The organism is Hyphomonas polymorpha PS728, assembly GCF_000685315.1.
GTDB lineage: Bacteria > Pseudomonadota > Alphaproteobacteria > Caulobacterales > Hyphomonadaceae > Hyphomonas > Hyphomonas polymorpha.
The window spans coordinates 1-45,873 of sequence record NZ_ARYM01000026.1 but is presented as its reverse complement, the minus strand read 5'-3'; the positions used below and the strand labels follow the sequence as shown (position 1 = coordinate 45,873).

The 45,873-nt window shown below is 62.7% G+C and carries 42 protein-coding genes; 14 read left to right on the top strand and 28 right to left on the bottom strand.

Annotation, left to right across the window (positions count from 1 at the left end; genetic code table 11):
* Positions 1–253 precede the first annotated feature (253 nt).
* Both HPO_RS16945 and HPO_RS16940 read right to left on the bottom strand, forming a co-directional pair.
* Positions 254–1,165, bottom strand: a complete 912-nt coding sequence (locus HPO_RS16945; protein WP_035601434.1) for a DMT family transporter — start codon at positions 1,163–1,165, stop codon at positions 254–256.
* Complete coding sequence (locus HPO_RS16940; RefSeq protein WP_035601432.1) at positions 1,165–2,124, bottom strand: calcium/sodium antiporter; 960 nt, start codon at positions 2,122–2,124, stop codon at positions 1,165–1,167. The genes HPO_RS16945 and HPO_RS16940 overlap by 1 nt, the downstream gene beginning before the upstream one ends.
* A gap of 237 nt (positions 2,125–2,361) precedes the next feature.
* On the opposite strand from HPO_RS16940, the gene HPO_RS16935 reads away from it, so the two are divergent.
* On the top strand, positions 2,362–2,889 hold the full coding sequence (locus HPO_RS16935; protein ID WP_084324406.1) for a SixA phosphatase family protein: 528 nt from the start codon (positions 2,362–2,364) through the stop codon (positions 2,887–2,889).
* Between the two features lie 106 nt (positions 2,890–2,995).
* Here HPO_RS16935 and HPO_RS16930 read toward each other — a convergent pair whose 3' ends face one another.
* The 4 genes from HPO_RS16930 to HPO_RS16920 all read right to left on the bottom strand — a co-directional run bounded on the left by HPO_RS16930 (position 2,996) and on the right by HPO_RS16920 (position 5,549).
* Positions 2,996–3,301, bottom strand: a complete 306-nt coding sequence (locus tag HPO_RS16930) for a UrcA family protein (protein WP_035601429.1) — start codon at positions 3,299–3,301, stop codon at positions 2,996–2,998.
* A 90-nt stretch (positions 3,302–3,391) separates the two neighbouring features.
* A complete protein-coding gene (locus HPO_RS16925) occupies positions 3,392–3,577 on the bottom strand; it encodes a hypothetical protein (RefSeq protein WP_035601427.1) in 186 nt (61 codons plus the stop codon).
* 231 nt (positions 3,578–3,808) lie between these two features.
* A complete protein-coding gene (locus HPO_RS20380; protein ID WP_084324405.1) occupies positions 3,809–3,967 on the bottom strand; it encodes a DUF2256 domain-containing protein in 159 nt (52 codons plus the stop codon).
* Positions 3,957–5,549 (bottom strand): FAD-binding domain-containing protein, encoded by a 1,593-nt coding sequence (locus HPO_RS16920; protein ID WP_035601425.1) that lies wholly within the window; start codon positions 5,547–5,549, stop codon positions 3,957–3,959. Before HPO_RS16920 ends, HPO_RS20380 begins: the two co-directional genes overlap by 11 nt.
* 149 nt (positions 5,550–5,698) lie before the next feature.
* Between HPO_RS16920 and HPO_RS16915 the strand changes: the two genes are divergently transcribed.
* From HPO_RS16915 to HPO_RS16900, 4 genes are all read left to right on the top strand, one after another.
* Positions 5,699–7,204 carry a glycosyltransferase family 2 protein gene (locus HPO_RS16915; RefSeq protein ID WP_051612737.1) on the top strand — a complete coding sequence of 502 codons (1,506 nt, stop codon included), beginning with the start codon at positions 5,699–5,701 and terminating at the stop codon, positions 7,202–7,204.
* Positions 7,205–7,355: 151 nt separating this feature from the next.
* Positions 7,356–8,561 carry an acyl-CoA dehydrogenase family protein gene (locus HPO_RS16910; protein ID WP_035601423.1) on the top strand — a complete coding sequence of 402 codons (1,206 nt, stop codon included), beginning with the start codon at positions 7,356–7,358 and terminating at the stop codon, positions 8,559–8,561.
* Between the two features lie 62 nt (positions 8,562–8,623).
* Positions 8,624–9,760 carry an acyl-CoA dehydrogenase family protein gene (locus HPO_RS16905; RefSeq protein ID WP_035601421.1) on the top strand — a complete coding sequence of 379 codons (1,137 nt, stop codon included), beginning with the start codon at positions 8,624–8,626 and terminating at the stop codon, positions 9,758–9,760.
* Between the two features lie 91 nt (positions 9,761–9,851).
* A complete protein-coding gene (locus tag HPO_RS16900) occupies positions 9,852–10,394 on the top strand; it encodes a hypothetical protein (protein ID WP_035601419.1) in 543 nt (180 codons plus the stop codon).
* Between the two features lie 74 nt (positions 10,395–10,468).
* On the opposite strand, the gene HPO_RS16895 is transcribed toward HPO_RS16900, so the two are convergent.
* The 6 genes from HPO_RS16895 to HPO_RS16870 all read right to left on the bottom strand — a co-directional run bounded on the left by HPO_RS16895 (position 10,469) and on the right by HPO_RS16870 (position 13,666).
* Positions 10,469–10,843: a DUF2853 family protein gene (locus HPO_RS16895; protein ID WP_035601417.1), complete on the bottom strand. Its 375-nt coding sequence runs from the start codon at positions 10,841–10,843 to the stop codon at positions 10,469–10,471.
* 171 nt (positions 10,844–11,014) lie between these two features.
* Positions 11,015–11,917, bottom strand: coding sequence for an SIMPL domain-containing protein (locus tag HPO_RS16890; RefSeq protein ID WP_162174064.1), 903 nt, complete (start codon positions 11,915–11,917; stop codon positions 11,015–11,017).
* A 96-nt stretch (positions 11,918–12,013) separates the two neighbouring features.
* Entirely contained in the window at positions 12,014–12,499 is a 486-nt protein-coding gene (bfr, locus tag HPO_RS16885) for a bacterioferritin (protein ID WP_035601413.1), read from the bottom strand.
* A 203-nt stretch (positions 12,500–12,702) separates the two neighbouring features.
* Positions 12,703–12,912, bottom strand: a complete 210-nt coding sequence (locus tag HPO_RS16880) for a (2Fe-2S)-binding protein (RefSeq protein WP_233349166.1) — start codon at positions 12,910–12,912, stop codon at positions 12,703–12,705.
* A gap of 73 nt (positions 12,913–12,985) precedes the next feature.
* Positions 12,986–13,213, bottom strand: a complete 228-nt coding sequence (locus HPO_RS16875) for a helix-turn-helix transcriptional regulator (protein WP_035601411.1) — start codon at positions 13,211–13,213, stop codon at positions 12,986–12,988.
* Positions 13,214–13,216: 3 nt separating this feature from the next.
* Positions 13,217–13,666 carry a hypothetical protein gene (locus tag HPO_RS16870; protein WP_051612735.1) on the bottom strand — a complete coding sequence of 150 codons (450 nt, stop codon included), beginning with the start codon at positions 13,664–13,666 and terminating at the stop codon, positions 13,217–13,219.
* A gap of 158 nt (positions 13,667–13,824) precedes the next feature.
* Here HPO_RS16870 and HPO_RS16865 point away from each other — a divergent pair, with 158 nt between their 5' ends.
* Together HPO_RS16865 and HPO_RS16860 are read left to right on the top strand one after the other, a co-directional pair.
* Entirely contained in the window at positions 13,825–15,417 is a 1,593-nt protein-coding gene (locus tag HPO_RS16865) for a lysine--tRNA ligase (protein WP_199285924.1), read from the top strand.
* A gap of 65 nt (positions 15,418–15,482) precedes the next feature.
* Positions 15,483–15,815: a hypothetical protein gene (locus HPO_RS16860; protein WP_035601407.1), complete on the top strand. Its 333-nt coding sequence runs from the start codon at positions 15,483–15,485 to the stop codon at positions 15,813–15,815.
* Between the two features lie 84 nt (positions 15,816–15,899).
* Here the strand turns inward: HPO_RS16860 and HPO_RS16855 are convergent, their stop codons facing one another.
* The gene (locus tag HPO_RS16855; protein WP_035601405.1) at positions 15,900–19,361 is read right to left on the bottom strand and encodes an indolepyruvate ferredoxin oxidoreductase family protein; all 3,462 of its coding nucleotides are present in this window, start codon (positions 19,359–19,361) and stop codon (positions 15,900–15,902) included.
* 126 nt (positions 19,362–19,487) lie between these two features.
* Between HPO_RS16855 and HPO_RS16850 the strand changes: the two genes are divergently transcribed.
* Together HPO_RS16850 and HPO_RS16845 are read left to right on the top strand one after the other, a co-directional pair.
* Positions 19,488–19,985: an Lrp/AsnC family transcriptional regulator gene (locus HPO_RS16850; protein ID WP_035601403.1), complete on the top strand. Its 498-nt coding sequence runs from the start codon at positions 19,488–19,490 to the stop codon at positions 19,983–19,985.
* 52 nt (positions 19,986–20,037) lie between these two features.
* Positions 20,038–21,117 (top strand): serine hydrolase domain-containing protein, encoded by a 1,080-nt coding sequence (locus HPO_RS16845; protein WP_035601401.1) that lies wholly within the window; start codon positions 20,038–20,040, stop codon positions 21,115–21,117.
* Here the strand turns inward: HPO_RS16845 and HPO_RS16840 are convergent.
* The 10 genes from HPO_RS16840 to HPO_RS16800 all read right to left on the bottom strand — a co-directional run bounded on the left by HPO_RS16840 (position 21,114) and on the right by HPO_RS16800 (position 33,880).
* Positions 21,114–22,196, bottom strand: a complete 1,083-nt coding sequence (locus tag HPO_RS16840) for a DUF2332 domain-containing protein (RefSeq protein WP_051612733.1) — start codon at positions 22,194–22,196, stop codon at positions 21,114–21,116. The genes HPO_RS16845 and HPO_RS16840 overlap by 4 nt on opposite strands.
* Positions 22,197–22,214: 18 nt before the next feature.
* Positions 22,215–22,838, bottom strand: a complete 624-nt coding sequence (locus tag HPO_RS16835) for a hypothetical protein (RefSeq protein ID WP_035601399.1) — start codon at positions 22,836–22,838, stop codon at positions 22,215–22,217.
* Complete coding sequence (locus tag HPO_RS21275) at positions 22,816–23,112, bottom strand: SEC-C metal-binding domain-containing protein (RefSeq protein WP_157532902.1); 297 nt, start codon at positions 23,110–23,112, stop codon at positions 22,816–22,818. Before HPO_RS21275 ends, HPO_RS16835 begins: the two co-directional genes overlap by 23 nt.
* 79 nt (positions 23,113–23,191) lie before the next feature.
* Complete coding sequence (locus HPO_RS16830) at positions 23,192–24,373, bottom strand: thiolase family protein (RefSeq protein ID WP_035601397.1); 1,182 nt, start codon at positions 24,371–24,373, stop codon at positions 23,192–23,194.
* A 102-nt stretch (positions 24,374–24,475) separates the two neighbouring features.
* Positions 24,476–25,069 (bottom strand): glutathione peroxidase, encoded by a 594-nt coding sequence (locus tag HPO_RS16825; RefSeq protein WP_035601395.1) that lies wholly within the window; start codon positions 25,067–25,069, stop codon positions 24,476–24,478.
* 102 nt (positions 25,070–25,171) lie between these two features.
* The gene (locus tag HPO_RS20760) at positions 25,172–25,501 is read right to left on the bottom strand and encodes a PilZ domain-containing protein (RefSeq protein ID WP_035601393.1); all 330 of its coding nucleotides are present in this window, start codon (positions 25,499–25,501) and stop codon (positions 25,172–25,174) included.
* A 119-nt stretch (positions 25,502–25,620) separates the two neighbouring features.
* Positions 25,621–27,831, bottom strand: coding sequence for a M13 family metallopeptidase (locus HPO_RS16815; RefSeq protein ID WP_035601391.1), 2,211 nt, complete (start codon positions 27,829–27,831; stop codon positions 25,621–25,623).
* Positions 27,832–27,921: 90 nt separating this feature from the next.
* A complete protein-coding gene (locus tag HPO_RS16810) occupies positions 27,922–31,143 on the bottom strand; it encodes an efflux RND transporter permease subunit (RefSeq protein ID WP_035601389.1) in 3,222 nt (1,073 codons plus the stop codon).
* Positions 31,140–32,405 (bottom strand): efflux RND transporter periplasmic adaptor subunit, encoded by a 1,266-nt coding sequence (locus tag HPO_RS16805; RefSeq protein WP_035601387.1) that lies wholly within the window; start codon positions 32,403–32,405, stop codon positions 31,140–31,142. The genes HPO_RS16810 and HPO_RS16805 overlap by 4 nt, the downstream gene beginning before the upstream one ends.
* A gap of 5 nt (positions 32,406–32,410) precedes the next feature.
* Positions 32,411–33,880 (bottom strand): efflux transporter outer membrane subunit, encoded by a 1,470-nt coding sequence (locus HPO_RS16800; RefSeq protein ID WP_035601385.1) that lies wholly within the window; start codon positions 33,878–33,880, stop codon positions 32,411–32,413.
* A 213-nt stretch (positions 33,881–34,093) separates the two neighbouring features.
* Here HPO_RS16800 and HPO_RS16795 point away from each other — a divergent pair, with 213 nt between their 5' ends.
* Complete coding sequence (locus tag HPO_RS16795; protein ID WP_084324402.1) at positions 34,094–35,479, top strand: sensor histidine kinase; 1,386 nt, start codon at positions 34,094–34,096, stop codon at positions 35,477–35,479.
* 90 nt (positions 35,480–35,569) lie between these two features.
* Here the strand turns inward: HPO_RS16795 and HPO_RS16790 are convergent, their stop codons facing one another.
* Positions 35,570–36,118, bottom strand: a complete 549-nt coding sequence (locus HPO_RS16790) for a GcrA family cell cycle regulator (RefSeq protein WP_035601383.1) — start codon at positions 36,116–36,118, stop codon at positions 35,570–35,572.
* A 249-nt stretch (positions 36,119–36,367) separates the two neighbouring features.
* On the opposite strand from HPO_RS16790, the gene HPO_RS16785 reads away from it, so the two are divergent.
* Positions 36,368–37,195, top strand: a complete 828-nt coding sequence (locus HPO_RS16785; protein ID WP_035601381.1) for an ABC transporter permease — start codon at positions 36,368–36,370, stop codon at positions 37,193–37,195.
* 14 nt (positions 37,196–37,209) lie between these two features.
* Here the strand turns inward: HPO_RS16785 and HPO_RS16780 are convergent, their stop codons facing one another.
* Together HPO_RS16780 and HPO_RS16775 are read right to left on the bottom strand one after the other, a co-directional pair.
* The gene (locus HPO_RS16780; RefSeq protein WP_035601379.1) at positions 37,210–38,496 is read right to left on the bottom strand and encodes a spinster family MFS transporter; all 1,287 of its coding nucleotides are present in this window, start codon (positions 38,494–38,496) and stop codon (positions 37,210–37,212) included.
* On the bottom strand, positions 38,493–39,368 hold the full coding sequence (locus tag HPO_RS16775; protein ID WP_035601377.1) for an alpha/beta fold hydrolase: 876 nt from the start codon (positions 39,366–39,368) through the stop codon (positions 38,493–38,495). The genes HPO_RS16780 and HPO_RS16775 overlap by 4 nt, the downstream gene beginning before the upstream one ends.
* A gap of 236 nt (positions 39,369–39,604) precedes the next feature.
* Here HPO_RS16775 and HPO_RS20600 point away from each other — a divergent pair, with 236 nt between their 5' ends.
* Together HPO_RS20600 and HPO_RS16770 are read left to right on the top strand one after the other, a co-directional pair.
* Positions 39,605–40,015: a hypothetical protein gene (locus HPO_RS20600; RefSeq protein WP_157532901.1), complete on the top strand. Its 411-nt coding sequence runs from the start codon at positions 39,605–39,607 to the stop codon at positions 40,013–40,015.
* Between the two features lie 29 nt (positions 40,016–40,044).
* Positions 40,045–40,797 (top strand): TetR/AcrR family transcriptional regulator, encoded by a 753-nt coding sequence (locus tag HPO_RS16770; RefSeq protein WP_241767949.1) that lies wholly within the window; start codon positions 40,045–40,047, stop codon positions 40,795–40,797.
* A 144-nt stretch (positions 40,798–40,941) separates the two neighbouring features.
* On the opposite strand, the gene HPO_RS16765 is transcribed toward HPO_RS16770, so the two are convergent.
* Positions 40,942–43,278 carry a TonB-dependent receptor gene (locus HPO_RS16765; protein ID WP_035601375.1) on the bottom strand — a complete coding sequence of 779 codons (2,337 nt, stop codon included), beginning with the start codon at positions 43,276–43,278 and terminating at the stop codon, positions 40,942–40,944.
* A 299-nt stretch (positions 43,279–43,577) separates the two neighbouring features.
* Positions 43,578–43,880, bottom strand: coding sequence for a hypothetical protein (locus tag HPO_RS16760; RefSeq protein WP_035601374.1), 303 nt, complete (start codon positions 43,878–43,880; stop codon positions 43,578–43,580).
* Between the two features lie 186 nt (positions 43,881–44,066).
* Between HPO_RS16760 and HPO_RS16755 the strand changes: the two genes are divergently transcribed.
* Complete coding sequence (locus HPO_RS16755; RefSeq protein WP_035601372.1) at positions 44,067–45,080, top strand: hypothetical protein; 1,014 nt, start codon at positions 44,067–44,069, stop codon at positions 45,078–45,080.
* Positions 45,081–45,873: the final 793 nt, after the last annotated feature.

Here is a 45,873-nt window from a genome sequence, read left to right as displayed (position 1 = left end):
CGCGGCGCCGCCACTGCTGCTGCCCCCACCGCCGCCACAGGCAACCAGGGCGAGACCGGCGAAAACGGCAGCGGCGGCGCCTTTGACGCGCTGGGTGGATCGTATTTTCATTGGGGGGCCCGGCAATCTGAAGTTACCCGATCCTTACTGCCAGATTGAGGCGCGGCAAGCGAAAAAAGGATGACATTTTAAGGCGTAAGGTTAATTGGCGACGCATTCGCCCCATAGGCGCAAAGCGCGCGGCGGCGTCCCTTCAGGTTAGAATATCGCTGGCAGGGAGCTTTGCTTCGCGGCGGGCGGCGAAATGGGTTTCGAAGGCGACGACGAGGCAGGCCGCGATGATGATGCCGGCGCCCGCCCAGACGCGCCAGCCGGGGATTTCCTGGAAGAAGAAATAGCCGAGCAGCGCCGACCAGATGAGGCCGGTATATTCGAACGGGGCGAGGGTCTGCGCCTTGGCGCGCGCATAGGCCATGGTCATCAGCCACCAGATGCCGATGCCGAAAACGGCCGCGCCGGTAAGCAGCGTCCAGGCGCCATCTGCCGGCAGCGGATCGGTGAACACCAGCATGAAGGGCAGCAGGAACAGCGCCGGGAAGATGTTCATGAAGGTGACCAGGGTGAGGCTGTCTTCCTCTCTCGTCCGCAGGCGGAGGAGAACGATGTTGAGGGCGTAGAGAACGGCAGAGGCGAGGACCGAAGCCGTGCCATAGAGGCGGTTGCCATCGGCGGGCGCGCCGGACGTTTCCGCCGTGGCGGCCAGCGCGGCGCCGCAGAAGCCGACGAGAGAGGCGCCGATGGTCACCGGGCTCATCTTTTCCCCCAGGATGATGCGGGCGATGGGGGCAATCATCAGGGCCGCCGTGAAACCCAGCACCACCGCCTCAGCCAGGGCAATCTGCGTCAGCGAATAGAAGAAGCAGAAAGCGGAGATGACCTGTGCCAGCGATCTGAGGGCATGAAAGCGGATGGCCGGCAGCGAGGGGAAGGGACGGCGGGCCTGCAGGAACAGCGCGAGCATGATTGCCGAGCCGAGCGCATACCGCCAGGTGGTGGCCGTCAGTACGCTGGTGGCGCCCTGCATGACATATTTCATCAGGGCATCAATGCCGCAGCCAAAGACCACGCCAAGGCAGACCAGAAGGATGGGGTGGGGCGTGCGCATCAGGCCGCCGCGTGCAGTCCCAGCCAGACAACATAGGCGGCATAGCCGGTCAGCATGATGGCGCCTTCTGTCCGGCCGATGCGCCAGCGCGACATGGCGGCGAGGAAGAGAAGCACAGTTGCCGCCAGCATCACCCAGATATCCAGCCGGATGATTTCGGCCGGTACGGGGATCGGCTTCACGATGGCTGTGACGCCCAGAATGCCGAACATGTTGTAGATGTTCGACCCGACAATATTGCCGAAGGCAATGTCGCCCTGCTTGCGCAGCGAGGCCATCACGGAGGTGATCAGTTCGGGAAGCGAGGTTCCCACGGCCACAATCGTCAGGCCAATGATGGTTTCGGAGATCGAGAACATCCGGGCAAGGTCAATCGCGCCGCTGACGAGGAAGCGGGCGCCGAGCATCGTCATCACCAGGCCGCCGACGACGAAGACGAGATCGATGCCGATGGCGCCGGCGGAAAGCTTTGGCGTGTCCACCGGTCCGCCCGCGGCGGCGGTGGCCGCTTGCGTAGCCTTCCTGTCCTGCTGGAAGGCAAACCAGATATAGGCGGCCAGGCCGATCACGAAGACGATGCCCATCCAGCGCGACAGCTGGCCCGAGACGACCGCCCCGATGCAGAGCAGGGTGGCGATGGCCAGGACCACCCCATCCCGCTTGAAGGCATTCCGGGCAACTGCAATCGGGAAGATCAGCGCCGCCGCGCCGAGAATGAAGAGGATGTTGGCGATGTTGGAGCCAACGACATTGCCGATGGCGATGCCGGGCGAGCCGGCGAAGGCGGCCTGCAGGCTGGTGACGAGTTCGGGCGTTGACGTGCCAAAGCCCACCAGGGTGAGCCCGATCAGCAGAGGCGAAATGCGGAATTTTCCGGCAAGATTGACGGCGCCCTTGACGAGGAATTCACCGCCCGCGACGAGCAGGATCAGGCCGAGCACGAGATACACAAAAATCATCGATTATCCCCAGGGGCGCGTTGCTGGGAGCGGGTGTGGCCCATCCCGGTGCCGGGCGGAAGATGGGCGAGGAAAAATATTATGAGGGCGGCCCGGCGCAGGGAGGCTCTGGCATCTTTTGGCCTCCAGACTATTGATTTCCCCTGTATTAGTGGTGCCTAAGACCAGCCTGACCAATTTAGACCGCCTGATTCCGCCTATGACACCTTGTCCCAAACTCCGGGTATCTGCGTCCGCATGAAACGCCTTATCCTGATGCGCCACGCCAAGACCGAACCCTGGAATGAGGGGATCGACGATTTCAGCCGCGCGCTGACGCAGCAGGGCCATGAGGACGCCACGCGGATTGCCCAGGAAATCGTGGCCATGGGCTGGAGCCCCGAGCGGATCCTGGTTTCCAGCGCAAGGCGGGCCAGGGAGACCTGTTCTGAAGTCGCCAAGGTGGTGACAGGAGAAAAGGTGCGCCCGATGGAAGCCCTTTACCTGACCGGCGTGAGGGGTCTGACCGAGGCGGTGTCACAGAATGACGGCGCGGGGGTTCTGATGCTGATCGGGCACAATCCGGGCCTGCATGACTTTGCGCTGAGCATCCTGCGGGAAGGCGGGTCGCTGGACCATGCCGCCTCGCTGCGGCTGCACGAGAAGTTTCCGACCAGCTGCGCGGCGCTGTTTGAGACCGAAGAGGAGGGCGCTTTCGTGCCCGCCAATTTCCGCCTGGTGCAGGTTCTCCGCGCCAAGGATTTCCGCGCGGCGAGCGCCGGATAAAAAACCGCCCCTTACCCTTTGGGGGCAAGAGGCGGGAGGAGCCACGGTTCCGTGGAGAGTTGGGCTTGAGAGGCTTTAAGGGGCTGGAACCGTGATCTGGGGCCGCTCAGCGGCGTTCGGCGTGGACCTGGGTCAGCAGCTCGCTGTCGATTGAGCGGACGGCGCTGTCCATCGTCTTGCGGACGCAGAAGGTTTCCACGATGGAGCGGGGCACACGGATGTCAGCATTTTCAGACACGCAGCGGTCTTCGATCTGCTTGCGGATGTGCTCGTACTCGGCTTCCGCGCCGGCGACGGTGGACAGCTTTTTCGAGGAATAATTCACATCCATTTCGAACTTTTCGCTGGCAGCGAAGGCAGGGGCGGCGACGGTGGTGGCGGCGAGGGCGGCGGCGATGATGAAGCGTTTCATGGGCGTTTCCTTGATGCGGGTTTTCGAGGGAGGGGAGAGAGGGGGCCGCGCAGCCAGCCAGGGGAAACTGGCTGCGCGGGGGGGAGCCGCTTAGTTGCGGGCTTCGCGGCGGTTCTGGCGGCGGCGGCGAGCGACCAGGAGGTTCAGGCGGCCCTCCGAGCCATCGTCATTCGCCGGCAGGGACCGGAGGGAGGCATCGTTGGCGATGAGGCCGTAGGCCAGGACACCTTCGAAAACCAGGCTACCGTTGTCGCTGAGACGGGCGCGGGGGGACATGACTTGATACTCCTTCTTGATGATCGGTTTGTCCGTTTTGTCTTTGGTGGGCTCTTCCCGCCGCCGACACAGACTAGATAGATCATGAATTATTGTTTTTCAATATGAAATTATCGAAAAAAAATAAGTATCAATAAAATCAAGGCGATAATATCATCGAATAACGATAATTCCCCGCTTTGGCTGGCGCGCGGGGGAATTATTGTAATTCGATAATGCTGAATTTGTGGGTCAGCGCTGCTGGCGGCAGCGGTCCGAACAGTATTTCACCTCGTCCCAGACCCGTTCCCATTTCTTGCGCCAGGAGAACGGGCGCCCGCAGCTGGCGCAGATTTTGGTGGGCAGATCGGACTTGCGGACGGCTTTGCCGGAACCGGCTTTACGAGGCATGGGCGCGGCGTTCCTGTATGATCCCGAGATCAAAGCTGAGCTGTATCGGGTCTGCCGGGGCCGGCGCCCTCTTTTTCGGGGCAGCCTGCCGGCCGCGGAAGGGGATGCCCGACCGCCGGCTGCCATGGCGCGCCTGAATCTGCTCGGCCTCGGCGGCGTGTTCGGCGTTCCGGCGCAGGGCGAAGATCCGGCTGCGGGCCTCTTCGGCAGCGGCCATGTGATCGACCATGCGCATCGGGTAGGTCTGGCCCAGAACAATGCCGGCCCGCGCCCGCACCGAAGCGGGCGCCTCCCAGGGCGCGTGCAGCCACTCGTCCGGCAGGGCGGAAAGCTCCGGCACCCAGCGGCGGATGAAGGCGCCCTCGGGGTCCTGGTCGCGGGATTGCTTGACCGGATTATAGATGCGCGGCGTGTTGATGCCGGTGGTGGCCGACTGCATCTGCGCCTGGGGATAATGAATGCCCGGCTCAAAATCCGTGAAGAGGCCGGCGAGGCGTTCTGCAGGCAGTTTCCAGTCCAGCCACAGATGATGGGCTGCAAAGGCCATGGTCATGGCGCGCATGCGGAAGTTCAGCCAGCCGGTGGCCTTGAGGGAGCGCATGCAGGCGTCGAGAAAAGGGAAGCCCGTGCGCCCTTCGATCCAGGCAGCAAGCCGGGGATCATCTTCTTCCGGCGCGGGGCGCAGCCCGTCATAGGCGGGATGAAGATTTCGGGATTCGATCGAGGTCTGGTCTTCCAGCTTCTGAATGAAGTGACAGTGCCAGTGCAGGCGGGAAATGAAGCTGCCGATCGAGGCGGCAAACTCCGCATTCCCCTCCCGGACATGCATTTCCTTCGCCCTCTGCGCGGCCTGCCAGGCCTCCCGCATGGAAACCGTTCCGAAGGCGAGATGGGGCGACAGGCGCGAGCAGGCATCGGCCGCCGTCAGCGGGCTCGACATCTGCCGCTGATAGGCCTGGCCGCGAACCTCCAGGAAACTGCGCAGACATTCCACGCCGGCGGCGCGCCCGCCTTTCTGGCGCTGCGGGCAGTCATCAGGCCCCAGCCCGAAATCCTGAGGCAGGGGAAAGTCTTCCGCCTGCGCCTGAGCGGAGAGCAGGGTTTCCGGAGCAACCATCCGCGGGCGGCGCATGAAGGCCTCCCAGTGGCTGGCCCATCCGTCGCGGGATTTCAGGGCCCGCTGGACCCCATTCTGGGGCTGTTCCCGCAGGGAAATGCCCGCATTGCGTGCCCAGCGGCGAACGGCGCGGTCACGGTCAAAGGTCCATTGCAGGCCTGTTTCCTCATGCGCATGGATGGCGGCAATGCCCTGCCTGCGGTGGATCTCCGACAAGACATCGATGGCGTTCCCCGTGCGGATGACGAGGCCTGAGCCGCGCGCCTTGAGGGCTGCGTCCAGCTCTTCAAGCGCTTCCTTCACAAAGTCGAACTGGCGGCGGGAGTGTTCCGGCAGCGCCCAATAGCCCGGCTCGAAGATGTATAGCGGCAGGATGGGCGCGCCGCTGGCCGCGGCCGCCATGAGCGCTGCGTGATCATGGACACGCAGATCGCGTTTAAACCAGATGACATGCACACTAGACATGGAACAAATATAGAACAAACCGCCCTGGCCTGCAAGGGGTGGCGCGAGGAACGCCCGCCGCGCCGTTCTCGCAGCGTTTCGTTGCGGTAGTGAAACGAGTGTGATTAAAGGTTTAAAGGTTTGGGGCGCGGTTCCTTGGGGGGAGGGACATGGGGGCAGATGGGGAGACAGCCCGGCAACTGGTTTTGCCGCTGTATGGCGGGGGCCTGCGGGAGCCGTCTCCCGACATGGCCAGCGCCCATGCGGCGGCCCATTCGCTGGCCATCCACCGGCCTGAAGATTCCGCCATCCGGACACTGACGGCCGCCCAGATGCGGGGGGCGGGCCTTGGCCTGTTGCTGCTGGCCGGTCTGGCAGTGAGCGCCCCTGAGGCCGCCTTTGCCGCGCTGAGCCTGGGCGCATTCTTTTTCTTTGTGGCGGCGCTGGCCTTTCGCGGCGTCGTATATCTTCACGGTATCAGGGCGGCGGCGCACGTGCCGCAGGCTCGCCGGGACATGGCCGGCGATGACGGGGTTCTCTGGTCGGTCTACACGCTGCTCATCGCGCTCAAGGATGAGGCGGAGAGCGCGGCCCAGCTTTCGCAGGCGATCTGCGATCTGGATTATCCGAGAAACAGGCTGGACATAAAACTGCTTGTCGAAACGGGGGATGAGGCCACCTGGGACGCCTTGCGCGCGCAGTCCTGGCCGCCGGGCACGGAACTTCTGATCGTGCCGCCCGGTCAGCCGAGAACCAAGCCGCGTGCGCTGAATTACGGACTGCTTCGCGCAAAGGGCGAATTTGTCGTTGTGTATGATGCCGAGGATCGTCCGCATAGGGATCAACTGAAGGCGGCGGTGCGGGCGTTCCGGATGGGTTCCCGTGATCTGGCCTGCGTGCAGGCGCCGCTTGTGGGGGACGGCGACAGGGGATGGATCGCCGGGCAGTGGGCGTTGGAATATGCCGTTCAGTTTGGGCGCATTCTGCCCGGGCTTGCTACGCTCGGGTTTCCGATTGCGCTGGGCGGAACAAGCAATCATTTCCGCAGGGCGCTGCTGGAAGGCGTGGAGGGGTGGGACCCCTGGAATGTGACGGAGGACGCCGATCTGGGGTTACGGCTTGCCCGCAGCGGGCTGCAGGTGGGCGTCATTGAGCCGCCGACCCTGGAAGCGCCGCCTGAAGCACTCGGGGTCTGGCTGGCGCAGCGGTCGCGCTGGCTGAAAGGGTTTCTGCAGACATGGCTGGTGGTGATGCGGCGCCCCCGCAAGGCGATGAGGGAAATGGGCGCGGGAAATTTCCTGGCGCTTCAGCTGACGCTGGGAGCGGCCATCCTCTCGGCATTGGTTCACGGGCCCTGGGCCGTGTGGCTGGCCACGACACTGGTTTTACCCGGCATCGGGCCGGGCCTTCTATTCCTCTGGTTTATCGGCGCCTCCTATGCCGCCAGCATCGCCATGGCGCTGGCCGCGCCCGGAGCGCGAGACCTGCGCCGTTATGGGCTGGCGCTGACGCTGCCCCTATACTGGCCGTTGCAATCCATCGCGATGGTGCGGGCACTCTACAGCCTGGCGCGCAGACCTCATTTCTGGGCGAAGACACCTCATGGCAGCCCGGCGCCGGTGAGGCCACGACAACCGGCTGCCCCTGTCGGGCGAATTCACTCGTCTGAGGCTTGAGTTGTTCTGGGGCCGAAACGTTCTCCGTGCGTTCGCGGGTGAAACGGAGAACGGGCGGGTCTTCACACTTTGACGCCGGGTGACCGCTTGGCGCCGCGAGGGTGGCAGAATAGGGTGACGTAGAGACAGACACCGCCCAGGGAGCACCGCAATGGCTTATAACAATGCCGAGCAACTCGAAGAGTTCCGGCTCGAAACGCGCAAATGGCTGGAAGCCAACTGCCCCCCCTCAATGCGCACGCCAATGGTGGACGACGAGGTCGTGTGGGGCGGGCGCAACGCCACCTTCAAGAACCCCGATTCCAAGCTGTGGCTCGACCGGATGGCCGAGAAGGGCTGGACCGCGCCGGAATGGCCCAAGGAATATGGCGGCGGCGGCCTGTCGCGCGCGGAAGCCCGCGTGCTGGAGCAGGAGATGCGCCGCATCAAGGCACGCGCGCCGCTGTTCTCGTTCGGCCTCTGGATGTTTGGCCCGGCGCTGCTCGAATTCGGCAATCACGAACAGAAGCTACGCTTCATTCCCGACATCGTGAAGGGCAAGATCCGCTGGTGCCAGGGGTATTCGGAGCCGGGCGCAGGGTCTGACCTCGCGGGCCTGCAGACGCGCTGCGAAGACAAGGGCGATCATTACCTGATCAACGGCCAGAAGGTGTGGACCTCCTATGCCGACAAGGCCGACTGGATCTTCTGCCTGGTGCGCACCGATACCAGCACGAAGCATGAGGGCATCAGCTTCATCCTGTTCGACATGAAGTCGCCGGGCGTCGAAGCGCGCCCGATCCAGCTGATCTCCGGCGAGAGCCCGTTCTGCGAAACCTTCTTCACCGACGTGAAGGTGCCGAAGGACCAGCTCGTTGGCCGCCTCAATGGCGGCTGGGAAATTGCCAAACGCCTGCTGCAGTTCGAGCGCTCGTCGATTTCTTCCAGCGGGTTTGGCGGCACCGGGTCGCTCTCGCCTGAGGAATACGCCAAGCAGCTGATCGGCACCGACGAGTCCGGCCGTCTGCTGGACGGCGATCTGCGGGGGCGCCTCGCCGATCACCGGATGTATGCCAAGGCATTTGCGCTGACCGTGCAGCGCCAGACCGAACAGGCAAAGGCCGGTCAGGCCGTGGGCCATACCGCCTCGATCCTGAAATATGGCGCCGCCAAGATGAACCAAGACCGGCACGAGCTGCTGATCGAAGCGCTCGGCACCGAGGGCCTGGGCTGGGCAGGGGAGGGCTTTGACAAGGGCGCCCTGCGCGTCACGCGCCAATGGCTGCGCTCGAAAGGCAACTCCATCGAAGGTGGCACGTCCGAGATCAACCTCAATGTCATCGCCAAGCGCGTGCTGGGTCTGAAGGATCATCAGTAGGCGGGACTTGATCGCTGCTTTTCGGAACAACCCTACGACATAGAATTTAAGGTGTCAGAGTAATGAGCTTTGTACTGACTGAAGACCAGGAAATGCTGCGCGAAACCGCCATGGCGTTCGCGCGTGACGAACTTTCCGTCAATCATCTGCGGGCGCTGCGCGATGCCGGCGCCAATGGCAAGGACGCAAAAACCCGGCAGAAACTGGCCGAGCTTGGCTTTTTCGGCGTGATCATCCCCGACGAGCCGGGCGCGGAAACCTTTGGCCTGACGGGCCTTGGCCAGATTCTCGAAGCGCAGGGGCGCACCCTTGCGGCCACGCCCCTGCTGCAGACGGCGCTGATCGCTGCCTCGGCCTTCCAGCTTGGCGGCAGCCCCGCCCAGCAGGCCGAATGGCTGCCGAAGATCGCGGCTGGCGAGGTGACGTTTGCGCTTGCCCTCGACGAGTCCGCGCATTTCTCGCCCTACAGCGTTTCGACCGAGGCCGAGCGCAACGGGCAGGGCTATACGATCAACGGTATGAAGAAATATGTGCCCGATGCGCATCATGCCGACATGCTGATCGTTGTGGCGCGCACCTTTGGCAGCAATGGCGATCGCCATGGCCTCAGCCTGTTCCTTGTGCCAGCCGATGCCAAGGGCGTAACCATCAGTGAACTGAAAACTGTTGACAGCCACGGCGCCGCGCATGTGACGTTTGATGATGTCATGGTGCTGGAGAGCACGCTGATCGGGCCGGCTGACCAGGGCGCTGATATTCTTGATCCCGTGCTCGACCGCGCAGCCATCGGGCTGGCCGCCGAAATGCTCGGCTCGGCCCAGGCCGCGTTCGACATGACGCTGGAATACCTCAACAACCGCAAGCAGTTTGGCCAGCTCATCGGCTCGTTCCAGTCTCTCCAGCACCGCGCCGCGAAGATGTTTGTCGAGCTGGAAATGACGCGCTCCTGCGTCGCTGCGGCGCTGTCGGCGGCGGATGATGGCAAGACCGATCTTGCGGAACTGGCGAGCCTCGCAAAGGCAAAGGCCGGCGAGCTTGTGCATCTGGTCTCCAATGAATGCGTTCAGATGCATGGCGGCATCGGCATGACCGATGCTGCAGAGCCAGGCTTCTACATGAAGCGCGCGCGGGTGCAGGAAGCGCTCTACGGATCTGCCAGCTGGCACCGGGATCGCTACGCCCGTCTCGCCGGCTTCTGATAAAAGCACCGGTTTTTCCCGGTTTGGTTTTCCTTTTCGGGCGTTATGTGGAACTATAAGTTCTGCATAACGTCTGAGAAGGAGATTACCCATGACCATTTCACGCCGTGAGGCCAAACCTCTCTGCACGGCCGCCGAATTTGCGCTTGCCAATGAGAGCTATCCGCCCGCTGTTGGAAATCTCAATGAGAAAGAGCTCCGTCAACGGATAAATCGCGTGCGAAAGCTGCGGGACAAATACGCTGATCTGGCAAGCAAGCAGGCCCGGGAAATCCGCGGCAAGGCGGCGCCGACCCGGCAGAAGGCGCCCACCGGCAATGCGGCGACTGTCACCAAACGCGACTTCTTCGCCGAAACGCTGGACCGTTTTGAAACCAAGCTCGGCATCGTTGAGCGCAGAGCGGCGCGGGAAAGCGCAGCAGCAGAGAAAGAGAAGGCCCAGGCGGCCCTGCAAACGGCTCTGGACCGGAAGCAGACGGCTTCAAAGGGCAAGCCCGCATCCCGAAAGGCAGGCAAGGGCATGAGTTCCGCGCCGTCGAGCAAGCGGGAAGCCTTTCCGAACCTGAAGACAATGAAAGGCGCAGCCCGCGCCAACAATGCGCGCAGCCAGGCAAAACGCGACGCCAAGCGCTGAGCGTATCTGGAAAAACAAGAAAGCCGCCGCTCCGGTGATCGGAGCGGCGGCTTTGCTTTGTGAGTTCGGTGGCCTCAGGCTTTCTTGAGCGCAGCGGCTTTTTTCAGTTCCTTGGCGATCAGATAGTAAAGCACCGGGCGATGTTTGGCGCGCACGCTGCGGCCATACTTCTCTACCGCTGCCTTGATGGCGGCATCTGCCTTTGCCTCATCGGTGACGCCGAGCCGTTTGCCGATGAAATTCGTCTTTACGCGGGCGAGTTCATCCTTGTCGGAGGCGGCAACCGTGGCTGAGTCAGCCTTATAGATTGCCGGGCCGCAGGCTTTGACAACTGCATCGAGAAGGGCAAGGTCCGGGCGCGCTTCGCCGACTTTTTCCTTCAGGTCTGCGATATACTTCTCAATAAGCACTTCTTTGGCGCTGGGCGCCTTGGTGGTGGCTTTTGCCATTTTGATTTCCTTCCTTGGTCCACTCCAGCGCAAAAAGGCGAAGCGGATAATGCCACAGGGTTTGCGAAGGAGGCCTGATGCCTCAAGGGCATGTAGACCTCGCTTCGCCGGAAGGATCAAGCAGAAATGCACAGGCTGTGCATTTCTGACTCAATTATCAGTATACAGATTTTACTTGTGGAGTGCGTAAATCATGCAGACACTGGAGGATATCTGCTGGGGCTTATCATCCGATGGCAGATTGAGTGTGTCGATATCAGCCTGGGTGATGGTTATCTGGCGCCCGCCGATCCGCGCCGCCGTCACAGTGACACTGCTTGGGGGCGGCGGGGGTGGTGGCGGCGCCATCGCGGCCGGCGCAGACCGATAGTAGTCGTAATCACTGCCCGCCATGGAGGACCACTGACCAAGGCAGGGGCCGCCGCCTTCCTGCACAACCATCAGCTTGCCGAGCGTTGCGCCGCTGGCCGCAGCCGTGGCCCTTGCGCGGGCGGAGCCATCCTTCACCGCGGCTTCATAGGCGGCGAGGTTCATCTCGGTGGTTCTTTCCAGATAGGTCGAGAGGCCGGAAGAGTTTTCCGGGGCCAGGGCCAGAGCGCCTGCGCGGGCGGCGCCCGCCTTGGAGACATCATCCACGATCACGCTCAGCGAAACGCGCGCCTCATAGGCGCGGATCTTGTCGGAGCGCTCATTGTCGATGCGATTGCCATCCTTGTCCTTGTATTGCTCATAGAGCGCGGTGACATTCACCGAGGACTGAATGACGGTGCTCTTGCCGGCCGTCTTCTTGATCGTGTCATAGGCAAGACGCCCCCGCTCGACCGCCAGCTGCATCGCTTTTTTCGAATCCTTGTCCGTTTCCAGATAGGTGACCGAGAAGGAAGCGCGGTTTGGAGCAACCTCCATGTTGGCCCGGCCAAGCACTTCGATGACGGGGTTTCTCGTCCAGTAGGGCGTTGTGAAGGCCTCGTTCTGGAAGTCGGGCATCGTCTGCGCGCTGGCCACAGACGTGGCGGCCGTACTCATCGCAAGGAACAGGCACGCAAGGGCGCGCATGGTGGAAGGGCGTTTCATGTAGGTCCCCATAAGGTCAGATGTGAATGCGGCCTGCAGAGTGAACTGCAGGCCGCAAAACTATCGAACCTTTAATGTGGCCGTACAATGGCTGGATTAGTCCCCTTTTTCGTTCGCTTCGGCCTGGAGCAGCGTATAGCGCTCGATGCCGATACGCTCGATCAGGGCGAACTGGGTTTCCAGATAATCGACGTGTTCTTCCTCATTGTGGAGGATCTTGTAGAAGAGATCGCGGCTGCCATAGTCGCGCACTTCCTCACAATATTCGATTGCGTCGCGCAGCAGCGGGATGGCGATATTCTCGAGCTTGAGATCGCATTCGAGGATTTCCTGAACGCTCTCGCCGATATGCAGCTTGCCCAGATCCTGAAGGTTGGGCAGGCCGCCGAGGAAGAGGACGCGCTCGACCAGCCAGTCGGCGTGATGCATCTCCTCGATCGATTCCTCATACTCTTTCTTGGCGAGCTTGGAGACGCCCCAGTCGCGCAGCATGCGGGAATGCAGGAAATACTGGTTGATGGCGGTCAGCTCGTTTTTCAGGGCCTGGTTCAGGAAGTCGATGACCTTCTTGTCGCCTTTCATGGGGAGCTCCGCTGGTTGGCTATGTAAGTGAATCTACTTAGCCATATAGAGGAGGGGTCTGCGGCGATCAACCAAAAAATCCAATAAAATCAATTGCATATGAAAGTGCGACACAGTTGCAGCAGGCATGGCTTGAGTGCCTGCGCAAGGCAGGCACAGTCAATGCTTTGAGTTTTCAGGAAGAAACCGTTTGCAGCGGACGCTTATTCAGCAGCCATCATCGGCAGGGAGCCGCCTTGAGCGTCCATCTTCTCGGCAATCATTTCGCCGATCGTGGTGGAGCACTTGCCGCAATTAAACTTGCAGCCATGGTGCGCCTGCACAGCCTTGGGGCTGCGGGCGCCAGCATCCACGGCCTCACGGACCGACCGGCAGTTGATACGATTGCAGACGCAAATGATCATGCGAACCATTTGCAGCACTTGCGAATGAGTGTCAATCAGGCTTTTGCGGCATGCGGGCTTGAATTTGCATCCCCGGAAACGGTCAGGCGGCGGGCGGTGCTTCCCATCCAAAAACATCCTCAATTCCAAGGCCGAAGACCCTAGCTATCCGGAAGGCACTTTCCAGGGAGGGGGAGTATTTGCCCCGCTCTATCGCGATGACCGTCTGGCGGGTGACGCCGATCGCTTCGGCAAGCGCTGCCTGGCTCATCCCGCCTCGGGCTTCGCGCAGCTCCCGGATGCGATTGGTGATCGGAGGGGCGCTGGCCATGGCTCAGCCTCCCCGGCGGTACAGGAAGATCTGGAAGGCGTATTCTGATATCTGCGACAGCATCAGGCTGAGAAAGACCAGGTGGAACAGCATGTTTCCATCAAGGTTCACCGAATAGTGCCAGAGACCCCCGAGCGCCGGAACGGCCAGCACATAGCCCGACCAGTTGCCGGCCTTGTCGGCGATGATCTTCTCCCGTTCGTCGGCGGGCGCATCGGCCTCCTTGCCGGCCATTCCCGCAAGAACCGACATCACGATCACCGAGGCAATCACGATGAACACCACATAGGCGATGACGAAGCCGATGATCGGCGGGGCGGTTCTGCCAAGCGCCTCGGAAAGGCTCATCACCTTGCCGAAATAGGAGACCGCGCCCGCACTCAGGATCAAGCCCATGCCCCAGGCCGATTTTTCCCGGAACGACATGTTCGCGACGGTTTCGATAACAGACATTGCGGTCTCCGATCGTGTCAAAAATTCTATACATTCTCATATGGTTCAAAATTTTTAACATGTCAAACATATTTTACAAAACTTGCCCCGTCGCTTGACGCCCCCCGGCGCGGCCTCTAGGTCCGGCGGACCATTAATCAGTAGTGACTGACGACACGATGACCGACCTTTCGACCCTCGCCCAAACTGCCAAGGCCTGGCCTTTCGAGCTTGCGCGCGCGCTGGAAAAGCGCGTGGCCGAGCAGGTGAAGGCAGGCGAGCGCAAGGCGGACGCGCCGGTCATCTTCGAGACGGGCTACGGCCCCTCGGGCCTGCCGCATATCGGCACCTTCGGCGAGGTTGTTCGCACCACGATGGTGCGCCATGCGTTTGAGGTGCTGACGGCGGGCAAATATGCCACGCGCCTTATCTGCGTGTCCGATGACATGGACGGTATGCGGAAGGTTCCCGATACCGTGCCCGATCCCAAGTCGCTGGAAACCTTCCTCCAGAAGCCGCTGACCTCGGTGCCCGATCCTTTCGGCACCCATGCGTCCTATGGCGCGCACATGAATGCGCGTCTCTGCGCCTTCCTCGACAAGTTCGGCTTCCAGTACGAGTTCCTTTCGGCCACCGACTGTTACAAGTCCGGCCGGTTTGACGCGATGCTGCTGCGCGCGGCGGAGAAGTATCAGGCGATCATGGATGTGATGCTGCCCACCCTGGGGGAGGAGCGCCGCGCCACCTATTCGCCCTTCCTGCCGATCAGCCCCAGCAGCGGCCGGGTGCTCTATGTGCCAATGAAGAAGGTGGACGCGGCGCGCGGTGAAGTGACGTTCACGGATGAAGACGGCACGGATGTGACGCTGCCGGTCACTGGCGGCGCCGTGAAGATGCAGTGGAAGCCCGATTTCGGCATGCGCTGGGCTGCCCTCGGCGTCGACTTTGAAATGTTCGGCAAGGACCATCAGGCCAACGCGCCCATCTATTCCAAGATCTGCCGCATCCTGGGCGCGCGCCCGCCGGAACAGTATGTCTACGAACTGTTCCTGGACGAGAAGGGCGAAAAGATCTCCAAGACCAAGGGCAATGGCATCTCGGTCGAGCAATGGCTGACTTATGCTCCGGACGAGAGCCTTGCGCTGTTCCAGTTCCAGAAGCCGCGCGTGGCGAAGAAGCTCTATTTCGACGTCATCCCCAAGACCGTGGACGAATACCTCACCTTCCTCGAAAAGTTCCCGCAGGAAGAGGCCGCTGCGCAGCTGGAAAATCCTGTCTGGCACATCCATTCCGGCCGCCCGCCGCAATGGTCGAGCCCGGTCAGCTTCGCGCTGCTGATGAACCTGGTGGCGGTCGCAAACCCGACCGATACCTCCCAGCTCTGGGCCTATATCACCCGCTATGCGCCCGAAGCGTCTCCGCAGACCCATCCGCTGCTGGATGAGCTGGCAGGCTATGCCATGCGGTATTACCGGGACTTCGTGTTGCCGGCGAAAACCTTCCGGGCACCGACGGAGCAGGAGCGCGCCGCGATGGCCGACCTTTCCGGGCGCCTCAAGGCATTCAGCGACGAGCCCACTGGCGAGAACCTGCAGACGCTGACCTTCAGCGTGGGCAAGGATCATGGCTTTGAAAATCTGCGCGAATGGTTCAAGGCGCTTTACGAGGTGCTGCTGGGCCAGGAGCAGGGGCCGCGTTTCGGTAGTTTTGCAGCGCTCTATGGCGTGGCCGAGACCGCCAGGCTGATCGACGACGCGCTGGCGCGTGGCTGAGCTGTAAGCTGAAAGTAACGCAAATGCGGGTTATGGATGGGTCTTCCCAAGGAGGCCCTCTGCCCATGCGTCTTTTCATTCTTGCTGCGCTCGCCCTGACTTTGCCGATGACGGGCTGTGTGGCGACCAAGATCGTCACCGTTCCGGTCAGCCTGGCGGGGGACGCGCTGGAGGCAACGGCCAAGGGCGTGGTGTATGTGGGCGGCACGGCCGTCCGCGTGACGGGCGACGCGCTGGACGGGCCGGACGAGATGGTCCGCCTCGAGGTGACCTACAAGAAGGGCAAGAGCACGCGCACCGAGACGCGCGAAGTCAAAGCCAAACATGTCGAGCGCGAAATCAAGAAGATGAGCAAGAAGGGCAAGGTGGTGGACGTGGAAGTGTCGCCGCTCCGCTGACCCCTGAAAAAGAAACCCCTGACCCGCTTTCACGGGCCAGGGGCGCAGTTTCGCTGCGCGCCATACAGCCGGGAAGCGGCCCGGCTATCGCGCTGCAGCGATCAGGGAGACTTTGGCCTTGGGCAGCTTGCCCTCCGGCCAGCCGGCCCAAAGCTCTGCCTCATGGGCCTTTGCTTTTTCGGTGGCGGCTTCTTTCACATGGCCGAAGCCGCGGATTTCGTCAGGCACTTTGGCAATCTCGACGGCCAGGCTGTGATTGGAGGGGGTCAGCTCCCGCGCAATCCGGCCCATATTGGCAAGATAGTCATCGCGCAGGCCGCGTTCCATCTTGCGCTCCTCGGTATAGCCGAAGAGGTCGAACCGGGTGCCCCGCAGGCCTTTCAGCCGGGCGAGAACCCGGAAGCCGGTCAGCATCCATGCGCCGAAATGCTTTTTCTCCAGATGCCCGTTGGCATCCTTCTTCGAGAGGATCGGCGGGGCGAGCCAGAAGCGAAGCTTGCCGCCCTTGAACTGGCTGGCCAGCTGCTCAGCAAACTTTCCATCCGTATAGAGACGGGCAACTTCATACTCGTCCTTGTAGGCCATCAGCTTGTAGGCATAGGTGGCCACCGCGCGCGTCAGGTTTTCGCCGAGGCCGGCCTGCGTCTCTGCCGCGCGGACCTCTGCCACGATGTCCCGGTAGCGGGCGGCATAGCCGGCATTCTGATAGGCGGTGAGGCGGCCGGCGCGGTCCTCGATCAGCTCGTCCAGCGTCTTGGGCTCGATATGGCCGCGGGGATCGTGCTGCGGGGCGAGGCGTTCAGGCGCCGCGGCGGCGAGGCGGCCGATATTGAACGCGGCCATGTTATCCTCAACCTTGGTGCCGTTGAGGCGGATGGCGCGGTAAAGGCCGCGCAGGCTGACGGGCACTTTGCCCTTCTGCCAGGAATAACCCACCATGATCATGTTGGTGTAGATGGCGTCATGCAGATAGCCCACGGCGAGCGCTTCGGCATCAAAGGCGCCGAACTCTGCGGTCTGGCGTTTTACCCGCGCCGAGAGCAGATCGCTCTCGAAACGTTTTGACCGGTTACGGATGAATTCTGAAGTGGGGGTAACGTCCGAATTGGTGTAGGCGGCCGTGCGATCCGGATCCATCAGGTTCAGCGCGTCGCCGCCGGCGGCCACCACAAGATCGCAGCCGATGATCAGGTCAGCGCTGGCCGGGGGCACGCGGCCGGTGGAGATCATCTCCGGCTCGCGGGCAAAGCGCACATGGCTGAGCACCGGCCCGCCTTTCTGCGCAAGGCCCGTCATGTCCAGCGTGCAGGCCGCATTGCCGTCCACATGCGCGGCCATGGCCAGCACGGCGGCAACCGTGGTGACGCCCGTTCCGCCGACGCCCGTGAACAGCACGTTCCAGGGCTGGGCGAGGCTGGGTGTCTCGGGCAGGGGCAGGCCGTCGGCATCAAAGACAAGGCGCGGCTGGTCTTCCCAGGCCGGTTCGCCGTCCTTGATCGTCACGAAGCTCGGGCAGAAGCCCTTGACGCAGGAAAGATCGGTATTGCAGGTCGACTGGTTGATCCGGCGCTTGCGGCCAAGTTCGGTCTCCACCGGCTCCACCGAGAGGCAGTTGGATTTGATCGAGCAGTCGCCGCAGCCCTCACAGACTTCGGTGTTGATGATGGTGCGTACACGGTCTGGGGCGATCATGCCGCGCTTGGAGCGGCGGCGTTTCTCGGTGGCGCACATTTGATCGTAGATGATGACGGAGACGCCCGGCGTCTGGCGCAGTTCCTTCTGCACGTCTTCCAGATCGTCACGGTGATAGATCTTTACGCCGCGCGGCAGGCCGGTGACGGCGGCATAGCGCGTCGGGTCTTCCGTCACGATACGGATGGTCTTGACGCCTTCGGCCTCCACCTGCTGGGCAATCTGGGCGGGCGTCTGGCCAGATTCCACATGCTGCCCGCCTGTCATGGCAACCGCGTCATTGTAGAGGATCTTGTAGGTCATGTTTGCGCCGGAGGTGACAGCGGCGCGGATGGCCAGGGAGCCGGAATGGGAATAGGTGCCATCGCCCAGATTGACGAAGACGTGGGGTTCCTCGGTGGCCCAGTGCTGGCCTACCCAGGCAATGCCTTCTCCGCCCATCTGGCTGGTCATGTCGGTTTTCCGGTCCGGCATGAAGTTCGCCATATAGTGACAGCCGATGCCGGCGAGGGCGCGGGAGCCTTCGGGAACATTGGTGGAGGTGTTGTGAGGGCAGCCCGAGCAGAAATGCGGCGAGCGCACGGTGGGCGAGGCATTCGTGCGCGCAGCTTCGCCGGCGCTGCCCACGCGGTTGAAATAGGCCTCGGCGCGGCTGGTATCCCAGCCCGAAGGGATGGAGCGCATCAGCGCGTTGGCGATTTCCGGAATGCTGAGCGAGGCAATGTCGGAGAGGAGCGGGCGGCCTTCCCCGTCGAACTTTCCTTCGATCACCGGGCGCCGGCTTTCGGGAAGGTCATAGAGGGCTGCCTTCAGCTGCGCTTCGATCAGCGCGCGCTTGTGTTCGATGACCACAACGCGCTCCAGGCCGGAGCAGAATTCGCGGATGCCTTGCGGCTCCAGCGGCCAGGGCATGGCGACCTTGAAGATGCTGAGGCCGAGGCGGCCGGCTTCTTCCGGCGTCAGGCCGATCGCGGCGAGGGCTTCGAACACGTCGCGGGCTGCCTGTCCGGTCACGATGATGCCGATGCGCGGCTTGGGCGAAGGCAGGATGACATGGTCCAGCCGGTTGGCGCGGACATAGGCCTGCGCGGCGGGCAGCTTGATCTGGCGCAGCCGGGCTTCCTTGTTGAGGGGAATGTCGCCCCGGCGCATATGCACGCCGCCTTCGGGGAAGGGGAAAGCGGGTTTTTGGATTGACAGCCTGCTGAGCGTCACATCCACCACCGAGCCGGAATCCATCGTGTCGGCAAGCGCCGTGAGCCCGACCCAGGCGCCGGAGAAGCGGCTCATCTCCCAGCCATGGATGCCGTAATCCAGCACGTCCTGGATCGAGGCCGGGTTCAGTACCGGCATCTCGGCATCCATCATCGCGTAATCGGACTGGGACGGCAGGGTGGAGGATTTGCAGTTATGATCGTCGCCCACGATGGCGAGGACGCCGCCCAGCGCCGAGGTGCCGGCCGCATTGGCGTGTTTGAAGACATCGCCCGTCCGGTCCACGCCGGGGGCCTTGCCGTACCAGATGCCGAACAGGCCATCGAATTTTGCGCCGGGGAAGAGGCCGAGTTGTTGCGAGCCCCAGACAGCGGTGGCGCCGAGGTCTTCGTTGAGGCCTTCCCAGAATTTGATGTCGTGAGCATCGAGAAGTTTCTGGACGGCGCGGAGTTGCTGGTCATATCCGCCGAGGGGAGAGCCCCGATAGCCCGAGATGAAGCCGCCGGTATTGTGGCCTGCGGCAAGGTCCAGGCGCTTGCGATCAATAGGTAGGCGGACGAGGGCCTGGATGCCCGTCATATAAGCCTTGCCCTCGACAAGCTCGTATTTGTCGTCCAGCGTAACTTCACGATGTTTCATGGCAGACTGGCGCTCCAATGTCTGCGGCATATTATTGGGAAAAACGAACGAAATTGCTTGCCTATCTTGCAAGAATTTTGTTATTTCCGGGAATATTCTTCCAATTGTTGAGGGGTTCCCGGTAAATTGTCCCAAGAGCTTGATAGCATTGATGCCCGCATCCTCGATCTGATTCAGCATGATGCGAGCCTGTCGGTCGCCGAAATTGCAGAGCGTGTGGGACTTTCTTCTTCACCCTGCTGGCGGCGCATCAAGCGCATGGAAGAGGCCGGCTTCATCAAGGGGCGGGTGACGCTGATTGACAATCATGCGCTGGGGCTGAACTTCGAGGTGATTGCCAGCGTCAAACTGGCCTTGCCGAGCAAGGAAAACCTTGAGGCTTTTGAAGCGCTTGTGCAGCTCTGGCCGGAGGTGGTCGAATGTATGACCGTGACCGGGGCGGTAGACTATTCCATGCATATCGTAACAACGGACATGCATGCCTATGACAACTTCCTGCGCGACAAACTCCTTGGTTCCAAACTGGTTTCTGACGTTCAGTCGCGGATTGTCATCCGCGTTGCGAAGAAAACCACGGCCTTGCCCCTCGGCCTCGTGCGCCAGTCCGCCAAGTCGAGCGATTAGGGCCCGGCGGGCGGCAAACCGCGCCATTTTGAGTATTCTGGCGGCCAGTTTGATGACGGGTCCGGTCATGGCGGAGACAATTCCGGACAAATCCGGACAGATCCGGGCACTTCTGGAGACCGCGCGGGAGAGGCACGGCCTGATCGGGCTGGGGGCCGTGGTTGCCACGCCGGAGGACGGGATCATTGCGCTCGCGGTTACCGGGGAGCGTGTGCGCGGCGGCGCGGCCATTCAGGCTGCTGACGCCTGGCATATTGGGTCCAATACCAAGATGCTGACCGGGCTGGGCTGGGCCCGTTTGGTGGAGGCAGGCTCGGCGCGCTGGGGCATGACGCTGGGCGAGATTTTCGAAGGCGAGACGCTGCATCCTGGCTGGCAGGATGTGACGATTGAGGAGCTGCTGGCGCATCGCTCCGGCGCGGGCGCCAATCCCGGCGTGCTGTGGATGACCGGGGCCGGGCGCAATGGCGACCCCGTGGCACAGCAGCGCGCCAGCCTGGTGGCCAGCACCCTGCAGAAAGCCCCGGCGGGAAAGCGCGGCGCGTTTGTGTATTCCAACCTTGGCTACATAATTGCCGGAAGGGCGATGGAGCAGGTGGCGGGAACAGGGGAGACCTATGAGCAGCTGATGCGCCGTCTGGTGATTGAACAGGCACCGCAGGGTGCGGGGATGGGATTTGGCTTTGGGCCGCCGAGCGCCATTCAGGGGCACAAGGGCGGATTGTTTGGCGGGCTAAGGCCCGTGGGCACCGGGCCTTCTGCCGACAATGCGCCCGCCTTTGCGTCTGCCGGAACAGCCCATATCAGCCTGGCCGGGCACGCCCTTCTGTTGCTGCCTTTTCTGGAGGGCCCACAGGCGCTGCCTGACGAAATGCGCCGTAGGCTGATGATGCCCTATCCGGACGCGGCGGCGGAGTATGCCATGGGCTGGGGCGTGCAGACGGGCAGGGATGGCAAACCCGTTTATCTGCATGCGGGGTCCAACACGATGTGGCTGTCACAGGTGGTGGTGTTGCCGGAGCCGGGCGCGGTGATCATTGTCAATACGAATGCGGCGGGCAAGCAGGCAGACGAAGCCATCCGTGAGCTGACGGGACAGCTGATCGGCTGGGCGCAGGAAAATGACCGTTAGAGACGTTCGGCCCGCACGACATGCCCATCTGAACGCACAAGGCGGTAATCTTCCCCCTCCGGCCAGACGCGTAGATAGGTGACGAAATCGTTCGGGTCGATGCCCACCTGATCGGGCCCCTGGAAGAAGGCGCCCGGTTCGAAACAGACCCAGGCGAGCGGGCGATCCCAGCTGGCCTCTGCGCCGGCCTCTTCGATCATGGCCTGCAGGGCGCGGCGCGTTTCGGCCGGGGGATATTGCAGGAAGACCGAATGATAGATCACGGTCGGCCCTTCTTCGGGGCGCGAGGCGAGCTTTGCCTTCAGCCAGTCTGCCGCGTCTGCCGTGTCGACGCGAACGCGGGTGCGGCGGGCCAGCGCGATGGCGGCGTCGAGCCGCGCGAGGCGTTCGGGCTGGTCGGGCCAGACATAGGATTTGAGGCGGCGGGCGGCCGAGGCCTTTGAAAGATTGATCGGCGCCTGATCGCAGGCTGCACGCGAGGCGACGTTGAACGACATGTCGATATGGTCCGGGGGCGGACCGATCCAGTCGGTATCGATGGTCACATCGCTGTTGCCGGTAAGCTCCCAGCGGCTGGTACGGTAATTGAACCGGTCCCAGTTCTGGTTGAGGCCTGCGCTAGCACCCAGTTCCAGCATGTGCATCGGCCCCGGAAAGAGGCTGGCAACCTTCAGGAAACCCGGCACGAGCGCAATGGCGCGCCGGGTTTCGTTGGTCTGCGGGGGGGATTTCATGAAAACCTTTGCCGCCCGCTCGCGCCTTGTCAGCCAGTCGCGCGCGATGGGCCAGACGGCCTCCATGGTCCAGTCCGGATTGGCGCCTGGATAGACGGCGGCCAGTTCCGGCGCCTTGCCGCCCAGGACGGCATAGTGAAGGTATCCGGCGATCCGCAGGGACAGCGCATCGCGGCGGGGATTGCCCGGCCAGCCCCTGACCAGCCGCTCAACCGGCCCGCCGGCCTCGATATCGCTGGCCATGGCGTGGCACAGGGCCTCCATGAATGGAGAGCCCAGCGCAGCGCAGAACCCTGCCTGCTCGCGAAAATGCGCGAGAATGTCGTCCCTGCTCGTACCCGCCACGCGGTTGTGTCCCTTCGCTCACACACTACCGATAGAGGTATGTAAAGAGACTTCATAGCCGGAATTTATTGCCGCGCAGATGATTTCTGGTGTTAACCTTATTCCTGCCTCATGCAGCGGCAGGGCGGGGCCGTAACCGCTGAAGGACCAGGCGCGGGCGCGGCCTTCATGGACGAGAAATGCTTTCCCTTCAACGGCGTACATGGCGCCGTCCGGAAGCCGGGCGGGGGTGATGATCTCGCGCGCGCGGCGGCTCGTGAGCACCTGCTGCATCGCGCCGGCGGAGAGGGCATCGGCGTCAGAGATGGAGGCGCCCGGCGTCAGGCGGCCCGCGCGGAGGAGGGCCTGCCGGAAAGCTTCCGCCTCCTGGCGGCGGCATTCGAAGCAGGGCCGGTGGCCGCCCGCCAGAGCAGTCGCCTCATCCAGAAAGAAGAGTTCGGTATAATGGCCGGGCCGCATCAGCGTGCGGCGCCGGCCTTTGAAATCCAGCCGGCAGATGATCCAGCGCTGGCTGGCCCATTGCCGGGCTTTCAGTGTACGGTCTTCCCGGTGGAAGCAGCCACCCCGGTTTCCCATGAACAGGCCGCGTTCGGGCACGGCATGCAGATGCCCGAACGGGTCAGCCCGGTTCTGGAGCGGCATGGCGCGCAGCCCTCCCAGATCTGGGAGGGCTGCTGATGCCGGAACTGTCAGTCTCGGGAATATTCATTCCTGTTTGCCCCATCGAAAGCGGCCTGATTTCAGGCAGCACTTGCTGAAATCTGCGATCCGAACCGCAGGGGCAAAGGTCGTTCCGTCCGAGTTTTTCGACGAGTTCCTTATCGCCGTGTACGATCCGTACGCCGCGCTTTACGCTGGTTTCGGAGTTGAAGCCCTTGCGCCGTTTAGAGGAGACCTCGAAAGGACGGAAGTTCATCAAATGATCTGATCTTGCGGGCCATGACAACCTCCCTGTTTGTGTGGGAGGCCGTCATAACGCAAGGGCAGGTTGAACGCTAGACCCGCTCGACCGCCATGGCGATGCCTTCGCCGCCGCCGATGCAGAGGGAGGCCATGCCTTTTTTCAGGCCGCGGTCTTCCATCGCTGCCAGCAGCGTGATGAGCACGCGGGCGCCGGAAGCGCCGATCGGGTGGCCCATGGCGCAGGCGCCGCCATTCACGTTCAGCTTGTCATGGCTGATGCCGAGCTCTTTCATCGCGATCATCGGGACGACCGCGAAGGCTTCGTTGACTTCCCACAGGTCCACATCCTCGGCCTTCCAGCCGGCCTTCTTGAGGGCCTTCTGTATGGCGGGGACGGGGGCGGTGGTGAAATAGGCCGGCTCATGCGCATGGCTGGAGGCGGAGACGATCTTGGCAATCGGCGTGAGGCCGCGTTTCTTCGCTTCGGATTCGCGCATCAGCACGAGGGCGGCGGCGCCATCGGAGATGGCCGAGGCGTTGGCGGCGGTGACCGTGCCATCCTTGCTGAAGGCGGGCTTCAGGCTGGGGATCTTGTCGGGCATCGCTTCACGGGGAAGCTGGTCGGTGTCGATCACGGTTTCGCCCTTGCGGGTTTTCACGGTGACGGGGGCAATCTCGCGCTTGAACTTGCCGGCTTTGGTGGCGTCCTGTGCGCGTTTGAGGGTTTCGAGGGCGTAGGCGTCCTGCTGCTCGCGCGTGAACTGGTATTCGCGGGCGATCATGTCAGCAAAGTTGCCCATCGGGCCGCCTTCATAGGCGTCTTCCAGGCCATCGGTGGCCATATGATCGCGCGCCGAGGCGGCGCCGTATTTGTGACCCTGGCGCAGGGTGATGAGATGGGGCGCATTGGTCATGGATTCCATGCCGCCGGCGACGATGACGGTGGCTTCGCCCGCCAGCAGGGCGTTGCGGCCCATGACGACGGCTTCCATGCCCGAGCCGCACATCTTGTTGATGGTGGTGGCTTCGGTTTTTTTGTCGAGGCCGGCCTTGATGGCGGCTTGGCGGGCCGGGGCCTGGCCCTGGCCGGCGGGCAGGCAGTTGCCCATGATGATCTCGTCAATTTCGCTGGCGCCGAGCCTGGCTTCAGCGGTTGCGGCTTTCACGGCATGAGCGCCAAGCTCATTGGCCGAGAAACTGGCAAGTTCGCCGAGCAGGCCGCCCATGGGCGTGCGGGCCATACCTACGATGACGACCGGATCTTTCTCTGACATGGGGCGCGTTCCTTCCTGACAATGGTTTCTTGTGCGGCGCGGTAGAATAGGCGCCGGACATGCCGTTTCGTCAAGGCCGGGGTGGCCGGTTCCCGGCGCGCGTCAGCTGCCGAGGGCGGCTTCGATATCCGCCGCCAGAGCCTTGTCGCCGGGTTTTACCGAGGAGGGGTAGGCCTTGATCGGCGTGCCATCGGCGCGAACGAGGATCTTGTGGAAGTTCCATTTCGGCTGCGCCGGCTCGCCCAGCGTGGTGACGGCGGCCTTGTAGAAGGGGTGCTGATCCGGGCCGGTGACGGCGTATTTCTTGGTCAGCGGGAAGGTGACGCCGTAATTGATCTCGCAGAAGGATTTGACGTCCTCCTCGCTGCCGGGCTCCTGACCGCCAAAATCATTGGACGGGACGCCGACGATCACGAGGCCGTCCGCCTTGTTCGCCTCATAGAGTTCCTGAAGGCCGGCATATTGCGGCGTGTATCCGCAGCGCGAGGCGGTGTTGACCACCAAGATGGCCTTCGCGTTGAGGCCGGTGAGATTGAGCGGTTTGCCGTCGATGCTGGTGAATTCGGTGGCGGACATGGCGATCCCGGTCTCCTGGGCAGCGGGCGGGGTGGGGGCGTCCTCCTTGGGGCCGGCGGTCGCTTCGGAGCAGGCTGCGAGCAGCACAGGGGTGGCAAGGGCGAGCATTGCTAGGCGCATCGGCGCATCTCCTGAAGGTAATCCACAGGAAGTATAGGCCGCTGAAAGGCCGCGTCATCCCCATGCGAGATGAAATGCTCGTGATTTTGAAGAGGCCGGGGCTCAGATCAGCTTGAGGCCGACCTCGGAGCCTTTCTGCCAGACCACCTGAGCGCGGCCGGAAATGCCGACAGAGCGGGCGTTTACCGAAAGCTGGCGCGGCATGGTCTCATTATTGGGGAAGCGGATGCGCAGGCCGGATTCGGAATAGTCCAGCACGATCCCCTTGCGAGTGTAGCCCGATTCCAGAGTGACGGTGGCTTCCCGGTAGACCTGCGCGCGCAGGGGGCGGGCATAGCCTTCGCTGCGCCGCGAAGACGTCACATCTTCAATACGCGACGGGGTAACCGTCTCGGTTTTCCGGTGTCCCAAGAGGCGCGTGAGGATAGACATGCCTGATCCAAAGCAAGAACCATGCCGGAATCGGGGATCTGCCAGTCGCACGATTTTGACGGTTAATGGCGAACGGACCGGGAGGCATTCACCCTCCCGGTCAGTCCTCGTTTCAGCGGTTACCAGATCCGGACGCGCTGTTCCGGCGGCAGGTAAAGCGGCGCGTCTTCGGTGACGCCGAAAGCCGCGTACCATTCATCGAGGTTACGCACGACGCCGTTGATCCGGTACTCCGGCGGGGAGTGAGGATCGGTCAGCAATTGCTGGCGCTTGGCTTCGTCACGGTATTTCGAGCGCCAGACCTGCGCCCAGCCGAGGAAGAAGCGTTGGTCCCCGGTGAGGCCATCGATGACGGGGGCCTGCTCGTCTGCGCTGACCACGCCGTCGCCATCGGCATCCAGGCTGAGTTGGTAAGCCTTGTAGGCCATCGAGAGGCCGCCAAGGTCGCCGATATTCTCGCCAAGGGTCAGGCGGCCATTGACGCAGGTGGCCCCGTCATCGAGCGGGCAATAGCCGTTATACTGCGCCACCAGCGCGTCGCCGAGCTGGCGGAAGGCAGCCTGGTCTTCCGGGGTCCACCAGTTGCTGAGCGCGCCCGACGGGGCGTATTTGGCGCCCTGGTCGTCAAAGCCGTGGCCCATCTCATGGCCGATCACCCCGCCGATCGCGCCATAGTTCACGGCCGGATCAGCAGACAGGTTGAAGAAGGGCGGTTGCAGGATGGCGGCCGGGAACACGATCTCGTTGAAGGCCGGATTGTAATAGGCGTTGACCGTTTGCGGGGTCATGAACCATTTGGTCTTGTCGACCGTTGTTCCGAGGTCGGACAGATTGTCTTCCATCGCCCATTTGGCCGCCGCCATGGCATTGTCGAGGGCGTTGGAGGTGACCACCAGGGTTTCGTAGGTCTCGAACTTGTCGGGGTAGCCAATCTTGGGGTTGAAGCTGTCGAGCTTTTCTTCAGCCTTCACCTTGGTCTGGTCGCTCATCCAGGTGAGCTCTTCGAGATTGACCGCCATGGCCTTGCGGAGGTTGGCCACGAGTTCATCCATCGCCGCTTTATTCTCCGGCGGGAAGTAGCGTTCGACGAACACCTTGCCGATGGCCTCGCCCATCACGCCCTCGGTTGAGGAAACCGCGCGCTTCCAGCGCTCACGCTGCTGGGGCTGGCCGCGCAGGGTGGTGCCGTAGAAGGCAAAGACTTCACGGTCGATCTCATCGGGCAGGACATCTGCATGATCGATCAGGAAATGGGCTTTCAGGTAGGCTTTCCAGGTGTCGAGCGGCGTTGCATTTGCCAGCCGGAACATCGCCGGGAAGCCGCCGCCCAGCTTGGTGGCGTCTTCAGCCGAAATGCCAGCCTCCGCCAGTTCTTCCCGGGTTGGCGGAACCTGCGCGACGAGGAAATGCCCCTGATCGCCGACGCCGATCGTGTCGAGCGCGATGGCGGCGGGGAAGGGGCCGGCCATGGCGTAGAATTCATCGCGCGAGAGTTTGTTATAGGTGATCTCCGGATTGCGCGACAGGGCGCGGTCCCAGTGTGTCTTGGCCATCTCCGTTTCAAAGGCCATGACGTCTGCAGCCGCCGCTGCCGGATCAGCATACCCTGCCTTGCCGAGCAGGTCTGTCAGCAGCTCCACATATTTGGCGCGCTGCTCGACAGATTTTTCGTCTGTCTTCAGATAATAGTCCCGGTCCGGAAGGCCGAGGCCGCTGAGGCCCATCTGGAAGATGTAGGTTTCCGGGTCCTTGTCATCGACAAACACATAGCCGCTGATCGGCGAGGCAAAGCCTACCATGGCCGTCAAACGGCTGACATCCTCGATGCTGGCAATCGCGTCGATCTGATCGAAATAGGGTTTCACCGGCTCCAGCCCGGCGGCGTTGATCGCATCCATATCGAGATAGGCGGCGTAATAGGCGCCGATCTTGCCTTCGGGCGTATCGAGGGCCGGGCCGGCCTTGGCGAGATCTTCGATGATCAGGCGCACGCGCTGTTCGGATTTTTCGCGGAGCAGGTCAAAATTTCCATAACGCGAACGATCCGGGGGGATTTCGATCGTGTCGATCCAGGTGCCGTTTGCATGGGTGTTGAAATCGTCGCCGGGGCGCACTGCGGTATTGAAGGCGGTGAGGTCTACGCCCCAGTCGCCCCAGGTGTCGGGCGCGGAGAGGACGAGGCCTTCGGGTGTCGGGTATTTTCCGTCGCTTGCCTGGCTGGCGGGCGGGGTTTCAGCCGGGACAAGCCCGGTTTCCGGCGGCGATGCAGGCGCTGTGGCGCAAGCGGTGGTGAGCGCGATGACTGCCGCGCCAAGGAGCAAACGTTTCATTTCCGGTCCTCCGACTGTTTGCAAAAACGACCGATGGCCGGGATGCCCGGCCATCGGCTTACTGATTAATTTGGGTGGTCGCGCATGAGGCTACTCTGCCGGGTGGGCCGGCGCGCCATGGCCGCCCTGGCTGGTGCCCATCAGGGCCTCTTCATCCAGTGTAACATGGCCGGTATAACCCTCGCCGATCTGGCGATATGGCTTGCCGCCCCATGTCCAGCGGAAGATCCGCCCGATTTCCACGCCGACCGCATAGAGTGCGGGCACCATCAGCAGAGACACGAACAGCGCGAAGGCAACGGCATAGCCCAGCGACACAATCATCGGCTGGAGGAACTGTGCCTGTACGGAGCGCTCTGCCATCAGGGGCAAAATGCCGACGAAGGTGGTGACCGAGGTGAGAAGGATCGGCCGGAAGCGGGAGACGCCCGCATCGACCAGCGCCTGCACGGCCCCGGCGCCTTCATCTCGCCTGCGGTTTACATAATCGATCAGCACAAGGTTGTCGTTGATGACGACACCGGCGGCGGCCGCGATGCCGAAGAAGGCGAACATGGCCATAGGCACGCCGCTGATGGCGAGACCAAAGATGGCGCCGCAATAAGCGAAGGGCAGGGCCATCATCAGCAGCAACGGCTGGGAATAGGACCGGAACGCCACCGCGAGCAGCATGTACATCGCTCCGATACCGATCAGCAGAAGGCGGCCGATTTCGGCAAAGAAGCGCTGTTCCTGCTCATACCCGCCTGCTTCGCCGCGGATCACATCCGGGAATTGCTGGCGGAAGCCCGGCCAGAAGTCCTGCTCCATCGCGCCCATGATCCGTCCCCGGCCGCCATCTCCGAAGATCTCGGCAGAGATGGTGACCGAACGCATCCGGTTGCGGCGGATGATGCGGTTGATGCCCGGCGCGAATTCGAATTCGGCGACCTGTGTGATCGGGATCTCACGGCCATCGGCGGTGCGGATACGGAGCGTTTCGAGGCTGTCGAGATCCTCGCGTGCCGATTCCGGGAAGCGGACCATCACGCGGACATCTTCGCCGTCGCGCGGATTGCGCTGGGCTTCGATGCCGTAATAGGCCTGCGCCACCTGGCTGGAAACATCGCTGAGAGAAATGCCCAGTGTTTCAGCGCCGGGTTTCAGCGTGACGCGGATTTCCTCGGCCGATGAGGAGAGGTTGTCCGAAATGTCATAAGCTTCGGAATAGGTGGCAAGGTGGGCTTTCAGATAGTCGGCCGCCTCGCGGAGCCGGTCGAGCTCAGGATGGCTGAGCGCGAACTGCACGCCCGTGTCTGCCTCATTGAAGGTAAAGGCAAACTCGATTGTCTCGGCATCCTGGATTTCGCCGGTGGCTGCGCGCAGCTGTTCGGCGATGTCCTTGGAGCGGATGGTTTCGGGGCGCTCCTCGGGCGGAACGAGGCCGATGAAGGCCTGAACCTGGCGGCCGGCCGCGATCAGCGAGGCATCGCGGATCAGCCCCTCCTTGACGTCAGGATACTGTTTGGACAGCTCCGCCTTGGCGACATCGACGCCATTCTGAAGCTGGTCGCGCACCTGGAGCAGGCGTTCATACGGCGTGCCATCGGGCATCTCGATGCTGACCTGGATGAGATCGGCCTCGATTTCCGGCATGAACTTGAAGGGCACGATGCCGGTGGACTGCATCGTCACGGCAATCGCAAACAGCGAGAAGAAGAAGGCGACGGTGGCGTAACGGAAGCGGATCGCCTGTTCGAGCACCGGCTTGTAGAGGTTGTTGGCAAACCACAGCATGCTGTCGGCGATGCGCCGCTGCATGGCCATGAAACGGCCCGTGCGCCCGCCAAATTCCTGCTTCTTCATGTGCGACAGGTGGTTGGGCAGGATCAGCATCGACTCGATGATCGAGAAGGTGAGCGCGGCGACCACGACAAAGCTGATCTGCTGGGTGAACATGCGCGTCGGGCCAGTGATGAAGGCCCAGGGCAGGAAGGCGATGATGGTCGTCAGCACGCCGAAGATCACCGGCTTCATCACCATCTGGGTGCCGGCAATGGCAGCGTCGAGACCTTCACGCCGGCCGGTTTCCACCTCCCTGTGGATATTCTCGCCCACGACAATGGCATCGTCGACGATAACGCCGATCACCAGCAGCACGGCGAAGGTGGAGAGGATGTTCCACGAGACGCCGAAGAACGGCATCAGCATGACGGCGCCGGCAAAGGCTGTGACGATGCCCACGGTGACCCAGAACGCCACGACCGGGCGCAGGAACAGGATCAGCACGAGCATGACCAGCAGGGCGCCCTGCAGCGCCGAGTTGGTGATCAGATCCATCCGCGCATCGAAGGTTTTGGAATCGTCCCAGAGGATGTCGATCTTCATGCCTTCGGGCAGGATGCCATTGGCCGGATCATTGGCCCGCTCGATATAATCGCGGAAGCCCTTGGCATATCTCGGGATGTCCATCTGATCGGGCTCAGGTGTCATCACGAAGATGGTGTTGCGGCCGTTGAAGGTGGTGCTGAGCTTGTCACTGACGAGACCATCGATGACGGTGGCGACATCGCTGACGCGGACGGTGCCTTCATTGCTGGTCTGGCGGATGACGATGTCGCCGAACTGCTCGGCCGAGTCGGCGACGTTGCGGGACATCAGCGAAACATCGCCCACGGGGGATTCGATGCGCCCGCCCGAGGAGTTGAGCGAGGTGCTGCGCACGGCGGCGGCCACATCGTTCAGCGACAGGCCGAACCGGCGCAGCGCTTCTTCGGACACTTCGATGCTGACCTGCTCATCCATCGTGCCCTGCATGACGGCGAGTTCACCGCCGGGAAGGCGGGCGATGTCGTCGCGGACCTTCTTGCCGATGCGGCGGAGCGTTTTCTGGTCAACGTCGCCATGGACGACCATGCCCATGAACCAGTTGCGCTGTTCCCAGCGCGTCACCTGCGGGCGATAGGCCGCCTGCGGAAGGTTGTTGATCTGGTCGACGCGGATTTTGATCTCGTCGAGGAAGACATCCATGTCGATGTCGTCCCGGCCGCGGATGTTGACCACGCCGGAGCCTTCGGTGGCGACTGAGGTAATCCGGTCGAGGCCGTTAATGCTGGCGACGGCCTCCTCGATACGGGCAACGATCTGTTCTTCGATGTCGCGCGGGGAGGCGCCGTTCCAGGCGACCGAGACCGAGGCCCCGGAAACCTTCACGACCGGGAACATTTCCCGTTCCATCGCGCTGTAGCCGAACACGCCGCCGGCAAAGGCGATGATCATCAGCAGGTTGGCGGCAACCGCGTTACGGGTAAACCAGGCGACCAGGCCGTTCATTGCGCGCTCCCTTCGCCGCCTTCCTGGGTGCCGGCATCAGCGAGCGCTTCGGCATCGGCCTTTTTCTTTTCGCCATGCACCTTCACCGTCCCGTCAGGCAGGCGCTCGAGCACGGTGATGCTCATGCCGTCGAACGCTGCCTGAATGGGGCTGGTGATGGCGAGTTCACCGGGCTCCACGCCGGAGCGCAGATACGCGCCGGTGCGATCGGAAAACGCCACATCCACGGGGCGGATGGAGAGCTTTCCGGTTTTCGGGTCGCCGATGAACAGGCGATTGTCACCACGCAGCGCGGCGCGCGGCGCGATCAGGATATTGTCCAGCTTTGCGCCTTCGATACGGGCATTGACGAACAGGCCGGGCGCCATCGGCGCGCCGTCATCGGCGCCTTCACCGAAGGGGTCTTTCAGCTCGGCAAAGACATTGATCTGGCGCGTCTGCGAGTTGATGGCCGCGCCGGTGCGCACGACTTCGCCGATCCAGGTACGCGGCTGGCCGCCGACGACAGCGGAGAATTCGACGCGGGGGCCGGGGGTCTGAGCCGTCGAGGAAAACGCAATCGGCAGGCCAAGCTGGCCAAGGTCGGCATCCTTCAGCGGCAGGGCAACTTCCACCACATCGGTGGCAAAGATGTTACCCAGCGACTGGCCCGGCGAGACGAACTGGCCAATGTCAGCCGAGCGTTCCCGCACGCGGCCATCGAAGGGCGCGATCACGGCGGTCCGCCCAAGGCTGAGTTCAGCCTCGGCGAGTTGTGCCTTGGCCGATTCCAGGGCGGCGCGGGCTTCGGCCAGCTGCGGTTCCCGGCGGGCGAGCGGGGAGGCATCCGACAGGCCAAGGTCGGTCAGATCCTTCTGCGCGAGTTCTGCTTCCGCAATCTCGCGGGCAAGGCCCTGTTCGGCACTGGCGACAACCGACCGGGCACGGACGACAGCAAGCTCATAGTCAGCCGGCTCGACACGGACGAGCACCTGGCCACGCTTGATGAAGCCGCCATCGACAAAATCGGGCGAGACATAGGTGATGCGCCCGGAAATCTGCGGGGCAACGATGATCTCACGCTTGGGGCGCACTTCGCCCTGCGCTTCGACGGTGATCGTCAGGGAGCCGGATTTGACCTGTTCGGCAAAGACGTTGAGGCCGGGTCTGGGCTCGTCATTCTTCTCCGGTTCCGGCTTCATCGCCGTGACGGCAACGACGCCTCCCACCCCCAGCACAAGCAGGATGGCAATTGGTGCGATGATGGCGATCAGGCGTCCCATGGCGTCTATCTCCTGCCGCTTTCGGCGGCGTCAGTGTCAAACAGGTCTTCCTCGGAAGCGAGTTCCATCCCCGGAACCCCGCCACCCAGAGCGAGATGATAGTTGATGCGGTTGCGGGCGCGGTCTGCCCTTGCCGATACCAGCTGGCTTTCTGCTGTCAGCCGGCGCGTTTGTGCGTCGATCAGGTTGAAGATATTCACTGTACCGCTGGAATACTGGCGCTCGGCGATTTCCTCGGCGAAGCGGGCTTCCTCCAGCGCGCGGCCCTGGGCCTCTTCCTGACGGGCAATCAGGATGTCCGCCGTCAGAGCGTTCTCCACCTCGCGCCAGGCATCCAGCGCGGCGCTGGCATAATTGGCGACAGCCGCTTCGGCCTGCGCGATGGCCGCCAGGCGCTGGGCGTTCAGGCGCCCGCCGCTGAAGATCGGCTGGGTGATGCTGCCGATCAGGCGGGCGGCGATCAGCGAGGGATCGAGCGCGTCGGAAATGTCGGTCTCGCTGGTACCCGCCGAGCCTGTGAGGCTGAGGCTGGGCAGCAGCGCGAGGCGGGCTTCTTCGGCGCGCAGGCCAGCGCCGACAATCCGGGCTTCCAGCGCGGCAATGTCCGGGCGGCGCGACAGGAGGAGGGCGGGATTGCCCACCACATCCATCGGCGGCAATTCGGGAATGACGGCCGGGGCGGTCAACTCGGCCGAAGGATAGCGGCCCAGCAGCACTTCCAGGCTGCGGGTGGCCTGGGTGGAGAATTGACGCTGCGCCGCGATGGCGGCTTCGGCCTGGGCAAGCGCGCTGCGCGCCGTGCGCAGTTCCAGCGGCCCGTAAATACCGGCGCGCACGCGCGGCTCCGTCAGGTCCACCGCGCGCTGACGCGCTTCATAGGTGAGGACGGCAATGCGTTCCTGCGCGAGTGCTTCGTTCAGGTTGATCCAGGCAATGGCGGTCTGGCCGGCAATCGAGAGCTCTGATGCGGCAAGGTCGGCTGCTGTGGCGGCATATTCGGCATCGGCCTGCGCGATGCCGTTGGAAATCCGTCCCCAGAGGTCGAACTCCCAGCTGGCATTGAGGCCAAGGCCATAGCTTTCGCCATTGATGCGGTCGGTTCCGCCGCCGGGCAGGACCACGCCGGTCGAGGTGCCGCCAAAGCTGCCCGTTGCGGAGAGGGAAGGCCACCGCGCGCCCCGCGCGCTGCGGACAAGCGCGGCAGACGCCCGCAGGCTGGCGGCGCGGGATTCAAGAGTGGGATTTGCGACAACGGCTTCTGCCACCAGTTCATTCATTGCGGGGTCGTTGAACTGGTCGAGCCAGTTGCCCGTCTCGGCTACACCGGCAACGCCGCGCGCCGCCCATTGGGCGGGCGCGTCCGGCGTGCTGGCGAACAGGGCTTCCCGGTCGGTGGCCAGACGCTCCACGGCGCTCGGGGAAGTGGCACATGCCGCAAGCATGGCCGTGCCCATAAGAAGGAAAGAATTTTTCATGCGGTTTCCGGCGCTCCGGGCTGCCTTGGGGTTGCGATACGCTTCTACTTGCCGAGCGTCAATGAGAAATTATCGATTTTCAATAACTTTTTGTCCTTGCTCATCAACATTCCATCTCGACCTACAGATTTGCCGATCTTGGCTTCACGCTATGGGCGCGGTAGCCGCTAAACAAAGGACCGGATAGAATCCGATGTCACAGGTGGCGTACTTATGAGCGATGGATCTGAAACAGACGGTTTACAGCCGCCCCGGCAGTCGATGACGCGCCGCACGCGGGATTTTGCAGTCCTCGTTCTGACGACCGGCACGGTGATGCTGATCTTGGCGCTGACAGGCTCCCTCGGCCTGATCGAGGCGCTGACCGCGATGTTCGTCATCGGGGCCATTGCGGCGGCTTATTATGTCGGCTCTGCTGCCATGCAGCTGCCCGCGCCCGCCAAGCCGCTCGAAGCATCCCGCCGCGAGGGGATGGCCCTCGCGGACTTTCTTTCCGCCCTGCCGCTTCCGGCTTTTGAGGTCAGCCGGGATGAGCAGAGGATCACGTCTTTCAACCAGCCCGCCGCGGTTTTCCTGCGGCTCGGCCAGCGGCGGTCCGCGCCGCCGCGCGCCAGTGCCATCATCCGCGCGCCCGCTTTGCTGGCCGCCATCGAGACCTGTTTCAATGCGGCGGGGCTGGGCTCTGCCGAAATCGAGATGGAAATCGGCCCGGAGGAGCAGTGGCGCGCGCATATTCATCCCATTCCGGGGAGTGGGAACCTGATGGTCGTGCTGGAAGACCTCACCCCGGTCAAACGGGCCGCGCGCGCGCGCGCCGATTTCCTGGCCAATGCCAGCCATGAGCTGCGCACGCCGCTGACCGCCATTTCCGGTTTCATCGAGACCATGCGCGGCCCGGCCCGGGAGGACAAGGAGTCCTGGGACCGCTTTCTCAGCATCATGGCGGGGGAAACAGAGCGGATGAGCCGCCTGATCGCGGATCTCCTGTCCCTTTCGCGGATCGAGAGCGCTGAACATGTGCAGCCGACGGCGCGGGAGCATTTCGGCGATATCGTCATGAGTTCGGTGGACGCATTGCAGCCGCTGGCGAGCGAGAAGGGGGTTGAGCTGGTATTTGATGAGCCCGAAGCTCTGCCGGCGGTGACCGCCAATCGGGATGAACTCATCCAGGTCGTCGAAAACCTCGTCTCCAACGCGATCAAATATTCCAAGGGCGGGCACAAGGTGACGATCCGGTGCGGCGTGGCGGCCGATGCGTTCGCGGCGCGGACCGAGGCGGCGCAGGCCTGGCCGGACAGCGAACGCATGACCCTGCTGCAGACCTCAAACCGCGTGGCCATCAATGAGCCGACGGTCTGGATGCGGGTGGAGGATCAGGGGCCGGGCATTGAGCGGGAACACCTGCCGCGCCTTGGCGAGCGGTTCTACCGCGCCGATCAGAGCCGGGGCGGCAAGATCACCGGGACGGGGCTTGGCCTTGCCATCGTCAAGCACATCATGGCCCACCATCGCGGCGGGCTGGCGGTGGAGACGGTGATGGGGCAGGGCACGGCGTTTGGCGTCTGGTTGCCGGCTGCGCGGGAAAACCAGGGTGTCTAGCTGATCGAGAGTGTCCCTGAACGGTAAAGCCCCCGGGGCGGGGGGCACCGGGGGCTTCCTTCCGTCTGGCGAGATGGAATGCTGGGCTTGTCAGCCCGCAATGCGCCGGACGTAGTCGTATTCTTTGCGGCCTTCGCGCTTTCTTGCAGGTTGGAATGCAACGGCTGCGTGCTCAGCGCAATAGGGTCCGCAGTCTGCCTTGCGTCCGCAGAAGGCAAATTTCGGGTCGGCGGGGTCGCCGATCGGCCATTTGCACATGGAGTCGCGCAAGGTGAGGATGGTGGCCGGGGTGCCGTCTGCCATCGGCAGCGGCGGCAGCGGGGCAAGGGCGGTGGCGCGCTCCGGGGCGGCCGGAACATCGGTCAGGCCAGGAAGCACTTTTGCGGCCGGTGCTGCTGCAGGTGCTGCAGCGGCGGGGCTTGCCGCCTCGACCACGAAACGGGGTTTCGGACGCGCCAGGCGCGGCGGACGCTTCACAGGGCGCGACGGGGTCGCGCGGCCCGACAGGCCAAGGCGGTGAACCTTGCCGATCACGGCATTGCGGGTCACCCCGCCCAATTGTTTGGCAATCTGAGAAGCCGAATGGCCTTCGGCCCACAGCTTCTTGAGCACTGTTACCCGTTCATCAGTCCATGACATGGCTTGCAGGTCTCCCGCTTTGGGCTGAACCCCATACTGAGCCCAAACCCACTAGATGTTGTGACGGCTGGTAAACGCCGCCCCTCTCGACACCTAGATATCGTATCAGGACCGAAATGAAACACAACATGGGCCCCGCGCTTTCCACAGAGTTTCTATATGTTGTGTTAAGGATTCCACAGGCAGGCAGGCCGGAAAAGTCGAGGCGCACCCCTCGCGCAACCCGCGCGCATCGCTTATTTGCCTTGCATGGATACGATTCCCGGCACTTCGCAATCTCGCCTTCGCCAATATGGCGCTTTCAACGGCCTTGGCCTGTGGACACTCTACAAAAGGGAGGTTGGCCGTTTCCTGAAAGTCTGGATGCAGACCGTTTTCGCCCCGGTGGTGACCACGCTGCTGTTCATGACGGTGTTCAAGCTGGCGTTCGGGGATCGCGGTCGGCTGACGGGCGATTTCGAGGGGCTGAATTATAACGACTTCCTGGCGCCCGGCCTGATCATGATGGCGATCCTGCAGAACGCCTTCGCCAATACGAGTTCAAGCCTGCTGCAGGCCAAGTTCAATTCCACGCATGTGGACTTCCTGATGCCGCCGCTGTCGCCGCTGGAGCTGACGATTGCGTTCCTGGGCGGGGCGGTGACGCGCGGCCTCGTCGTGGCGGCGATCTCCGCGATTGCGATCCAGCTGTCGGGGCTGGCCAATCTGTCGGTGGCGCATGTCTGGCCGATCCTGTGGTTCACCCTCACCTCGGCCATCATTCTGGGGGCGCTCGGCGCCTATGGCGGCATCTGGGCGGACAAGTTCGACCATCTGGCCGCAGTGACCAACTTCGTGATCGTGCCGCTGACATTCCTGTCGGGCACCTTCTACGACATCAAGGTGATGGTCGAGCCGTTCCAGACCATCGCGCATTTCAACCCGATCTTCTACATGATCGACGGCTATCGTTATGGGCACCTTGGCGTGGCCAACGGGTCGATCCTGGTGGGGGTTGTCTATACCGGCATCCTGTCGCTGGTATCCATGGTCTGGGTCTGGCTGCTGTTCCGCAAGGGTTACAAACTCAAGGCCTGACGAGGCCGGCGTCCTTACTGCGCTGCCCTTTCGATGTCCTTCCGATAGCTGCGTGTTGACATCAGCAGACAGACGATGCTCGCCGCGTTGAAGAGCAGGATCAGTTCCAGCGCGCGGGCAAGCGGCTGGGCGGCGCCCTGGGCGGCGAAATGATCCGACAGGAGGCCGGCAATCAGCGGACCGCAGCCGATACCGACAAGCGTCAGGCAGAACAGCATGAAAGCGGAGGCGAACGACCGCATCCGCAGCTTCACGAGCTCCTGCGAGGCCGTATAGGCGACGCTGGCATAGATGAGGCCGATGAAGCTCGGCACGATGTTCCAGGCATAGGCCATCTCTACTGTCGGCGCGCGCAGGAACATCCACGCAAAGGGCAGGGCAATGGCCGCGCAGAGCGCGATGATCAGCGGGCGCCAGCGCAAATCCTTCTTCGACAGCGTATCGCAGACCCGCCCGAGCACAATAGCTCCGACGCTGCCCACCCCGCCGATCAGGATGCCGAGCGGCAGCGAGACCTGGCCAGGGGAAAGACCATAGGTGCGCTGCAGATGGCTGGAGGTGAAGACAAGAAAGGCGTTTGCCGAAATGCAGATCAGCAGGCATCCGGCAAGGAGCCAGAGATAGGATGACTGCCCGCTGATGAATTTCAGCGTTTCACCGATCGAAGGCGCGGGGCCATCATCCCTGCGCTGGTCGGCAAGGCCGCGGACGGGCTCGCGAATGCCGAAGCGGACGATCAGGGCCAGGATCAATCCCGGAACACCGGCGACGAAAAAGGCGACCCGCCAGCCATAGAGTTCATAGATATACCCCCCGAGCGCGAAGCCCGCCATAATGCCGAGGCCGATCCCGCTGGTGTAGATGCCAAGAGCCATGGCGCGTTCCTGCGGTGGGTAGAGGTCGGCGATCATCGATGTGGCAGGCGGGGTGCCGCCAGCTTCTCCGATCCCCACGCCCATGCGCGCAAGGAGAAGATGCCAGAAATTCTGTGCCAGACCCGAGAGTGCCGTCATTGCCGACCAGAGGCCGAGCGCCAGGGCGATGATATTGCGGCGGTTGCCGCGGTCGGCCCACATCGCGACGGGGATACCGATGGTGGCGTAGAAAGCAGCGAAGACGAGACCAGTAAGCCAGCCGACATGCGCGTCGGTGAGGTTGAAGTCCGCCTTGATCGGCTCCAGCAGGATCACGAGGATCTGCCGGTCCACATGGTTGAACGTGTAAGTCAGGGTCAGGACCGCAAGGATCCAGGCGCGGCCGGAAATCTTCGGAGCGGCTTGCGGCAGGGCAGGGCTGGTCATGCCGCAGTCTCCAGACGGCTGAGGAAGGCAGTGAGGGCGGAAACGGCCTGGGGTTCATCCAGGATGGGCGCATGGCCGACGCGCGGCACGGTGGCGAGGGTGGCATCGGGATGCCGCTTCGCCATCCTTTCTGCTGTCTCCGCCGACAGAATGTCGGAAATCTCTCCACGGATGATCAGCAGGGGCGCCTTTTTTGCAGCGCCGAACAGGCGCCACATCAGGAAGCTGGTGATGGCGCCGGGCTTTACCTTGCCCAGCGATCTGGCAATTCCGGGATCATAGGCGGGGACGACCTGGCGGGTCGGCAGCTCTTTGTAAGTGCGCCGGGCAAAATCCATCCAGCGCTCATCGGTCATGTCCGGAAAGGCGGCGCCCTGAAGTGTCTTCACGGCGGCTGCCGCACTCTCCCAATCGGTGACGGGGGCGACCTTGCCGGCATAGGAGGCGATCCGCGCGATGCCGGTTTTCTCCACTGCCGGGCCGATATCATTCAGCACGATACCGGCCACGCGCCCCGGCGCGGCCCGCGCTATGAGCAGCGAGATCAGCCCGCCCATGGAGGTGCCGATCAGGGCGGCGCGTTTTATTCCGAGCGTATCGAGCAGGGCCAGCATGTCCCTTGCGTAGACGGGCGGCTGGTAATTGTCGGTATTCGGATCATAGGCAGATTTCCCGCGCCCGCGCACATCCACCGCGATATAGCGATAATGGCCGGGCAGGGCGGCGATCATCGGCTCGAAATCCTGATGATTGCGCGTCAGCCCATGGATGCAGAGCACGGTGAGGCGGGCGTCTTCAGGGCCATAGGATCTCGCGTAAAGTGCCAGGCCATCCTGCGATGTCCAGGTGATATCGGTGCCCTCTGGCAGCATGCGCCTTGTCTCCCCCTACGGAAGCTGATGTTCCGTTTCAACAGATGTTGAAAAATAGACGCAAACCCTGCACAAAGGCAAGCCGGTTGGGCCGCTTTGAAAAGCGGGTCGTCTGGTTCATACTCAAAGTGGCCGTGGCAATGTCGCGCGTCGCTCATCTATGCGCTTCGACAGATGCCGGTGGACACCTACGAAGCATGGAAAGACAATGAAACGATGATCGGTCCGAGAAAGTAATGGTGATGCGCGCAATGATTGCTCGGAGCGCTATCTCTGCTGGGGTAGCACTTGTTGCGACTAGCGGTCTGGCGTGGCCTGAATCGTCACACAGGCAAGAACTCGCTTCATCTCTGCACAAGCAGATCGGGTCTTGCTGGCCCGGCACGGAGGATCTCGGGCGCGAGGGACAGATTCAGGTGGTCATCCGTATAAGGCTTGGCCTTGAAGGAAATTTACTCGAAGGTCCGATCGTTCTTATTCCAGAGCCTGGCGCGACTTTGCATGGTGAAGTGGCAGAAGCAGTGGCGCGGGCAAAAGGTGCGATAACCCGTTGTGCACCTTACGATCTTCCAAAAGATAAGTACAAATCTTGGGAAGAAGTGGAGATTGATTTTACTCCAAAGCCCAAAGTTCAACTCATTTCTTGAAAGGACAACCCAGTTGAAGAGGATCGCTCTTGTCGGACACGGATCGGCGCACTCGCGGAGAATTTATTCTGACCGCGCGTAGCAAAACGCCGCCGCCGAAAGCAGATCGCCGGACCGCTATCCTGGATGCGGCCGAAGCCGAGTTCAGTGCCCATGGTTTCGACGGCGTCACCCTGCGAACAATCGCCAAGCGGGCAGGGGTCGATCTTGCCCTGCCGAACTATTATTTCGGCCCGAAGAAGCAATTGTTCGACGCGGTTTTCATTCGCCGGGCGCAGATCGTGAACCTTTGGCGCGAAGAGGCGCTGAAAGCCGCCATCGAAGCAGCGCGCCCGCAGCCGCCCACCGTCGAGGCGATCATCCGGGCGTATCTGGAGCCGATGCTGACCGGGCCGCATCTGGAAGATCAGGGCTGGAAGAATTACTACGCCCTCGTGGCCTATGTGAACAACTCGCCTGGTTGGGGCGGCCGGCTGATGGCGGAGCATTTCGATCCGCTGATCCGCCAGTTTCTGGACGCGCTGCGCCTCTCGCTTCCGGGAATGGACGAGAAAGACCTCTATTGGGGCTATCAGTGTTTTTCCGGGGCGCTGACCCTCGCGCTCGCCCAGACGGGCCGGATCGACCATCTCTCCGGGGGTGTATGCCGGTCTGACGACCTAGCCGATGCCTGCGAGCATATGGTGCATTTCATCGCCGGGGGTTTTGAAGCGGCCCGCCGCGCGGCGCCCGCCGCCCTCACCCCTCCGGCGCCCAAGCGCCGCGCCGCAAAGCGCGGTTAAAACCCCGGCTGCCGCAGGGGCGGCGGCAATCTCATCCGTATAAGGAAAAAAGGGCGGCGCCGTGAGGCACCGCCCTGAAGGTAGGTCTGGAATGGCTGTGTCTCAGTGTCCCGTGAGACACAGCCGGGAGGAAACGCTCCAGACCTAGAACTCGTAATCCACACCGATGCTGAAGGTGCGCGGATCGCCGTAATAGGCATTCAGCACGCCTTCCAGGCCCAGCGTCGGCGCGCCGGTGACCGGGTTGATGAAGTTGTATCCGGCCACTTTGTAGCGCTCGTCCGTCAGGTTCTTGCCGGTGAAGGTGAAGCCCCAGCGGCTGTCATCGGGTTTCCAGCGAAGGCCAAGATCAACCAGCGTGTAGGCTTCCTGGTCCAGCGGGCTGCGAACTTCAAACTGGCTCGACTTGCTGCGATAGGAGGCGAGCGTGTTGAGGGTCAGGCGGCCCGGCTTCTGCAGGATGTGGAAGGGCGTGTCATAGGTCAGGCGGAGGCTGCCCGTCCATTCCGGGGTGTTCTGGAACACGCGCTGGTCTGCCACGTCATTGCCGAAGGCGTCGATGAACTCGTTGAATTCCGCATTGATATAGCCAACCGACAGGGCCGAGGTGAGCATATCGGACTCGTTGAACATCTCTTCGCCGAGCACCGCTGTGCCTTCAAATTCCACGCCCCAGAGGTCTGCCGAGGCGGCGTTGGTCGTGACGCCCGTGAAGGTGTCGTTGACGCCGTCACCATTGGTGTCGATGCCGACCGAGCCTGGGATCTGGACGTTCTGGTAATCCATGAAGAAGCCGGCGAGGCTCGTCTGCAGGCGGCCCTCAAAGGTGCTTGCTTTCCAGCCGATCTCGTAGCTGTCGACCTCTTCGGGTTCGAACTGCATGAACGCGAACACTTCCTCCGGAGAGACCGTGCCATTCTGATCGAGATCGGGCGCGGCGGTGGTTTGGCCACGCGGGTCGAACGAGCCGCCCTTGAAGCCCTGGGAATAGGTCGTGTACAGAGTGTGGTTCTCAACCGGCTTGTAGGTCAGCGAGACGCGGGGGCTGAAATCATCAAACTTGGCGGAGCCGTCAAAGTTTGACGTTGTCGCGATCGGCACGCCGGGCCCACCGAAGAAAGGCGAGAAGCCGCCAATATAGGTGCGGCGCAGAACGATCGAAGACCGCTTGTCTTCTGTATACCGCCCGCCGAGCGAGATGGCGAACTGATCGGTCAGGTCATAGGTGAAGTCGGCAAAGATCGACCAGGTTTCGGTGCTGACTTCGCCAAAGGTCTGGGCGTTCAGGCCCGGCAGGCTGAGCAGCGCGCCCGTGGTGCCGAGAAGCACGTCAAACACGGTCGAGGAGTTTGCGTCCAGATAGTAGGCGCCGACAATGCCGTTCAGGCGGTCGCCGGAATACAGAACCTGGAACTCGTTTGACAGCTGATCATTGGTGTAGATGCCGGGAACATCGACGTCTGCAACCGGCAGGGCGTCGAAGTCGATCGGGCTCGTGCCTTCATCTTCACGGTAGGCGAGGATATTCTTTAGCGTGATCGTGTCGCTGACCTCATATTCAGCCACCAGAGATCCGCCATAGACTTCCACTTTCTGCTCCACCACATCCAGGCCGGCGCGGTTGTCATAGACATTACCAAGCACGGGATAGGTCGAGGGCGGGAAAAGATCCGGGATCAGACGATGCCCCTGACGGGCATTCGACTCGTCGTTCATATAGTCGCCCGCGAGGCGCAGCTGGAAGGAGTCCGTGACATCCCATTCGGCGGAGAGGCGGGCGGAGAGGACGTCTTTGTTGTAGTTATCTTCGCCGGTGATCAGGTTCTCGCCGAAGCCGTCGCGCGTGAAGACGCCGACGCCGCCGCCGATGCGGAAAGTCTCTGCCAGCGGCACCGAACCGGACGCCACCACATCCTTCTGCCCATAGCTGCCCAGCACGCCGCGCGCCTTGAAGGTGGGATCACTCGACAGGCCCTTGGTGACATATTTCACCGCGCCGCCAATCGTGTTGCGGCCATAGAGCGTGCCCTGGGGGCCACGCAGAACCTCAATTCTTTCAACGTCATAGACCTCCAGAACCGCGCCCTGCGGACGGTTGAGGTAGACGTCATCGACATAGATGCCGACGCCCGCCTCAAAGCCCGAAACGGGGTCCTGCTGGCCGACGCCGCGGATGAAGGCGGAGATGGTATTGTTCGTCCCGCGCGAGACTTCCAGGGTGACGTTGGGCGAGATCTTGGCGACCTCATCCATCGTCTGGACGCCGAGATCGGCGAGCAGGTCGCCGCTGAAGGCGGAGACCGAGAGCGGCACGTCGAGGAGGTTTTCCTCGCGGCGCTGGGCGGTGACGACGATGGCGCCGAAGCGGCGCTCGTCCGAAGCGGCGGTCTCTTCCGGCGTCTCCTGGGCATAGGCGGCAACCGGCGTGAGCGCCGTGGCGCACAGAGCCATTACCATGAATCGATTGAATTTTACGGCCATATTGTCCTCCCGTATGCCCGTTAGCGAGCTTTTTTCAACAAGCGTTGATTTTCAACAGGTGTTGAAATGACAGGGCCGGCGCGGCCTGTCAATGTGTTCCGGGTGCAACACTGGTGGCCCGCGCGCGGCGGCGGGCGCGGAAAACTCCAACGGAAACTCCAGGCGGGGGCGGGGAAGCTCTATCGGCGCGTCAACGGGGGCAGGCTCGCCCTTCGCCTTCGCTCAGGGTGCGCCTTTGGGGGAGGGCAGTGTGGGGGGACTTCCCCCTTCGGCCGGGAGGAGCAGGGCGTGCTGCGCCGCTAGTTCGGCGGCTGCCATTCGAAGAGGTCGAGCGTTTCGTCGCTCGGGCGTTTGCCTTTCATCCGGTCGAAGCAGGGGTGGGGGATGTGGCGGCCCGAGGGGAGGACTTCGGAGACAAACGTGCCGCCATGGGAGGGCTTTGACACGCGGATAGGCGCGCCGCAGACCGGGCAATTCTCGGCCCAGCCCTGGCGGGGCGGGGCGTCCTTGCCATCGGGGCGATAATAGATGGTGGCCGCCACGCGGGAGCGCTCCGGGCTGGCATTGGCATTCCGGAAGTGTTCCTTGCGGTGAATCCACATCTTGGGGGCTCCTCTACGCTGCTGGCGCTAGGGGTAGCAGGGAGGGGTTAAAGTTGGGTTTGACCTTTGAACCCCTCTCCCTTGGGAGAGGGGCAGGGGTGAGGGGGAGCTGCGCCCTCGGCGGGTTGGGGCGTGGATAGGGCGGCGCGTATCCGGTGGGGTTTCTGCGCCGGTTATGCTGCGGGGATGACCGATATTGCTGCACCCTCAGCCCCGCCCAAGCGGACCAAGCACGTCAACACGGCTGCCACCTCCCGCTCGCTGCGCCATCTGGCGCGGGAGGCGGCCGAGCGGGGCGAGCGGCTGGTGGAGATTTCGCGGCGGCTGCAGATTGCGCCGTCCACGATCCATCATTGGGCTAAGGCGGATGGCTTCCGCCGGAAGGACATCAAGGCGCGGGCGAGCCTGTCGGCAGGGCCGGTGATGCCGGGGAAGGCGGACTATCCGGAGCTGAAGGACATGGGCCCGCGCGCGCGGCTGGAACGATTGCATGAGCTTGCCGGCATGGCGCGCCTGCGCGCGATTGCGGCGGTGGAGGAAGGATTTGTGGATTATGGCCTCAAATGGCTGCGCGAGGCGCAGAAGCTGGAACGCGCCTGGCGGGCGCTGAGGCAGTATCTGGAGGATTATCCGCCGCCGGAGGAAGTGGGGGAGGCGGACTGGCGCACCAAGGCGCTCTGGACTCTGGAAGAATGGGTGCGGGCCGATGAGGAGGGGCGCGAGCCCGTGTGCCCCTGGGAGACGCCGCGAACCCCTGCCGAGGAGGAAGAGGAGCGCCGCCTGTGGGAAATCGCGGAGGCGCGCCAGCCGCCCCTGCCGGAGGACGCGTCCCCCGAAGCGCAGGCCGCGGCAAATCTCGACACGCTTCAGGAAGTGATGCGCCTGCAGCAGGAGATCAAGAAATGGCGCCTCCTGCCCGGCCGCGGAGACCCGCCCTTTTTAAGGGCGGCCGATCGCGGGCGGAGTGTCGCCGGACACCCCTCTCCCCCAGGGAGAGGGGCCGGGGGTGAGGGGGTCGCTCGGGATCAGAAATCGCACGGCGATTTCCCGAGCGACGAAAGAATGACTCTTTCGGCCCCACCGTCGCAGCCCTCACCCCCAACCCCTCTCCCGCAAGCGGGAGAGGGGAGCCAAAGCAGCGGCCCCCGGCTCTACGGCATCGAAGACGCATTTCCGGTGAGGGTCTCGCGGCGGGAGTGATCCGCGTAGGGCGCGGCGTAGGGTGCATTAAGGCCAAAGGCCGCAATGCACCGGTGGGGCGCGGGGGCGGTGCATTGCGCTGCGCTTAATGCACCCTACGGATCGCGGAGCGATCTATTGCTAGGGAAAAGGAGTGATCCGCCTCGTGGTTTCTTTCTGATTGAAATCGGTGTCGACTTCGCATAACCAGAGGATACTTCGGGAGGCTGAATTGATAATTGATATCGGAGCAAAAGTTGTAACTCCGCAAACAAATATTTGGGTCGTGTTCCCAGGTAAGAATAGGGTATTGTTTGAGGACTTTAGGGCGAGTTCTAAAGTTTTTTTACAACTGCCTGAACTTAGATTTGATGCAGTTGAGCTTAATAACCCTAGGGCTGATCGGGATATTGTGCAGAGAATCCGTAGATCGTTTGCGATTGACGAATACTGGGATAGCTTAAGGCGTGGCCAAGACGTAGCGCAACCAAGCCGCCTATTAACTGATTATGCAGACGATGCCACTGACGCACGCGTAAACACAATGTTGGGCTGTGTTCGCAGCCTATTCTTGCGAGCCCAACCAGGGGATTTGGTTCTGGTTCCTGGGTTCGGTTCTTACAGTGAGGTTTTGTGCGGAGAAATAACTACTCCGTTTTCGCGAGGCGACAACGTAAGGGTTGATCGATTTCCAGGCGAAACATTCAGTGCACGGAGTGTGGAGTGGATCAGGGTAATTCCAGAAAAGCGGCATTTACCGATGGGGATAGCGCGGGCACTTACGCATCCCCCTGAACCGCGCCGGTAACCCCGG

Coding starts and splice junctions, on each gene's coding strand:
- HPO_RS16945 (WP_035601434.1), bottom strand. CDS start 1,165: ATGCGCACGCCCCACCCCATCCTTCTGGTCTGCCTTGGCGTGGTCTTT.
- HPO_RS16940 (WP_035601432.1), bottom strand. CDS start 2,124: ATGATTTTTGTGTATCTCGTGCTCGGCCTGATCCTGCTCGTCGCGGGC.
- HPO_RS16935 (WP_084324406.1), top strand. CDS start 2,362: ATGAAACGCCTTATCCTGATGCGCCACGCCAAGACCGAACCCTGGAAT.
- HPO_RS16930 (WP_035601429.1), bottom strand. CDS start 3,301: ATGAAACGCTTCATCATCGCCGCCGCCCTCGCCGCCACCACCGTCGCC.
- HPO_RS16925 (WP_035601427.1), bottom strand. CDS start 3,577: ATGTCCCCCCGCGCCCGTCTCAGCGACAACGGTAGCCTGGTTTTCGAA.
- HPO_RS20380 (WP_084324405.1), bottom strand. CDS start 3,967: ATGCCTCGTAAAGCCGGTTCCGGCAAAGCCGTCCGCAAGTCCGATCTG.
- HPO_RS16920 (WP_035601425.1), bottom strand. CDS start 5,549: ATGTCTAGTGTGCATGTCATCTGGTTTAAACGCGATCTGCGTGTCCAT.
- HPO_RS16915 (WP_051612737.1), top strand. CDS start 5,699: ATGGGGGCAGATGGGGAGACAGCCCGGCAACTGGTTTTGCCGCTGTAT.
- HPO_RS16910 (WP_035601423.1), top strand. CDS start 7,356: ATGGCTTATAACAATGCCGAGCAACTCGAAGAGTTCCGGCTCGAAACG.
- HPO_RS16905 (WP_035601421.1), top strand. CDS start 8,624: ATGAGCTTTGTACTGACTGAAGACCAGGAAATGCTGCGCGAAACCGCC.
- HPO_RS16900 (WP_035601419.1), top strand. CDS start 9,852: ATGACCATTTCACGCCGTGAGGCCAAACCTCTCTGCACGGCCGCCGAA.
- HPO_RS16895 (WP_035601417.1), bottom strand. CDS start 10,843: ATGGCAAAAGCCACCACCAAGGCGCCCAGCGCCAAAGAAGTGCTTATT.
- HPO_RS16890 (WP_162174064.1), bottom strand. CDS start 11,917: ATGAAACGCCCTTCCACCATGCGCGCCCTTGCGTGCCTGTTCCTTGCG.
- bfr (WP_035601413.1), bottom strand. CDS start 12,499: ATGAAAGGCGACAAGAAGGTCATCGACTTCCTGAACCAGGCCCTGAAA.
- HPO_RS16880 (WP_233349166.1), bottom strand. CDS start 12,912: ATGGTTCGCATGATCATTTGCGTCTGCAATCGTATCAACTGCCGGTCG.
- HPO_RS16875 (WP_035601411.1), bottom strand. CDS start 13,213: ATGGCCAGCGCCCCTCCGATCACCAATCGCATCCGGGAGCTGCGCGAA.
- HPO_RS16870 (WP_051612735.1), bottom strand. CDS start 13,666: ATGTCTGTTATCGAAACCGTCGCGAACATGTCGTTCCGGGAAAAATCG.
- HPO_RS16865 (WP_199285924.1), top strand. CDS start 13,825: ATGACCGACCTTTCGACCCTCGCCCAAACTGCCAAGGCCTGGCCTTTC.
- HPO_RS16860 (WP_035601407.1), top strand. CDS start 15,483: ATGCGTCTTTTCATTCTTGCTGCGCTCGCCCTGACTTTGCCGATGACG.
- HPO_RS16855 (WP_035601405.1), bottom strand. CDS start 19,361: ATGAAACATCGTGAAGTTACGCTGGACGACAAATACGAGCTTGTCGAG.
- HPO_RS16845 (WP_035601401.1), top strand. CDS start 20,038: ATGACGGGTCCGGTCATGGCGGAGACAATTCCGGACAAATCCGGACAG.
- HPO_RS16835 (WP_035601399.1), bottom strand. CDS start 22,838: ATGCCGCTCCAGAACCGGGCTGACCCGTTCGGGCATCTGCATGCCGTG.
- HPO_RS21275 (WP_157532902.1), bottom strand. CDS start 23,112: ATGAACTTCCGTCCTTTCGAGGTCTCCTCTAAACGGCGCAAGGGCTTC.
- HPO_RS16830 (WP_035601397.1), bottom strand. CDS start 24,373: ATGTCAGAGAAAGATCCGGTCGTCATCGTAGGTATGGCCCGCACGCCC.
- HPO_RS16825 (WP_035601395.1), bottom strand. CDS start 25,069: ATGCGCCTAGCAATGCTCGCCCTTGCCACCCCTGTGCTGCTCGCAGCC.
- HPO_RS20760 (WP_035601393.1), bottom strand. CDS start 25,501: ATGTCTATCCTCACGCGCCTCTTGGGACACCGGAAAACCGAGACGGTT.
- HPO_RS16815 (WP_035601391.1), bottom strand. CDS start 27,831: ATGAAACGTTTGCTCCTTGGCGCGGCAGTCATCGCGCTCACCACCGCT.
- HPO_RS16810 (WP_035601389.1), bottom strand. CDS start 31,143: ATGAACGGCCTGGTCGCCTGGTTTACCCGTAACGCGGTTGCCGCCAAC.
- HPO_RS16805 (WP_035601387.1), bottom strand. CDS start 32,405: ATGGGACGCCTGATCGCCATCATCGCACCAATTGCCATCCTGCTTGTG.
- HPO_RS16800 (WP_035601385.1), bottom strand. CDS start 33,880: ATGAAAAATTCTTTCCTTCTTATGGGCACGGCCATGCTTGCGGCATGT.
- HPO_RS16795 (WP_084324402.1), top strand. CDS start 34,094: ATGAGCGATGGATCTGAAACAGACGGTTTACAGCCGCCCCGGCAGTCG.
- HPO_RS16790 (WP_035601383.1), bottom strand. CDS start 36,118: ATGTCATGGACTGATGAACGGGTAACAGTGCTCAAGAAGCTGTGGGCC.
- HPO_RS16785 (WP_035601381.1), top strand. CDS start 36,368: ATGGATACGATTCCCGGCACTTCGCAATCTCGCCTTCGCCAATATGGC.
- HPO_RS16780 (WP_035601379.1), bottom strand. CDS start 38,496: ATGACCAGCCCTGCCCTGCCGCAAGCCGCTCCGAAGATTTCCGGCCGC.
- HPO_RS16775 (WP_035601377.1), bottom strand. CDS start 39,368: ATGCTGCCAGAGGGCACCGATATCACCTGGACATCGCAGGATGGCCTG.
- HPO_RS20600 (WP_157532901.1), top strand. CDS start 39,605: ATGGTGATGCGCGCAATGATTGCTCGGAGCGCTATCTCTGCTGGGGTA.
- HPO_RS16765 (WP_035601375.1), bottom strand. CDS start 43,278: ATGGCCGTAAAATTCAATCGATTCATGGTAATGGCTCTGTGCGCCACG.
- HPO_RS16760 (WP_035601374.1), bottom strand. CDS start 43,880: ATGTGGATTCACCGCAAGGAACACTTCCGGAATGCCAATGCCAGCCCG.
- HPO_RS16755 (WP_035601372.1), top strand. CDS start 44,067: ATGACCGATATTGCTGCACCCTCAGCCCCGCCCAAGCGGACCAAGCAC.